Source organism: Bacteroides graminisolvens, from assembly GCF_963666085.1.
In the GTDB taxonomy this organism is placed as follows: Bacteria; Bacteroidota; Bacteroidia; order Bacteroidales; family Bacteroidaceae; genus Bacteroides; species Bacteroides graminisolvens.
Genome location: NZ_OY762556.1, coordinates 865,072 through 922,742 on the forward strand (window position 1 = coordinate 865,072; position 57,671 = coordinate 922,742).

General features: G+C 40.5%; 52 protein-coding genes and 1 pseudogene (2 of these 53 only partly in view). 14 read left to right on the forward strand and 39 right to left on the reverse strand.

Annotated elements, in window-relative coordinates:
- Together ACKPCE_RS03485 and ACKPCE_RS03490 are read left to right on the forward strand one after the other, a co-directional pair.
- On the forward strand, nt 1–48 hold the end of the coding sequence (locus ACKPCE_RS03485) for a glycoside hydrolase family 127 protein (RefSeq protein ID WP_319504209.1). 2,358 nt of this gene lie to the left of the window's left edge; only the last 48 of its 2,406 coding nucleotides appear in the window; its start codon lies beyond the left edge, outside the window; it ends in the stop codon at nt 46–48.
- 14 nt (nt 49–62) lie between these two features.
- Complete coding sequence (locus ACKPCE_RS03490) at nt 63–2,318, forward strand: S9 family peptidase (protein ID WP_319504210.1); 2,256 nt, start codon at nt 63–65, stop codon at nt 2,316–2,318.
- 58 nt (nt 2,319–2,376) lie between these two features.
- Here the strand turns inward: ACKPCE_RS03490 and ACKPCE_RS03495 are convergent, their stop codons facing one another.
- The 13 genes from ACKPCE_RS03495 to ACKPCE_RS03555 form a co-directional block, all read right to left on the reverse strand.
- Nucleotides 2,377–3,645 (reverse strand): type II toxin-antitoxin system HipA family toxin, encoded by a 1,269-nt coding sequence (locus ACKPCE_RS03495; RefSeq protein ID WP_319504211.1) that lies wholly within the window; start codon nt 3,643–3,645, stop codon nt 2,377–2,379.
- A 3-nt stretch (nt 3,646–3,648) separates the two neighbouring features.
- The gene (locus ACKPCE_RS03500; protein ID WP_308764627.1) at nt 3,649–3,969 is read right to left on the reverse strand and encodes a helix-turn-helix domain-containing protein; all 321 of its coding nucleotides are present in this window, start codon (nt 3,967–3,969) and stop codon (nt 3,649–3,651) included.
- A 69-nt stretch (nt 3,970–4,038) separates the two neighbouring features.
- Nucleotides 4,039–5,148 carry a hypothetical protein gene (locus ACKPCE_RS03505; RefSeq protein ID WP_319504212.1) on the reverse strand — a complete coding sequence of 370 codons (1,110 nt, stop codon included), beginning with the start codon at nt 5,146–5,148 and terminating at the stop codon, nt 4,039–4,041.
- 725 nt (nt 5,149–5,873) lie between these two features.
- Nucleotides 5,874–6,194: a heavy metal-binding domain-containing protein gene (locus ACKPCE_RS03510; protein WP_024995402.1), complete on the reverse strand. Its 321-nt coding sequence runs from the start codon at nt 6,192–6,194 to the stop codon at nt 5,874–5,876.
- Between the two features lie 63 nt (nt 6,195–6,257).
- Nucleotides 6,258–7,469: an aminotransferase class V-fold PLP-dependent enzyme gene (locus ACKPCE_RS03515; RefSeq protein ID WP_319504213.1), complete on the reverse strand. Its 1,212-nt coding sequence runs from the start codon at nt 7,467–7,469 to the stop codon at nt 6,258–6,260.
- 13 nt (nt 7,470–7,482) lie between these two features.
- Nucleotides 7,483–8,826 carry a Fe-S cluster assembly protein SufD gene (sufD, locus tag ACKPCE_RS03520; RefSeq protein WP_319504214.1) on the reverse strand — a complete coding sequence of 448 codons (1,344 nt, stop codon included), beginning with the start codon at nt 8,824–8,826 and terminating at the stop codon, nt 7,483–7,485.
- A gap of 2 nt (nt 8,827–8,828) precedes the next feature.
- Nucleotides 8,829–9,581: a Fe-S cluster assembly ATPase SufC gene (gene sufC, locus ACKPCE_RS03525; protein ID WP_276966327.1), complete on the reverse strand. Its 753-nt coding sequence runs from the start codon at nt 9,579–9,581 to the stop codon at nt 8,829–8,831.
- Nucleotides 9,582–9,616: 35 nt separating this feature from the next.
- Complete coding sequence (sufB, locus tag ACKPCE_RS03530; protein ID WP_276991216.1) at nt 9,617–11,071, reverse strand: Fe-S cluster assembly protein SufB; 1,455 nt, start codon at nt 11,069–11,071, stop codon at nt 9,617–9,619.
- Nucleotides 11,072–11,075: 4 nt separating this feature from the next.
- A complete protein-coding gene (locus ACKPCE_RS03535; protein ID WP_276991218.1) occupies nt 11,076–11,579 on the reverse strand; it encodes a CvpA family protein in 504 nt (167 codons plus the stop codon).
- 102 nt (nt 11,580–11,681) lie between these two features.
- A complete protein-coding gene (gene infB, locus ACKPCE_RS03540) occupies nt 11,682–14,750 on the reverse strand; it encodes a translation initiation factor IF-2 (RefSeq protein WP_319504215.1) in 3,069 nt (1,022 codons plus the stop codon).
- 57 nt (nt 14,751–14,807) lie between these two features.
- Nucleotides 14,808–16,067 carry a transcription termination factor NusA gene (gene nusA, locus ACKPCE_RS03545; RefSeq protein ID WP_024995407.1) on the reverse strand — a complete coding sequence of 420 codons (1,260 nt, stop codon included), beginning with the start codon at nt 16,065–16,067 and terminating at the stop codon, nt 14,808–14,810.
- 2 nt (nt 16,068–16,069) lie between these two features.
- On the reverse strand, nt 16,070–16,537 hold the full coding sequence (rimP, locus tag ACKPCE_RS03550; RefSeq protein ID WP_024995408.1) for a ribosome assembly cofactor RimP: 468 nt from the start codon (nt 16,535–16,537) through the stop codon (nt 16,070–16,072).
- A 140-nt stretch (nt 16,538–16,677) separates the two neighbouring features.
- A complete protein-coding gene (locus ACKPCE_RS03555; protein WP_407654946.1) occupies nt 16,678–17,871 on the reverse strand; it encodes an esterase in 1,194 nt (397 codons plus the stop codon).
- A 115-nt stretch (nt 17,872–17,986) separates the two neighbouring features.
- Here ACKPCE_RS03555 and ACKPCE_RS03560 point away from each other — a divergent pair, with 115 nt between their 5' ends.
- Nucleotides 17,987–18,382 (forward strand): hypothetical protein, encoded by a 396-nt coding sequence (locus ACKPCE_RS03560; protein ID WP_024995410.1) that lies wholly within the window; start codon nt 17,987–17,989, stop codon nt 18,380–18,382.
- Between the two features lie 13 nt (nt 18,383–18,395).
- Here ACKPCE_RS03560 and ACKPCE_RS03565 read toward each other — a convergent pair whose 3' ends face one another.
- Complete coding sequence (locus ACKPCE_RS03565) at nt 18,396–19,094, reverse strand: YgjP family zinc-dependent metalloprotease (protein WP_024995411.1); 699 nt, start codon at nt 19,092–19,094, stop codon at nt 18,396–18,398.
- 283 nt (nt 19,095–19,377) lie between these two features.
- Between ACKPCE_RS03565 and ACKPCE_RS03570 the strand changes: the two genes are divergently transcribed.
- On the forward strand, nt 19,378–20,115 hold the full coding sequence (locus ACKPCE_RS03570; protein WP_024995412.1) for a head GIN domain-containing protein: 738 nt from the start codon (nt 19,378–19,380) through the stop codon (nt 20,113–20,115).
- 13 nt (nt 20,116–20,128) lie between these two features.
- Nucleotides 20,129–20,914, forward strand: a complete 786-nt coding sequence (locus ACKPCE_RS03575; RefSeq protein WP_319504216.1) for a head GIN domain-containing protein — start codon at nt 20,129–20,131, stop codon at nt 20,912–20,914.
- 232 nt (nt 20,915–21,146) lie between these two features.
- Here the strand turns inward: ACKPCE_RS03575 and ACKPCE_RS03580 are convergent, their stop codons facing one another.
- The 8 genes from ACKPCE_RS03580 to ACKPCE_RS03615 form a co-directional block, all read right to left on the reverse strand.
- On the reverse strand, nt 21,147–21,629 hold the full coding sequence (locus ACKPCE_RS03580; RefSeq protein ID WP_024995414.1) for a DUF4252 domain-containing protein: 483 nt from the start codon (nt 21,627–21,629) through the stop codon (nt 21,147–21,149).
- Complete coding sequence (locus ACKPCE_RS03585; protein ID WP_277638603.1) at nt 21,626–22,135, reverse strand: PG0215 family putative anti-sigma factor; 510 nt, start codon at nt 22,133–22,135, stop codon at nt 21,626–21,628. Before ACKPCE_RS03585 ends, ACKPCE_RS03580 begins: the two co-directional genes overlap by 4 nt.
- Complete coding sequence (locus ACKPCE_RS03590) at nt 22,125–22,634, reverse strand: GFO_1088 family ECF-type sigma factor (RefSeq protein ID WP_276966345.1); 510 nt, start codon at nt 22,632–22,634, stop codon at nt 22,125–22,127. The genes ACKPCE_RS03585 and ACKPCE_RS03590 overlap by 11 nt, the downstream gene beginning before the upstream one ends.
- A gap of 61 nt (nt 22,635–22,695) precedes the next feature.
- A complete protein-coding gene (argB, locus tag ACKPCE_RS03595) occupies nt 22,696–23,469 on the reverse strand; it encodes an acetylglutamate kinase (protein ID WP_319504217.1) in 774 nt (257 codons plus the stop codon).
- Nucleotides 23,470–23,577: 108 nt separating this feature from the next.
- Nucleotides 23,578–25,470, reverse strand: coding sequence for a biosynthetic arginine decarboxylase (gene speA, locus ACKPCE_RS03600; protein WP_319504218.1), 1,893 nt, complete (start codon nt 25,468–25,470; stop codon nt 23,578–23,580).
- A 187-nt stretch (nt 25,471–25,657) separates the two neighbouring features.
- Entirely contained in the window at nt 25,658–26,188 is a 531-nt protein-coding gene (locus tag ACKPCE_RS03605) for a shikimate kinase (protein WP_319505914.1), read from the reverse strand.
- Nucleotides 26,189–26,321: 133 nt separating this feature from the next.
- Nucleotides 26,322–26,924 carry a nitroreductase family protein gene (locus ACKPCE_RS03610; RefSeq protein WP_319504219.1) on the reverse strand — a complete coding sequence of 201 codons (603 nt, stop codon included), beginning with the start codon at nt 26,922–26,924 and terminating at the stop codon, nt 26,322–26,324.
- A gap of 117 nt (nt 26,925–27,041) precedes the next feature.
- The gene (locus ACKPCE_RS03615) at nt 27,042–28,124 is read right to left on the reverse strand and encodes a helix-turn-helix domain-containing protein (protein ID WP_319504220.1); all 1,083 of its coding nucleotides are present in this window, start codon (nt 28,122–28,124) and stop codon (nt 27,042–27,044) included.
- 182 nt (nt 28,125–28,306) lie between these two features.
- Between ACKPCE_RS03615 and ACKPCE_RS03620 the strand changes: the two genes are divergently transcribed.
- Together ACKPCE_RS03620 and ACKPCE_RS03625 are read left to right on the forward strand one after the other, a co-directional pair.
- Nucleotides 28,307–29,665 (forward strand): metallophosphoesterase, encoded by a 1,359-nt coding sequence (locus ACKPCE_RS03620; RefSeq protein ID WP_319504221.1) that lies wholly within the window; start codon nt 28,307–28,309, stop codon nt 29,663–29,665.
- Between the two features lie 136 nt (nt 29,666–29,801).
- Complete coding sequence (locus ACKPCE_RS03625; protein ID WP_319504222.1) at nt 29,802–30,425, forward strand: ribonuclease H1 domain-containing protein; 624 nt, start codon at nt 29,802–29,804, stop codon at nt 30,423–30,425.
- A gap of 8 nt (nt 30,426–30,433) precedes the next feature.
- Here ACKPCE_RS03625 and ACKPCE_RS03630 read toward each other — a convergent pair whose 3' ends face one another.
- The 14 genes from ACKPCE_RS03630 to ACKPCE_RS03695 form a co-directional block, all read right to left on the reverse strand.
- Nucleotides 30,434–32,266 carry an ABC transporter ATP-binding protein gene (locus ACKPCE_RS03630; protein WP_319504223.1) on the reverse strand — a complete coding sequence of 611 codons (1,833 nt, stop codon included), beginning with the start codon at nt 32,264–32,266 and terminating at the stop codon, nt 30,434–30,436.
- Nucleotides 32,267–32,279: 13 nt separating this feature from the next.
- Nucleotides 32,280–33,473 carry a glycosyltransferase gene (locus ACKPCE_RS03635; protein WP_319504224.1) on the reverse strand — a complete coding sequence of 398 codons (1,194 nt, stop codon included), beginning with the start codon at nt 33,471–33,473 and terminating at the stop codon, nt 32,280–32,282.
- A complete protein-coding gene (locus tag ACKPCE_RS03640) occupies nt 33,473–34,453 on the reverse strand; it encodes a glycosyltransferase family 8 protein (protein WP_319504225.1) in 981 nt (326 codons plus the stop codon). The genes ACKPCE_RS03635 and ACKPCE_RS03640 overlap by 1 nt, the downstream gene beginning before the upstream one ends.
- Nucleotides 34,454–34,460: 7 nt before the next feature.
- Entirely contained in the window at nt 34,461–35,270 is an 810-nt protein-coding gene (locus ACKPCE_RS03645; RefSeq protein ID WP_277638596.1) for a glycosyltransferase family 2 protein, read from the reverse strand.
- Between the two features lie 105 nt (nt 35,271–35,375).
- Nucleotides 35,376–35,885 (reverse strand): FAD synthase family protein, encoded by a 510-nt coding sequence (locus tag ACKPCE_RS03650; RefSeq protein WP_319504226.1) that lies wholly within the window; start codon nt 35,883–35,885, stop codon nt 35,376–35,378.
- 2 nt (nt 35,886–35,887) lie between these two features.
- Nucleotides 35,888–36,931 carry a pyridoxal-phosphate-dependent aminotransferase family protein gene (locus ACKPCE_RS03655; protein WP_319504227.1) on the reverse strand — a complete coding sequence of 348 codons (1,044 nt, stop codon included), beginning with the start codon at nt 36,929–36,931 and terminating at the stop codon, nt 35,888–35,890.
- Nucleotides 36,932–36,982: 51 nt separating this feature from the next.
- Nucleotides 36,983–38,032, reverse strand: coding sequence for a CDP-glycerol glycerophosphotransferase family protein (locus tag ACKPCE_RS03660; RefSeq protein ID WP_319505915.1), 1,050 nt, complete (start codon nt 38,030–38,032; stop codon nt 36,983–36,985).
- A gap of 359 nt (nt 38,033–38,391) precedes the next feature.
- The gene (locus tag ACKPCE_RS03665) at nt 38,392–39,441 is read right to left on the reverse strand and encodes a CDP-glycerol glycerophosphotransferase family protein (RefSeq protein ID WP_319504228.1); all 1,050 of its coding nucleotides are present in this window, start codon (nt 39,439–39,441) and stop codon (nt 38,392–38,394) included.
- 3 nt (nt 39,442–39,444) lie between these two features.
- Complete coding sequence (locus tag ACKPCE_RS03670) at nt 39,445–40,188, reverse strand: lipopolysaccharide kinase InaA family protein (RefSeq protein ID WP_319504229.1); 744 nt, start codon at nt 40,186–40,188, stop codon at nt 39,445–39,447.
- Between the two features lie 27 nt (nt 40,189–40,215).
- Complete coding sequence (locus ACKPCE_RS03675; RefSeq protein ID WP_319504230.1) at nt 40,216–41,244, reverse strand: glycosyltransferase; 1,029 nt, start codon at nt 41,242–41,244, stop codon at nt 40,216–40,218.
- Between the two features lie 16 nt (nt 41,245–41,260).
- Nucleotides 41,261–42,376 (reverse strand): UDP-galactopyranose mutase, encoded by a 1,116-nt coding sequence (gene glf, locus ACKPCE_RS03680; protein WP_319504231.1) that lies wholly within the window; start codon nt 42,374–42,376, stop codon nt 41,261–41,263.
- Entirely contained in the window at nt 42,376–43,410 is a 1,035-nt protein-coding gene (locus ACKPCE_RS03685; protein WP_319504232.1) for a hypothetical protein, read from the reverse strand. The genes glf and ACKPCE_RS03685 overlap by 1 nt, the downstream gene beginning before the upstream one ends.
- A 114-nt stretch (nt 43,411–43,524) precedes the next feature.
- Entirely contained in the window at nt 43,525–44,556 is a 1,032-nt protein-coding gene (locus ACKPCE_RS03690; protein ID WP_319504233.1) for a glycosyltransferase family 9 protein, read from the reverse strand.
- Nucleotides 44,557–44,559: 3 nt separating this feature from the next.
- Nucleotides 44,560–45,165: a DUF4254 domain-containing protein gene (locus ACKPCE_RS03695; protein ID WP_024995434.1), complete on the reverse strand. Its 606-nt coding sequence runs from the start codon at nt 45,163–45,165 to the stop codon at nt 44,560–44,562.
- Between the two features lie 567 nt (nt 45,166–45,732).
- On the opposite strand from ACKPCE_RS03695, the gene pdxB reads away from it, so the two are divergent.
- A complete protein-coding gene (gene pdxB, locus ACKPCE_RS03700; RefSeq protein ID WP_319504234.1) occupies nt 45,733–46,794 on the forward strand; it encodes a 4-phosphoerythronate dehydrogenase PdxB in 1,062 nt (353 codons plus the stop codon).
- Here pdxB and purN read toward each other — a convergent pair.
- Nucleotides 46,755–47,377: pseudogene (gene purN / locus ACKPCE_RS03705) on the reverse strand (phosphoribosylglycinamide formyltransferase). The gene pdxB and the pseudogene purN overlap by 40 nt on opposite strands.
- 98 nt (nt 47,378–47,475) lie before the next feature.
- On the opposite strand from purN, the gene ACKPCE_RS03710 reads away from it, so the two are divergent.
- The 3 genes from ACKPCE_RS03710 to rnc are packed head-to-tail and all read left to right on the forward strand — an operon-like array spanning nt 47,476 to nt 49,896.
- Complete coding sequence (locus ACKPCE_RS03710; RefSeq protein ID WP_024995436.1) at nt 47,476–47,712, forward strand: acyl carrier protein; 237 nt, start codon at nt 47,476–47,478, stop codon at nt 47,710–47,712.
- 15 nt (nt 47,713–47,727) lie between these two features.
- The gene (fabF, locus tag ACKPCE_RS03715; protein WP_319504235.1) at nt 47,728–48,990 is read left to right on the forward strand and encodes a beta-ketoacyl-ACP synthase II; all 1,263 of its coding nucleotides are present in this window, start codon (nt 47,728–47,730) and stop codon (nt 48,988–48,990) included.
- A 3-nt stretch (nt 48,991–48,993) separates the two neighbouring features.
- Complete coding sequence (gene rnc, locus ACKPCE_RS03720; RefSeq protein WP_277638584.1) at nt 48,994–49,896, forward strand: ribonuclease III; 903 nt, start codon at nt 48,994–48,996, stop codon at nt 49,894–49,896.
- Here the strand turns inward: rnc and ACKPCE_RS03725 are convergent.
- Nucleotides 49,855–50,865, reverse strand: coding sequence for an ATP-dependent 6-phosphofructokinase (locus ACKPCE_RS03725; RefSeq protein WP_277638583.1), 1,011 nt, complete (start codon nt 50,863–50,865; stop codon nt 49,855–49,857). The genes rnc and ACKPCE_RS03725 overlap by 42 nt on opposite strands.
- A 93-nt stretch (nt 50,866–50,958) precedes the next feature.
- On the opposite strand from ACKPCE_RS03725, the gene ACKPCE_RS03730 reads away from it, so the two are divergent.
- Nucleotides 50,959–52,470, forward strand: a complete 1,512-nt coding sequence (locus ACKPCE_RS03730) for a GH3 auxin-responsive promoter family protein (protein ID WP_276991282.1) — start codon at nt 50,959–50,961, stop codon at nt 52,468–52,470.
- Between the two features lie 48 nt (nt 52,471–52,518).
- Nucleotides 52,519–55,365, forward strand: coding sequence for a DEAD/DEAH box helicase (locus ACKPCE_RS03735; RefSeq protein WP_319504236.1), 2,847 nt, complete (start codon nt 52,519–52,521; stop codon nt 55,363–55,365).
- Here the strand turns inward: ACKPCE_RS03735 and ACKPCE_RS03740 are convergent, their stop codons facing one another.
- A complete protein-coding gene (locus ACKPCE_RS03740) occupies nt 55,366–56,004 on the reverse strand; it encodes an HU family DNA-binding protein (protein ID WP_319504237.1) in 639 nt (212 codons plus the stop codon).
- 301 nt (nt 56,005–56,305) lie between these two features.
- Here ACKPCE_RS03740 and cysS point away from each other — a divergent pair, with 301 nt between their 5' ends.
- A protein-coding gene (cysS, locus tag ACKPCE_RS03745; protein WP_319504238.1) for a cysteine--tRNA ligase crosses the window boundary here: on the forward strand, nt 56,306–57,671 show its 5' portion. It continues 110 nt past the right edge of the window; only the first 1,366 of its 1,476 coding nucleotides appear in the window; the start codon lies at nt 56,306–56,308; its stop codon lies off the right edge, out of view.

Genomic DNA, 57,671 nt, shown 5'->3' on the forward strand with positions numbered 1-57,671 from the left:
CTTCCCGCCGGTAATGCCTCCGGACTTTTTGAATGGGAAGTTGAATAACAAAAAACGCACAAATGAAACCTTTTATAAAACAATTCATAAGCTACACCGGTGCATGGCTATTATTGGTCGTGCAGCCGGTGGGCACTCTCTCCGCACAAGGCACGGCAGATGATTACCGCAGAGCATACGCACTACGTAAAGAGTTCAGCAACAAAGTTTATTACGGAGATGTTCGTCCGCAGTGGATTGGCAACACTCACAAATGCTGGTATACCAACCATACGCCCGAAGGGAAACAGTACGTATTGGTTGATGCCCAAGCTAAAAGTAAGAAAGCTCTGTTCAATCAATCGAAATTGGCTGCCTTGCTATCGAAGCATAGTGCTACAAAAGTAGAAGCCAACAACTTGCCCATTCAGCAATTAACGGTCAACGCTTCCTTAGATACATTGAAATTCATCTTCAACAACCATCGATGGAGTTACGCTGAAAAGAAAAGTAGTTTGAAAGATCAAGGCGTTCCCGAAAAACCAAGTAACCGATATTGGGCAGAAGCTGCCGACGAACAAACCGGAGAACCGGTGGTATCGCCCGACGGTAAGCAAACAGCCTTTATCAAAAACAGCAATGTATATGTAAAGGACAATAAAACAGGAATCGAAAAGCCCATGAGTTTCGACGGTTCCCCGGGAGAATTCTATTCTGCTTACCTGCAATGGTCGCCCGATTCGAAAAAAATAGCCGCAATGAAAGTCCGTCCCGCCGAAAAACGATTCATTTACTTCGTTGAATCTTCACCGGCCGACCAACTTCAACCCAAGTTGCATAAGCGAGAATATACCAAACCGGGAGACGCACTACCTTTCAGACGCCCTTACATCTTCCATACGGAAACAGGGAAAGCTTGCATTCCGGATACAAAACTATTCGACAAACAGTTTGATGTACACGGTTTGGACTGGGATGCTCAAAGCCGAACCATTCTGTTTGAGTACAATGAACGGGGGCATCAAACCTATCGGGTGTTGGAATTATCGGCAGAAACCGGACAAGTGCAAACAATTATTGAAGAGAAAAGTCCCACTTTCGTGAACTACACCCGTTATTTCCGTAAGGACTTGCAAAACGGCAACGAGATAATCTGGATGAGTGAGCGCGATAATTGGAATCATCTTTATCTGTACGACCGCAACGGAAAAGTAATCAATCAAATAACAAAAGGACAATGGTATGTAAGAGAAGTATTGCATGTGGATGAAGAACAACGCGTCATATACTTCTCAGCCAACGGCATGGTGCCCAACGAAGATCCGTATCTGTTGCGTTACTATCGCATTCATTTTGACGGTAGCGGACTGACTTGCCTTACTCCCGAAGAAGGTATGCATCAGGCAACCTTTTCGGCCGACAGGAAATATTTCATCGATGTTTACTCGCTGGCACACAAAGCGCCTGTAGCCATCCTGAAAGAAGCCGAACAAGGGAAAATGGTTATGCCGTTGGAAACAGCCAACATCTCCGAGCTGACAAAAGCCGGATGGAGAGCTCCGGAAGTATTTTGCGCCAAAGGTCGTGACGGACAAACCGATATGTGGGGAATCATTGTGAGGCCTACGAACTTTGACCCGACCAAGAAATATCCCGTTATTGAATACATCTACGCCGGTCCCGGAAGCCATTATACTCCCAAATCTTTCCTGGCTTACAACTGGAACATGACTAGCTTGGCTGAACTGGGCTTCATTGTGGTACAACTCGATGCCATGGGTACTTCGTTTCGCTCAAAAGCGTTTGAAGATGTGTGCTACAAAAACCTCAAAGATGCCGGTTTCCCCGATCGCATCGCATGGATAAAAGCAGCATCTGCCAAGTATCCGTATATGGATGCCGAGCGTGTGGGCATATTTGGTGCCTCGGCAGGCGGACAAGAATCGACTACCGCCGTGCTCCTCCACCCCGAGTTTTACAAAGCTGCCTACTCCTCCTGCGGATGTCACGACAATCGGATGGATAAAATATGGTGGAACGAACAATGGATGGGCTACCCCATTGGCAAGGAGTACGAAGAATGCTCTAACGTGTACAACGCTCATTTGCTTCAACGCCCGTTAATGCTCGTGGTAGGTGAGATGGACGATAATGTTGACCCGGCCTCAACCCTGCAAGTGGCCAATGCTTTGATTAAAGCAAATAAAGACTTTGAGCTTGTTGTGTTGCCGGGAGTAAATCACACCATGGGCGGTGACTATGGAGAGCACAAAAGGTTTGATTTCTTTGTTCGTCACCTGCTAAAGGTAAACCCTCCGGCTTGGGACGAAATTAAATAACCATTCATTTTTTGATATAATAGGTAGCACCCAATTAAGAGTTTATACTTGTTGGGTGCTACTGCGTTTTATTAGCTATTCTACTTGCAAAGACGTTCTCAAACATATTCATCTCTCGTTTTGCGATACCCAATTGAGTCGCTAACGCTTTCCGGTCATTCATCGCTGCTATTACTTCAGATATTATTTTTGTTGCGACATCATACTGTATCATATAATCTTCACAAGCATTCAGCAGAATATGTAGGTCGGCTTTATTGGAAGAAGACGAAATGAGCAAGCTTTGATACTCATTTAATGTTGGATTCATGTCATAAGCAGGAGAAAGTGTCCAACCTTTAGCTGTGAGGAGGAAACCATGGTTACGGAAATGATCATCAGAGTTACCGATGCAGATGTTAAAAGCTACCCGACGAAAAAGCTCTTGAAGATTGGCACTCACGTTGGTGCAGTTTCGTAAAATGAAATCTACGATATCTAAATAACCATGTCCCGTACTAGCATTATCACCATCAACAAAACCTAATAATGTCATAGCCGAAGCAAAGTGTATTCGCTTCCCTGCATCAGTTCTGTCAAAACGTTTGGATAGCAACGTATGATGTTTATCATTGGAGGCTATGAGCTGTGTAGACGCCGCATTAACACCTGCTTTCTTTGCAAGCAAATGACTGAAATGCTCCCACAACCCCATATCATAGTCATCCTTACGTGAAGGAAACTTAGCGATATAAAGAGTTTTATCTGCATCAATTACACTTGCTTTGGGACGTGCACCACCCAAAGAAGAGCCCGGTTGAAGCAATTGTGTCAACCATTTCTTTTCCGGTAGTAGATTTTCTTCTTCACTTTTTTCTATCTCATGACTAGCGTGCATGAGTTCACGGATACTTGTTAAGGGTGGAATGCGAAGAGTATTTGTTGTGTTTATATAATCACTTTCAACAGTTTCTTTGAATCGGAAGCCTCCCATGCGTGAGAAGTCATCGATACCCATAAGGTAATCAAAAGAAGACAGGCGTTTAGCCGGACGCCCTTCCTCATTTGCCAAAACTTGCTCCCTTCGGTTCAAAAGGGTACGTCCCCAGCGGTCGGGCAAAGCATCAGAAAAACATCCGAAAATATCTTTCCCCGGCTGTGTATGTTGCATTCCCGGATAGTTATTCAAGTCATCGCTTAGGCACAGATTACCATAATCCTTTAGCCATTCACTATTGAATGTAAAGCTATAGTTATCAGAACCACGCAATGATTCATAGCATAGCTCCCCAATGAGTTGACTTTCTTTTAGCCATTCAAAATCAGCATAAACCAATAACTTCTTCATTATTTACTCCTTTTTGGATGCTCTCTCGCGATTCTTCAAACTCAAATCTTGCAAGGCTTTTCCCAATTGATCCTCCTTAGCAAGCCAAAGAATATCATCATCTAATTGCAATGCGTAAAGCACACGAAGATAAATTCCAATAGCAACGGTAGACGCACCTTTCTCAATACGCCCTACTGTTAGCGGTGAGCATGTAGCCCGTTCGGCAATTTGCGCCACACTGAGGTTACGTCGTAAACGAGCCAGCTTAATTTGCTCACCTACAATCTGCATCTTTTGTTCCAATTTTCGAGGGAGCTTGCTCCCCATTGTACTCTTCACCATACGCTTAACATATCATATAATATACAAATATAGCTATTAATATTTATTTTATGATATATTGATTCTACTTTAAATACTTTTTGCCACTTTAAATATTGTCTCAAATCCCTCGGACCATTTCTTTTGAGATAGTACATCCTGAAAATTTAAATCGTGATTGTGCTTCTTAAAGATATATACATTCAGGTTCGTCTTATTGCATACATCAAATCTTGATTTTAAATCGGATACACTCTCTACAGGAACATTCGCATCTTCTTCTCCGTGAAATACATAGATAGGGATCTGAATCCTTAAAAGTCGGGTTTTATTGGGCTCCAGTTCAAAGTGAGACTTAAACCAATGGGGAGTAATGTTAAAGTAGCTCGTTTTTATCCATTGATAATTATTGTTCTGAACACATTTCATGAGGTAATCGTGAAAAGGTTCTCTCATCTTTTGAATATCTTTTATATCAATAAAACCATCTGCTACAACGTCTAAAGAATTAAAAGGCATGTTTTGGAATAGATGGCCTCTTTGTTGAGCCAACTGTTCACCCGACGCTTCGTATTCTTCTTTGCTTATTCGTTTATCGCTATCTTTATCGAAAATGGAATTCACCATGATCATCACTCCATGACCCTGATTCTGCCATTTTATAATGTCAAACATATTATCATGGGCATAGCCATGCAATAATAGAGCGTCGGCTCTCACCTTTTTTCTTTCCGCTACAAGAGGTGCAATAATGGTCCCTTCACTTATTCCGTAGAGTATTATTTTGCAATTCTTAAACCTTCGGTCTTTCACCAGAGAGCTAATCATGACTTCTATGTCTTCTGCCTCTTGTAAGGGGGAATATTTTGCATATTTCACGGAATCAACGTCAACAAACAAAGGAGGTGTTTCACTATTTGTGCACCCTCGGCGATTATAAGTAAAGAAAGCCAGCCCTTGTTCACAAAATCCATTAGCCAACTCGTCATAGTAGTTGAAGGTAGTTCTTTTGGTCAGATAGGTACTTGGTCCGGTTCCGGGAACACAGAAAACAATCGTTTTCACGTCATTGTCGGGCAGACAAAGGCGAGCGGTAATCGCCTCTCCGTCTTTTAATTTAATATTCTTTATTTCAGGTGTAAATGGAAAAGCATTGATGCTCATAAAGCTTGCGGCAAGAAGAAAAAGTCGTTGTTTCATGGTTTGTTGTTTTTATAGTTTATAGTCAGATATATTTTATCAAAATAAATCAAGGCTAAACATTTTCCTAAAACATCAATGCGTTTCATTGCAATATATTACGACTGTTTAATACGCTTTTATTCATCGTGTTAAAGTAAAAACAAAGAAACGAAAAAAAAGCGGAACTCCAAGCAAGGAGCTCAACCAAATTTGATATTTACAAAATAGGTGCTATCAGTTAGAAGTAATAGAAAATAATTTGACTAATTCAGCCCTTTCACCCCATTAATCAGCCAAATCTTGTCAAGAGCAACTTTATGTATTATTAACTAAAGAGAAGTGTCGCATGAGTCACCAGGAAGAACCAGGCAAAACATAACCAACTTTTTGAAAAACATAACGGCCGATTTGAAAAAGATAACGAGCAATTTGAAAAGAGAAACCGTCTTTTGGGTCATGAGAAACCGTCTCTTGGCCGTGAGACGGTTTCTTGCGGACCTTTTGCTACCGTGCAAATGGTAATAAGCAACCGTCTGAGTGGAAAAATGAACGGCACATAACGAAAAAAGGCAGGAGTTTGAGCTCCTGCCTTTGCGCCTATATTAATTTGAATGTACTATAGGATTATGACAACAAAGATAATATATTATCTTGTCAAAGTCAAGTATCCGACTAATTATTTCGGTGTTTTCATGAAAATAAAACCGAAAAATAGTCTACAACTCGGTTGTTTTTGACGAATACTACTCAATATAAACCGCAGTGCCGCTTGCTGTTACCATCAGCATGCTGCCGCTGCCACCAACTGTTTCATAATCAAGGTCAACACCAATAACTGCATTGGCTCCCATACGTGCTGCCTGATCCTGCATTTCACGCAGAGCCGTTTCTTTGGCCTCACGAAGAACTTCCTCATAAGAGCCCGAGCGACCGCCTACAATGTCACGAATACTGGCAAATAAGTCACGAAATACATTGGCACCGATAATGGTTTCGCCCGAAACAATGCCGTAATAGTTGGTTATTCGTTTTCCTTCGATAGTGGGTGTGGTAGTAATTAACATCTTCTTTTCGTTTTATAGTTTATAACTTATTAGACGCTTGTGATACTCCAAAAGTTGCAATGATTAGAACATTTTCCTCACTCTGTCGACACCTGCCACCAGTGCATCAATCTCTTCTTTGGTGTTATACATGGCGAATGATGCGCGAACGGTTCCCTCAATGCCCAGCCGCCTCATCAACGGTTCGGCACAATGGTGCCCCGTACGCACGGCAATGCCCAAACGATCGAGCAGGGTGCCCATGTCAAACGGATGAATGTTGCCCACCAAGAAAGAAATAACACTGCTTTTGTGGGCAGCTTCGCCCAGAAAGCGCATGCCTTCAATCTCACCAAGTCGTTGCATGGCATAAATGGTCAGCTCGTGTTCGTGCGCCGCGATTTGCTCCAAACCGATAGCCGAAACGTAATCGAGCGCCTTCGCCAATCCGGTGGTGCCAATGTAATCGGGCGTTCCGGCTTCGAACTTAAAAGGCAGTTCATTGAATGTGGTTTTTTCAAAACTCACACTTTGAATCATCTCACCTCCTCCCTGATAGGGGGGCAGTTTATCGAGCCACTCTTCTTTTCCATAAAGAACGCCTACGCCGGTAGGTCCGTACACTTTATGACCGGAGAATGCGAAGAAATCAACGTCAAGGTCTTGCACATCAACTTGCATGTGGGGAATAGATTGCGCGCCGTCAACCAGCACAGGAACTCCATGTGCATGTGCCGTTGCAATCATCTCCTTCACGGGATTGATGGTGCCCAACACATTAGAGATATGGGCGATGCTGACTATACGGGTGCGATCTGAAAAAAGCTTTTCATATTCGTCGAGCAACAGTTCGCCCCGATCGTTCATCGGAACAACTTTAATACTGATGCCTTTACGCGCAGCCAATAGTTGCCAGGGAACAATGTTGCTGTGGTGTTCCATGGTCGAAATAATGACCTCATCGCCTTCTTTCATAAATTCTTCTCCGAAAGAGAAGGCCAGCAAGTTAATTGCTTCGGTAGTGCCGCGGGTAAAGATGACTTCGGCAGAAGTACGGGCGTTAATAAACCGGCGTACGGTTTCGCGCGAGCCTTCATGTAGTTCGGTAGCCTGTTGCGACAAGAAGTGCACGCCTCGGTGAACATTAGCGTTCACCGAGTAGTATTCGTCCACAATAGCATCTACTACACAGCGGGGCTTCTGCGTTGTGGCACCGTTATCAAAGTAGATGAGCGGTTTGCCGTACACCTCTCTGGATAGTATCGGGAAATCTGCTCTTATTTTTGTTATATCCATCGTAATTAAGAGATTATTTGCAGATGGCACATCCTTGGCATTTATTCAATTCCCCACGGAATCTCTTTTCTACCAATAGGTGCAATCTGTCTTTGAGTGCATCTAAACGCACGGTATCAATTACTTCGTTGACGAAGGCAAACATCAGCAACAAACGGGCTTCCTTTTCGGCTATACCGCGGGCACGCATGTAGAACAAAGCGTTCTCGTCGAGCTGTCCCACCGTTGCTCCGTGACTGCATCGCACGTCATCGGCATAAATCTCCAGCTGAGGCTGCGTGTACATGCGCGCATTGCGGGTAACACAAAGATTACGGTTGGTTTGATACGAATTGGTGCGTTGGGCATCGGGACGAACCAGTATGGTTCCTGCAAATGCGCCTACGGCACTGTCATCGAGTACATATTTAAAGAGTTCATTGCTGGTACAGTCGGGCACTGCGTGGTCAATAAATGTGTTGTTGTCAACGTGCTGACTCTTGTCGGCTATGGCCATGCCGCACACATTGGTGTCGGCTCCTCTTCCCGAAAGGGTAACGCGGGTTGTGTTGCGCGTTGTTCCGTTATGCAATGTCATGTTATTCAGAAGAAGACGGCTGTCGGCCTCCTGATTAACAAACATATTGCTTACACGCACCGTGTTGTTATGAGTTTCTTCAAGCTCATACAAATCAAGCTGTGCATTCTTGCCTACGTATATCTCTGCAACCTGTGTTACCAGGAAGTGAACGGGATCCATTGCATGATCACAAACCAGCAGACGCGCTTGTGCATTGTCTTCAAGAATGATCAGCAAACGGCGGTTCATCATGAAGTTAACATCGCTACGTAATATGTTCACCAATTGAATGGTCTTATCAACAACTACATTCTTGGGCACGTAAAGCACTACACCGTCTTGCACAAAAGTAGTATTGAAAGCAATAGTGCCATCGGTGGCGTTATCGGCCAGCTTCGCATAATATTTTTCAATAACCTCAGGGTGCTCGGCCGCAAAGTCATTCAAGCTGCTGAACACGACTCCTTCGGGAAGATTTGATTTGGGTAGTTCTTTTTTATAGAATGAATCGTTCACCACAAAGAAGAGTGAAGTACTCATATTGGGTACATCGCACTTAAACACTTCGTACGGGTTTACGGGTATATCCAAACGATTCAGATTCAACCCGTAATCCATTGCAAAGCTCTTGCTTAGGTCTGTATACTTATACTGCTCTAGCTTTTTAGTAGGAAACCCTAAGCTCTTAAAATGGCTAAAGGCCTCATCCCGAAAAGCGTTAAGCGCCTCTGCACTGTGCTTGCAAATCATAGATTTGCACTGAGTGTAAAGGTCTATATATTGTTGTTCTACGCTCATAACTATTCTCCTAATTCCTTCTTAATCCAGTCGTAACCTTTCTCCTCTAGTTCCAAAGCAAGCTCGGGGCCGGCAGTCTTAACAATGCGTCCGTTATAAAGCACGTGCACTACATCCGGTTTGATGTAATCAAGCAAGCGTTGGTAGTGGGTAATAACGATGCAGCTGTTTTCAGGGCTTTTCAGTTTGTTCACGCCTTCGGCTACAATGCGAAGAGCATCAATGTCTAAGCCTGAATCGGTTTCATCGAGAATGCTCAACTTAGGTTCAAGCATGGCCATCTGAAATATCTCGTTACGTTTCTTTTCGCCCCCGCTGAAACCTTCGTTTACACTTCGGTTTGCCAACTTGCTGTCGAGTTCAACGACGGCACGTTTTTCACGCATCACCTTCAGGAACTCACTTGCCGATAACGGAGGAAGTTCTTTGTATTTTCTCTGCTCGTTAACCGCTGCACGCATGAAGTTAACCATGCTCACACCGGGAATCTCAACCGGATATTGGAAAGATAGGAAAATACCTTCGTGACTGCGGTCTTCGGGACTCAATTCCAACAGGTCTTTTCCGCTAAATTCTACGCTTCCTTTAGTAACCTCAAACATGGGGTTACCAACCAATACACTGCTTAACGTGCTTTTTCCGGAACCGTTTGGTCCCATGATAGCATGAATCTCACCGGGTTTCACCGAAAGGTTGATACCCTTTAATATCTCTTTGCCATTGATAGAGGCATGCAAATCTTTTATTTCTAACATTTTATCTGATACTATTAACTATTAACAAGACTATATTAACCTACACTTCCCTCTAACGAGATGGAAAGTAATTTCTGCGCTTCAACGGCAAATTCCATTGGTAGCTTGTTGAGCACCTCTTTGGCATAACCGTTCACGATAAGTCCTACGGCATCTTCCGTATTGATTCCTCGCTGATTGCAATAGAATATCTGATCTTCGCTAATTTTGCTGGTAGTTGCTTCGTGTTCAACCACAGCAGTTTCGTTGCGGATATCCATGTAAGGGAATGTGTGTGCCCCGCATTTATCGCCCAGCAACAAAGAGTCGCACTGGCTATAGTTACGGGCGTTCTCAGCTTTCTCGGCTACACGAACCAATCCACGGTATGAGTTCTCGCTTCTGCCTGCCGATATTCCTTTGCTCACAATGGTGCTGCGGGTATTACGCCCCAGATGAATCATCTTCGTTCCGGTATCGGCCTGCTGGTAGTTGTTTGTTACTGCCACGCTATAAAACTCTGCGGTAGAGTTGTCGCCTGTTAGTATGCACGATGGATATTTCCATGTAATAGCGCTACCCGTTTCTACCTGTGTCCACGAAAGTTTACTGCCTGCTCCTTTGCAATTGCCGCGTTTGGTAACGAAGTTATAAACACCGCCTTTGCCTTCGGCATCGCCCGGATACCAGTTTTGTACCGTACTGTATTTCACTTCCGCACGATCATGCACGATAATTTCCACTATAGCTGCGTGCAATTGGTTCTCATCACGCATGGGAGCCGTACAACCTTCCAGATAGGAAACATACGAATCATCGTCGGCAACGATAAGTGTTCGTTCAAATTGGCCGGTATTGGCAGCATTGATACGGAAATAGGTAGAAAGTTCCATGGGACAGCGCACTCCTTTGGGGATGTACACAAAGGATCCGTCAGAGAAAACGGCTGAATTCAACGCTGCAAAGTAATTATCGCGATAGCCCACCACAGATCCCAAGTACTTCTTTATCAGGTCGGGGTGTTCACGAACAGCTTCACTAAAGGAACAGAAAATAATTCCTTTTTCCATCAACGTATCTTTGAAGGTAGTCTTAACAGACACGGAGTCCATTACCGCATCTACGGCAATGCCGCTCAGCGCCATCTGTTCCTCCAAAGGTATACCTAGCTTATTAAATGTTTTAATTAATTCAGGATCAACTTCTTCCATACTCTTCGGACCTTCTTTCTTCTTGGTCGGGTCAGCATAATAAGAAATGGACTGATAGTCTATTTCCGGAATTCTAAGATGAGGCCAGGTAGGCATTTCCATTGTTAACCAATGACGATAGGCTTTTAGCCTAAACTCTAGTAACCATTCAGGCTCACCCTTTTTGAAGGAGATTAAACGAATTGTATCCTCGTTCAACCCTTTCTCAATAACGTCAGTATGGACTTCTGTTGTAAATCCATACTTATATTTCTCTTGGGTGAGTTCCTTTACATATTTGTTAGGTTCTTCCTGTTGCATAATTCTATTTGAAAATATATTGTTGCGAAACTTGTTTGGCTACAGGGAAAAACACCCCTGCAACATTCCTTATGGGATAATATAACACTGATTCAGCCTTCTTTGTTTGACTGATGAGGTGATTACTCGTGTCTATGAACTCAAGTATGCTGATAAGCAACATAAGCAGAATGAGATTTTTAAGCAGTCCGAGCGCTGCTCCCAGCGACTTATTTACCCAACCAAGCAGAATCACATCCATCGTCTTGGTCAGAAACATACCTACCATACCAAATAACACAGGCACCACAATCCAGATAGCCATAAAAGATATTATCTGGGCGAGCGTCATTGACTCGGTCAATGTTGGGCATAATCTTTCTGCAAGTGATGCATAAAGCATCTTGGCAGCAATAAGCCCTACTATAAATCCGGCTATGGCAGCTAATTGGTTGATAAAGCCTTTCATAAATCCCTGATAAGCACCTATCCCCAACACAATGAGTATAAACCAATCTATCAATTTCATATCATATAACAAAAAATGTGCCAACATGCCTATTGAAGTGAGCCGATTCAACGAATCGGCTAATAAGCATATTGGCACATTAGCACATTTGTGCTTTTGTATTTATAAAGTCTGCTTCACTTCTACTTCTTCGTATGTTTCGATTACATCGCCTACTTTTAAGTCGTTGAAGTTTACGAGACTAATACCACACTCGTAGTTAAATGCTACTTCCTTCACATCGTCTTTGAAACGTTTCAAAGCATTGATTGAACCCGAGAAGATAACAATACCGTCACGTACAAGGCGAGCCTTGTCTGAACGTTTCACTTTACCTTCCTTAACCATAGCTCCGGCAACTGTACCCACCTTGGTTATGTGGAACACTTCGCGAACTTCGATAGAAGCAGTAACAACTTCTTTCACTTCCGGCGTAAGCATTCCTTCCATTGCTGCTTTCACTTCTTCTATTGCATCGTAGATGATTGAGTACATGCGGATATCAACACCTTCTTGCTCAGCATATTTGCGAGCCGACGCCGAAGGACGTACCTGGAAGCCGATGATAATAGCATCTGACGCTGCTGCAAGTGTAACATCCGACTCGGAAATTTGTCCAACTGCTTTGTGGATTACGTTCACCTGAATCTGCTCTGTTGAAAGTTTGATCAACGAGTCACTCAACGCCTCAATAGAACCGTCAACGTCACCCTTAACAATTACATTCAACTCTTTAAAGTTACCCAATGCAATACGACGGCCCAACTCATCAAGCGTAAGAATCTTCTGCGTACGCAACCCTTGTTCACGTTGCAACTGTTCGCGCTTATTGGCAATATCGCGCGCTTCCTGCTCTGTTTCAATAACATGGAATGTATCACCGGCAGTTGGCGCACCGTTCAAGCCCAATATCAATACAGGCTCTGATGGTCCGGCTTCTTTAATTCGCTGATTACGTTCGTTGAACATAGCCTTAACACGTCCAAAATGAGTACCGGCCAAAACAATATCACCCATCTTAAGTGTACCGTTCGATACCAATACAGTTGCCACGTAACCACGTCCTTTGTCAAGGGTAGATTCAATAATAGAACCTGTAGCGCGACGAACCGGATTAGCTTTTAGTTCAAGCATCTCAGCCTCGAGCAATACCTTTTCCATAAGTTCCTTGATACCCAGTCCCTGTTTAGCAGAAACGTCTTGCGACTGGTATTTACCTCCCCACTCTTCTACAAGATAGTTCATATTGGCTAGTTCTTCCTTTATTCTATCTGGATTAGCAGTTGGCTTATCAACTTTATTGATAGCAAATACAATAGGAACACCAGCAGCCATTGCGTGGTTGATTGCTTCCTTCGTTTGAGGCATCACGTTATCGTCTGCCGCTACAATGATGATAGCAATATCAGTTACCTTAGCACCACGAGCACGCATGGCGGTAAACGCTTCGTGACCCGGAGTATCGAGGAACGTTATCTTACGTCCATCTTCCAGCGTTACGTTGTAAGCACCAATATGCTGAGTAATACCACCCGCTTCACCTGCAATAACATTTGCTTTGCGAATATAGTCAAGCAACGAAGTTTTACCGTGGTCAACGTGTCCCATCACAGTTACGATTGGGGCGCGAGGTCTTAAATCTTCAGGAGCATCTTCTTCTTCCACAATAGCTTGGGCTAGCTCTGCACTAACATACTCCGTCTTGTAACCGAATTCCTCAGCAACCAGATTAATGGTTTCAGCATCTAAGCGTTGATTGATTGATACCATCATACCGATACTCATACAAGTACCAATAACCTGATTTACAGAAACATCCATCATGCTTGCCAATTCATTGGCCGTAACAAACTCGGTCAATTTCAAGACTCTGCTTTCTGCCATTTCCTGGTCTTCCAGTTCTTGTTGTCTGCTGAAAGCACTGTCTCTTTTTTCCTTGCGGTATTTAGAGGTTTTATTCTTTCCTTTGCTGGTAAGACGAGCCAACGTTTCTTTTACCTGTTTTGCTACATCTTCCTCGCTTACTTCTTGTTTTATAACAGGTTTTTTGAAGCGGTCTTTACCACGGTTTTTATTGTTTACACCGCCACCACCTTGTTGTGGTTGAGCACCTTGTCCCTGACGTGGAGCATTACTACTGCCACCTTTACCTTTTTCACTATTAGGAATAGGACGAGCAAAATTCGATGCAACATTGTTGATATCAACTTTTTCTTTGTTGATACGATTGCGCTTCTTTTTGTTGGCAGCCGATTCCGCAGTCTCTTTAGGCACTGGTTTATTGACCTTAATATCGTCTTTTCTGATTTCCTTGATGATGGCTTCCTTCATCAATTTCTTCTGATCCTGACGAACCTTATCTTTTTCTTCGCGTTCACGACGTCTTTCGTCTTTTGACTTTTTCTTCGGACGTGTATTCTGGTTCAACGCAGCCAAGTCAATCTGACCAATAACATTGATTTTTGAGACAAACTCAGTTGGTCTGATTTTAAACACATCTTCTTCATTTGAGGCAGCCTGTTCCGTCTGAGAAACTACTTCTTTCTGGTCTTCCACCTTCTTAGTAGGCAATACTTCTTCCACTTTATTTACTTCTTGAGGGGTTTCTTTTGCAATCTCAGGTTCAGCAACAGGCACTTCAGCAACAGGATCGGGTATAATAACAACGGGCTCTTGTTTCAGAACCGGTTCTTCCATCACAACCGTCTCTACTATTTGTACTTTTTCTACAACTGCCTCTTTCGGTTCTACTTTCTGTTCGGCAACAGGTTCTGCAGTTTTTACCTCAACCTTCTTCTCAACTACCACTTCGGGCGTTTTATCTGCTTTTTTATTTAAATTATCCAAATCAATCTTGCCGACGGGTTTAAACTTTGGACGTGCCTCTTCGGGAACAACCGTTTTAATCATGTTGTCCGTCTTAGGCTTCTCGGGTTCAGCTTTATCATAACCCTCTATCGCAACAGAACCTTTGTTGCGGTCTTTAGTCTGTCGCTCTTGAATAAAGCGTTCAGACTCTAGTCTGAGGTTTTTATCTGTGCTGAATTCTTTCACGAGTATAGCATATTGTTCCTCTGTAATTTTAGCATTAGGACTTGCTTCAATGGCATGCCCTTTTTTCTGCAAGAACTCAACAACTGTCGTGATTCCCACATTCAAATCTCTTGTTACTTTGTTTAACCTTATCGTCATAGTTCAAAATAAAATGAATAATAAAGCGTGAAGTGATATAAAAACTACAAACCGTCTTTATCCCTCTTCAAACTCCGATTTCAAAATACGCAACACCTCGTCCACTGTCTCTTCTTCCAAATCCGTTTTTTCAATCAACATCTCACGAGGAGCACTTAGTACTGCTTTTGCCGTATCAATTCCAATGCTCTTAATTGCATTGATTACCCATCCGTCTATTTCATCACTGAATTCATCCAGATAGATATCTTCGTCCTGTGCGGTTTCATCTAATTCACGGAATACATCAATAGTGTACTCGGTTAACATACTGGCCAGTTTGATATTCAAACCGCCTTTTCCAATAGCCAGCGACACTTCTTCCGGTTTCAGGAAGACCTCAGCCCTGCGTTCTTCTTCATTCAGTTTGATTGAAGAGATCTTTGCCGGACTTAAAGAGCGCTGAATAAACAATGAAACATTAGAAGTATAATTGATAACATCAATGTTCTCATTTCTCAATTCACGTACAATACCATGGATACGACTACCTTTCACACCCACACAAGCGCCAACCGGGTCAATTCTGTCATCATAAGACTCAACCGCTATCTTAGCACGCTCGCCCGGAATACGGGCTATCTTCTTTATGGTAATCAATCCATCATTAATTTCAGGTACTTCCATTTCAAACAAACGTTGAAGGAATATTGGAGACGTACGTGAAAGAATAATTTTAGGATTGTTGTTTTTATTATCAACACGCGCAACAACAGCACGTGCCGTTTCCCCCTTACGATAGAAATCGCTGGGTATTTGCTCTGTTTTAGGAAGTAGTAATTCATTGCCTTCGTCATCAAGCAACAGAATTTCTTTCTTCCATATTTGATAAACCTCTGCATTTACAATAGTACCCACTTGGTCAATGTACTTGTTGTAAAGACTATCTTTTTCAAGTTCCAGAATCTTTGAGGCTAATGTCTGGCGAAGATTTAGGATAGCGCGACGACCAAATTTCGCAAAAATGACCTCATCCGTAACCTCTTCTCCCACTTCATAAGAAGCATCTATTTTTCTCGCTTCGGAAATAGATATCTGCATATTGGGGTTTGTTAAATCTTCATCAGCTACTACCTCACGGTTACGCCATATTTCAAAGTCTCCTTTATCAGGATTTACAATTACGTCATAATTCTCGTCGGTGCCAAACATTTTCGAAATAACACTACGGAAAGACTCTTCCAGTACGCTTACCATAGTTGTTCTATCGATATTTTTCAGCTCTTTAAATTCCGAAAATGTATCAATCAAACTGATTGTTTCCTCTTTCTTGGCCATAATTATTTAAAACTAATTAAGTATTTAGTGTATTTTATCTGATCATAGGCGAAAGCTTCATCCTCTTCTTCCACTTTCGGACGTTTGCTTCCCTCAACCTTTTTCTTCTTTTGTACGCTAACAACAAACTTATCTTCGTCAGCATCCTTAAGAACCCCAATAAGTTTTCGCCCTTCTTTGGTAAGAACCTCAACATCACACCCGATGTGAATACGGTACTGTTGCAAAACCTTAAAAGGTTGACCGATACCTGCTGAACCAACTTCTAGTTCATAGTCTTCTTCCTCTCGATTAAGCTTAGATTCAATGAACCTGCTTAAATCAACACAATCTTCTATCCAGACACCTTCTGCGTGGTCAATTTCTACCACAATCTTGTCATCCGGACTAACCGTCACCTCTACCAAAAAGTAGTCTTTTCCTTCAAGCCACTCTTCAACAATCTGACATACAGTTCTTTTTTCTATCATGGAATAATTATATGAGAACAAAAAAAGGAGCCTAATCGCCCCTCCACCTTTCATCCGTTTCGAGCGCAAAGATACAAATAATCCGTTCGATTACAAAATATTAGCAAAAAAAAGTAAGATACAACAAACAAGCCACTCATTTAATGAAATAGCATCGGAACAAATTCGGTCAGATAGATTCGCCAATTTCTCCAGATATGCCCTTCATCTGTTTCATAGTATGTATATTTAAACCCTTTTTCATTAAGCATTTTTCGGTATTCTTCGTTTGCTTTATAAAGAAAATCTGTTTTACCAATTGCAATCCAATAAAGCTTTGGATTCTTATTGAATTGTATCTTCAATTTATTCTCCGTGTTGTCATAAACCGAAGACTTAACCTGCTTATCAGGCATTATTGCTGCCGAGAAAAGCCCTACATAATCAAACATATCAGGATATTGTTTTGAAATATGCAATGAATGAAAACCACCCATCGATAAACCTGCAATGGCTCTACCTGACTTACGTTTTACAGTCCGGTAAGTAGCATCGATAAAATTAACGACATCAGGGAAACTTTCTTCCATTGATCCATCCATCGTTTTAGGTAATTGCATGGTAGGCACAATATAACCCAAAGAAGACTCACCAGGAGCTGCTTCTTGAGACACGTTACCATTCGTCATAACAACGATCATGGGCTTAGCTTTACCCGCTGCAATGAGATTGTCAAGTATCTGACTAGCTCTACCTAATGCCAGCCAAGCTTCTTCATCACCTCCCATACCGTGAAGCAAATAGAATACCGGATATCTCTTATTGCTTTCTTCATAACCTGCCGGGGTATAAACAGCCAACCGTCTATTCATTTTCAGGAAAGGACTCCAATACCAACGGCGTGACACGGTTCCATGGTTTACAGAATTAACTTTATACAAATCAGCTCTTGCGCCTCCTACAATAAACACATTGAAAACTGTAGCAACATCACGAATCAAATATACATTAGCTGGATCTGTAGTTTTCAATCCATCAACAATAAATGAATAATTGTAAAGTTCTGGCAATAAGGGAAGTGGAGTGGTATATTCCCAAACACCTTCTTTTCCTTCTTTCAAATCTGCTATCCCCGGAACATCATACTTTCCATATGCTGATTCGGAATGCTGCATAGGTAGAAAATCTCCGGTAATCTGTACTCTGACAGCTTTAGGAGCTCTCATGCGAAAGGTTACAGTATTATCAGAGTGAATTTCAGGAGAAACAATCGGTTTATCTCCCCACAAAGTCTGCTGAGCATGAGCATCAACAAAAACAAAAAACAACAAGGTTAACAAAAGTCTTTTTATCATCTGCTTTCATATTTAATCATTATCCACAAAAATAGTTATTTCGCACAAATTACTAAATCAATTAACAGAGAATTATTATCTTTACCTCAAAATAGAAATAATAAAGTATCGTTTCATGACCAAACATCTTAATACCAACAAACAATTTATGGTAGGCAATGGCATTTTAGCATTTGCCGTTATCATCGTAGTTGTAATCTTTGTGTACATGAGCATGAAGTTACAACAAGACAAAAAAAACGAGCGTACATTCATGGAGACGTACACATTCGTATTGGTTAAGGGGTTTGCCGGCGACTCTCTTTCTCTGTTTGTAAACGATAGTCTAATCATTAACAAGCAAGTTAAAGAAGAACCTATCACAATTGGAACGGCACGTTTTGCAGACCAAAGTGCACTAATGATTGTTAACAACGCAACAGAAAGTGTTTCGACATTCGACCTGAGTGAAAAAGGAGGTACTTACCGTTTTGAAAAAGATGTTGATGGCATTAAATTGCTACCTCAATAACAATGTATTTGAGCTAAATATCCGTTTTGTACTTTCGTAGTTCTTCACGTAATTCGTGCGCCTGCCCGCTAGTTACACTGTTAAGTATCGACCAAAACTTTTCGCCATGGTTCATTTCACGAGTATGACAAAGCTCATGTAATAACACATAATCTATCAGATGTTGAGGCAAAAGGACTAAAAAATAAGAAAGATTTATCCCTCGTTTGGCCGAACAACTACCCCACCTTCCTTTGCTGGAGTTGATTTTAACACTTTCATAGGTAAAACCATATTTTTGGGCTAACATATAAAGTCTTGGTGGCAGAATGATTTTTGCATTGCGACGAAGAGCTTCCTCAATTACTTTTCGAAGCCAAGTTTGTAATTTATCATCTTGAAAATCAGCGTTAGAAGGACATATTATTTTCATCTGACCTAATTCTGAATGTGCCAGAAACCGATCACGATTTCCGTGTATTAACGACAGCTTAAAAAAGGGCGTATCTAGATTATAACTCAAATCAATACGAGTACGCACTAACTTATTTTTTGCCACTATTAGCTTAGGACGCAACTGTTCAATGGCAGCTGCTACTTCTTTTGTTGAAGTATGGGGAGGTACGGATATAACAATTTCATTATTCTTCGTACGAAAAATAAGACGCCTGGCCCGCGCATTTACATGAACAACTAGACGTCCCAACTCTTTATCTTCAATAACTTTATCCAATGATAATTCTTTTATGTACGGGTATCCGTTAATCGTTAATATAAATTTCGGTTTTTAAAACCAAGTTCCCTATATGGGAAGACCGTCGATCAAATATCAGCATCTTTATGCTTTTAACAAAAAACATAGCATACAAAATAAATTCTTTTTTTGTTTAATCGCAAACCAAATCAGCAATTAAATAAAAGTTTGCACTTACATCTTAAAAAAAATAATTCATGTCTTGCAACTTTTAGGAAGTCTGTTGCGTCTAATAATAAAACATCTAAAAAACTTAGAAAAGATGAAAGCCTCAATCAAATTAATTTTATCAGCCGTCACTATCACCTTGTTGATTAGCAGTTGTACCATTTGGGAAGATGGCATCAGGCCCAGCAAGCATTACATTACCCGTAGCTATAATATTGGCGATTTCAATAAAATAGATGCTTCAACCGTAGCAAGCATCCATTATGTACAGTCGGCCGATAGTAGTACATCTCTGGAGATATATGGCTCAGATAACATCGTTCCGCTTATAAAAGTGTACGTTGAAAACGGCACGCTTTATCTTACTACGAAAAAAAACAAGAAGATCAATAACTCCGGGAAACTTAAGATCCAAATAAAAACGCCTGACCTACATGCTATCTACTTTAAAGGAGTAGGTGATATATACGTTGACAGCGGATTAAGAACCCAGTCACTTGAAGTAGAAAGTAAGGGGGTCGGTAACATTAAAATAAAAAACTTAGTTTGCGAATCAGTGAACATCAATTCATTGGGCGTTGGAGATGTCGAAATAGAAGGAACAGCCCAAACAGTAACATTGCGTTCAAAAGGTGTAGGTAACATTGAAGCTGATGAGCTCAAAGCTCAAAACGTAGAAGCCTCATCAATGGGCATTGGTAGCATTTCATGCTTCGCTGCTAATAAATTAAATGCTTCCGTTAAGGGCATAGGTGGAATTAATTACAAAGGGAACCCTGAGCACAAGAACTTAAGTAAAGGAGGAATTGGATCAATTAATGCAATAAACTAAATAAATAATTATCATGAAAAAAGGAATAATACAAGGCACAATATGTGCAGTCATTCTGTTAGCAGCGACTGCTTGTCTACAAGCAAAGAAGATTATTGGGAACAAGAATTACATAACCAGAGAGATAAAAACAGAGCAATTCGAACATATCAAACTATCAGGTAGTCCGGACGTTATCTACAAACAAATATCGGGTTCACCCAAAGTGCAAATTTATGCCCCCGATAACGTTGTTGACTTAATTGAAATCAAAGTGATCAATAATACTTTAATGATTAAATTCCGCGACAATATAAGTCTCGTAAATTGTGACAAACTCGAGATTAGGGTAAGTAGTCCCAGTCTGGAAAGCGCATCAATTCAAGGGTCGGGTGACATTGTTTTGGCAAATGGTATTAAAAATACGAACAAAGATTTCAAACTATCCATATCAGGATCGGGAGACATTGAAGGAAAGCAGATATATTGCGCCAACCTTGATTTATCAATTAATGGTTCAGGAGACATTGAGTTAGACCATATTGTAGCCAATCATGTAGAAAGTAAGATAACCGGATCAGGAGATATCACACTTGAAGGTAAAGCAAAAACTGCAAATTATGGCATCTCAGGTTCAGGAGACATTGAAGCTAATAAATTAATGGTAAATACAGTGCACGCAAAGATTAGCGGCTCCGGTGACATAACATGCTTTGCAACACAGAGTTTGAGCGGTGGAGTTAGCGGTAGCGGTACGGTAAGTTATCGGGGTAATCCTAAGAACATTGAATTCTCAAGAAAAGGACTTAGAAAACTATAACAATAACTACTCTCTTAAATAAACCTGGAAACATACAGGTTGTCAATAGTGTAAAGGAGGGGTTCGTGAGAATACCTCCTAAAATAAAAAGAAGATTACAGCCTCTCGCTGTAACCTTCTTTTTATTTAGTTAGTTATTTACAAAAATTAGAGAGGGGTGAAACTTCACAGTTTCGAATTGTTTTAATAAAGCACACTAACTATATTTAAAGCAAATGAAAATGTTACATCCTTAAGAATGCTTTTGTTTCATAGAACCTGCCAACTTAGAGATAAATTCAGAACTCATTGTCCCCGTAAAATTTATCACTGTAAAGTGAGTATTTTCATGAATAAGCATTACCAATTCTATTATTGCATCGTTTTTCTTTCTGATCATAATCTGACAATTTTCAGATTTGTCACTAAAAGAAAGAAACGGCTCAAATCTATTTGAATTCTTATGCATTACCTTCAATGCATCATCATAGTAATATTTACCTTTCACCTTGGAAGAAAGCATTTGCATACTTTTGAGATTAGCAATAATCTGCAATACATCTTCGTCTTTCTGCTCATCATTCTTCAAAATCTCCTCCATCATTTTGGGGCTAATTGTCACACAAGAGAGATTAGTATCTGATTTGTGTGCTGCCAAAAATCTACTGGCAAAATCTTGAGCCGAAACAAACATCGCTAATAGCGATAAGGTATTTATTAATATAAATCGTTTCATTCTTTAATCATCTCAACTTTAGCATCTACACTATCAGCCAAATGTTGTTCTTGAGATTTATTAATCCCTTCGGATAGCATCATCAATGCAGAGGAAACTTCTTTATAAGCAACTTCCGGATCGTCATATGTATCCTGATATGTTTCATAATTATAATCTAACTGGTCATTTCCAAAGAAAGTATGCTGGGCTACATTTCCCAAAGACACCATCACCGCAATCACAGCCGCAGCTTTAAGAACAGGCATAAAACGACCTATCAGAGTAAGCTTCCGAGCCCTAACCACAGGTTTTTCAACTTCAGCAAGAACCCTTGCATCAAAATCTGTACTCAAACCAACTTCCTGCTGCAATTGTTGATATACAAAAAGATCTCTATACTTGAGCAAATGTGCCGGTATATCCTTATGCATCATAAAGAACGAGCGCAGTTGTTCTTCCTCTATCAAAGAGGTTTCGCAACGCCAATATTGCTCCAAAAGCTGTTCTATATACTTATAATCCATATCCTTCAATCTCCGTATATCTTTGTTTTACTTTTTGTCTTGCTCTAAAGAGGTTTACTTTAACTTGTTCCTCTGTTAAATGCAAAACATCTGCAATTTCTTTGTATGATTCTCCTTCAATATCTCTAAGTTGCATAATAAGACGTTGTTTCTCAGGAAGTTCATTTATAAGACGATGAATTATTGCCATTCGCTCTTGTATAACCAATTGATCATACGGTCCTAATTCATCATTCGCTTCTTCCATTTCCGAAGTCAGCTCCACATGCTGGGCCTCTTTCTTCTGACTGCGATCAATTGCCAAATTCCGGGTAACGACCAAACAGTAAGCTTCAATTGATTCAAACTGAGACCACTCTTCACGCTTATTCCAAACCCGAATCATCGTATCCTGCACAACATCTTCCGCTTCGGCTCTATCCAGAGTTATCCGGAGCGCCAACCGAAAGAGTTTATCTTTCAATGGCAATATGTCGTTACGGAAGCTTATTTCTTGCATCTCTATAATAATGACGGGTTCATAATTGAAAAGTTACACTCCTCTCTACTATTTTTTCAAATTATTTTTTAATTCGAGTTCCATCAGATTCATTAATGGCTGATGCTAAGGTAATTACAACTTGAGAAACACCTGCATCAATCGCACCAAAAGCATTCTCCAGCTTAGGAATCATTCCCCCTTGAATAACTCCTTCTGACACATATTGCTTAAACTCATCTCTATTAATAGAGGAAATTACACTATCATCATCATTTTCATCACGTAAAACGCCCTTCTTCTCAAAGCAATAGATAAGAGTCACATCGAAAACAGATGAAAGAGCTTTAGCAACTTCTCCTGCAATGGTATCAGCATTTGTATTCAACATATTCCCATTACCATCGTGCGTAAGAGGCGCCATCACAGGTACAACTTCACTCCGAAGTAACTCTGTTAAAGATACCGCATCCACCTTCTCAACATCGCCCACATATCCATAATCAATGTCTTTGACAGGACGCTTCACCGATCTGATCAAATCCATATCTGCTCCAGTCAGCCCCAATGCATTAACACCTCTGGCTTGCAAACCTGCTACAATAGTCTTGTTTACCAAACCTCCATACACCATTGTCACCACTTTTAAAGTTTCAATATCGGTAATTCGCCGGCCATTCACCATTTGACTTTCAATGCCCAATTGAGAGGCGATTTTTGTCGCTGATCGTCCGCCTCCATGGACCAATACTTTGCACCCTTCTAATTTTGTAAAATCATTCAATAAGGCATTAAGCGAGCTTTCCTCTTCAACCACTTTGCCTCCCACTTTGATCACCGTGAGTTTTTTTTTCATTTTTTCAGGTCATTAAAAGCAAAAACATGCGTTCTGCATCTTCATAAGAGTTTTATAAAGTTACAAAACGCATGTGATGCGTCTTTAGATTATTAATTTGACTTTTATTTATTCAAGATAAGTGTATCCATACAGCCCGGAGCGATAATTCGACAAGAACTCTTTTCCTTCTTCTACTGTAATTTTACCTTCTTTCACCGATTTAGTAACCCATGTTTCCAGTGTGCGCACTAATTTTTTAGGGCTATACTGTACATAATCCAATACCTCAGCTACTGTTTCACCATCAATAATCTGCTCAATATTATATCCTTTATCACTTACCGAAACGTGCACCGCATTGGTGTCGCCAAACAAGTTATGCATATCGCCCAGAATTTCTTGATAAGCTCCAACTAAAAAGACACCCATATAATAAGGATCCTTAGATTTTAAGCTATGAACCGGCAAGTAATGCGACACATTTTTAGTTGAGATAAAATTGGCAATCTTGCCATCCGAATCACAAGTTATATCTTGAAGAGTAGCTGCCCTGTCAGGCCGTTCATCCAGTCTATGAATAGGCATAATAGGAAATATCTGATCTATTGCCCATGAATCCGGTAACGACTGAAAAAGCGAGAAGTTACAGAAGTATTTATCAGCCAACAATTTAGACAGCCCCCTAAATTCATCAGGAGCATGTTTCAGCCCCGAAGCTATTTGGTGAATTTCACGTGTAATTGACCAATATAATCTCTCAATTTGTGCACGAGTCTTAAGATCAACAATGCCGTGACTGAATAAGTCAAGTGCTTCTTCTCTGATCTGTTGCGCATCGTGCCATGCCTCAAGCATTTTATTTTGGTTCAATGCATTCCATATACTGTATAATTCTTGAACCAATTCATGATCTTTGTCAGTGATCTCTTCATCTTCATCCCAATCAGGAAGTGAAGTCGTTTCAAGTACCTCAAAGATAAGAACTGAATGATGAGCGGTTAACGCCCTTCCACTTTCTGTTATAATATTTGGGTGAGGGATACCATTCTTATCACTTGCATCAACCAAAGTAGAGATTGAATCGTTTACATATTCCTGAATAGAATAATTCACACTACTTTCACTACTTGACGACCTTGTTCCGTCATAGTCAACGCCTAGTCCACCACCAATATCAACAAACTCCACATTAAATCCCATAGCATGAAGCTGCACATAAAACTGAGAAGCCTCTCTCAATGCAGTTTTAATACGACGGATTTTAGTAACCTGACTACCTATATGAAAATGAATCAACTTCAAGCAGTCTTTCATCTCTTTTTTTTCCATAAAATCGAGTGCCTCCAATAATTCACTGGAAGTTAATCCAAATTTACTTGCATCTCCACCCGATTCTTCCCATTTTCCACTTCCGGAAGAAGCCAACTTTATGCGTATACCAATATTAGGTAAAACATTCAACTGCTTCGCCATTTTTGCTATCAGACGAAGTTCGTTAAGTTTTTCAACGACTAAAAAAATTCGTTTTCCCATTTTCTGAGCAAGCAGTGCAAGCTCAATGTAACTCTCATCTTTGTAACCGTTACATATAATAAGGGAATCAGAATCTGTATTTACAGCTATTACCGCATGTAACTCTGGTTTAGATCCAGCCTCTAGTCCCAAATTAAATTTCTTACCGTGACTGATAATCTCCTCAACTACAGGACGCATTTGATTCACTTTAATCGGATAAATTATAAAGTTTTGCGCTTTATAACCATACTCTTCAGAAGCCTGTTGGAAGCAACGAGCCGTTTTCTCAATACGATTGTCCAAAATATCAGGAAAACGTATCAACATGGGCAAAGCAACATCTCTCAACTGCAACTCGTCAATCAATTCTTTCAAATCAACACCCACCCCGTCTTTACGAGGTGTCACAACAACATGTCCTTTCGAATTAATACCAAAGTACGAAGTACCCCAACCAGTAATGTTATAGAGTTCCTCAGAATCTTCAATACGCCATTTTCTCATTTTCTATTTATCAGTCGTTATTTATGAATAATGGGGCAAAAATACGGATAAATATATAGTATTCAATCAAACACCTTTCGTTTTTTGCATTTTTACGCTAATTAAGAAAGGAAAATGCACTATTATAGCAGTATTAAGCAGACATCTACTAATAAAAATGCAATTCAAATACAATCTATAAAAATATTTATTCCAAACCAACGAGTCCACTCAAGTGGATCACAGAGTTTTCTATCTGATGATAATCTTCTAATTCATCTGCATTGAATATATATTGCGCCTGATTGTAAAAAGGAGCACGATTCTGAAGGGCTGATACAATAAAGAAAGACAATTCGTCATCACTCTTACCTTTTAGTATGGGGCGTTGTTGTTTAGCTACCCGTAAACGTTGAAAAAGAATTTCAGCTTTTACATTAAGAAAAACAGTAATTCCGGATTTATTCATGAAATCCATATTATCAAAAAAACAAGGTGCTCCTCCTCCAGTTGAAATAATAACATTTTCAAAGTCGGCAACTTCATGCAACATGTTACGCTCCAGCTCGCGAAAACCATCTTCACCTCTTTCGGCAAAAAGTTCTTGCACTGTTTTATGAAAGCGCTCTTCAATATACCAATCTAAATCAACAAAAGAAAGATTATATTTCTTTGCGAATGCTTTGCCTAAAGTTGTTTTACCGGCTCCCATATAGCCAATTAAAAAAATACGGATCATCATGTTGAACTACATTAAGTTTGTTGCAAAGGTAATCAATTTGAATACATCCCTATATAAAACGAACAGTAAAAGCTAACAAACTTGGCAAAAAGACTGCTCAATCAGAGGCATGATGATCCGTATTATCTTATTATTTAAAGACTTTTACGCGAGTCTCCAAGGTTTGAAATTCTTTTGGACCTGGTTCACCTGCGGGAGATCCAAACGGCATTTGAGCTACAAGTTTCCAAGAAGCCGGAAGATTCCAAGTAGCCGCAACTTCTTCATCAATAATAGGGTTATAGTGTTGCAACGAAGCGCCTAAACCGACATCTTCCAACATCGTCCACACTGCAAGTTGATGCATCGCAGAAGTATGCATGGACCACACCGGGAAGTTAGTAGCATAAGCGGGGAAAGCATCCTGCAGACCTTTTACAACAGAATCGTCCTCAAAAAACAAAACAGTACCATAACCACATGAAAAACAGCCATCAATTTTAGCTTCAGACTGAGCATATGCCTCGCTTGAAAGCATCTTCTTCAAAGTATCCTTCACTATACCCCACAACTTTCTATGGTTATCTCCCAGCAGTAGTACCAGTCGGGCCGACTGCGAATTAAATGCTGATGGAACATGTTTTACAGCTGTATGTACAATATGCTCTATCTCCAAATCAGAAATTGGAGTTTCGTTTTTAATGGCGTAATAACTTCTTCTGTTTATCAACGCCTCTTCGAAAGATCTACTCATAATATCTTTATTTAGGTTTTACAGTCTTTTTATTCTCTTTTAAAAACAACTCGAAACAGGGTTTGTTCAAACCCCAAATATACTTTAATAGCCTAAAGTAGCAAATCTCGTCCGATATTAATTGGAGAAATATTCCGACGGGGTTTTTCCGGTGTATTGTTTAAAATTCCTAAGAGCAGTAGCGCGTGAGCGAAAACCAACATCGTAAAAAATATCCTGATAATTTGTAGACTCTTTGCTATGAACCCGTTGAATAAACTCTTCAATACGTAATGAATTAATATAAGCGCTAAAGCTCACATATCCCAATTCATGCAAAGCGCAAGACAGTGTGGTGCGGTTAGTGCAAAGTGAAGCAGCCAACATATTCAGAGAAATATCAGGGTCCCTATAATCACAAGTCAATTTCATGTGAAGAGTTATCTTTTCACATAACGAATTCTTTCTTACTGATAAAGTCTCAGTAGGAACCGACGGGTTATCAGGACTTGGGATATCAATATTACCAGTAGATAAATTCCGTTGTTCTATCAATCTTTCGAACAGTTCCATATAGGCTATGTAGATGCTACAACCTGCACTCACATAATAATATACTGTTTTGATAATTAATGTATCAAAGTTCAGAACAATCATATAAGCCAATATATTGACAGTGAAGGTTATTGTATATTTAAGTATCCATGTCCTGTTTGTGTTATTGTAACGGCGCGTATAAGGAATGGTAAAGATAAATAACACCGGAGCAAAAAACAACATAGAAAGTAAAAGACGAAACCAGACTTGAAACTCGGTAACCTCTGGCAACATCTCAAACAATGAATGGTAAGGTTTAAAAATGATGCCGACCTGTAAACAAATACAATAAACAAGAGCTAATACCAACCATGGACTGTAGAGCTTCACAATACGTCGAAAATTAAGATATCCGGGAGATATAACCTCAATGGGATACATTATATAAGATATAACCATAAAAATGGCAAGTAATAACATGGGGACTGAGATCAGTAACTTAGGATCTTCACCATGACATAAAGCCAGAAATCTGGTCATGTAGTTCCCCACAGAAAAAAAGACGATGCACGCAAGAATAACACGTGAACGCTCCCCGCTCTTCCTGCGAGCGAAAATCAACAGGGAGGTGAGTAAACAAGCAACAGCTGCTGCAAGTGTAGTGGCTAAATATAGACTTTGCATAATTGAGACACAAATTTAACAGATATTTCGGCAATCGTATCTAATTCGAGACTTTAAATCGTAATATTTTGTATTTATGATACACAGGTATTGTAATTATGAAACATTAAGTAATGAAATGAAGACTACTTTTACACAACCTATTGATACACTAATAATGTACCACTAATATTTTTTATGAAATGAAGAAAATAAACTTTTTATTACTAGTAGCATTGACCTTTACTTTGGCATCTTGCAACTCTGACGACAAGGAGCTTTCTAACAATCCTTTTGACTCGATCAGTGAAAGCAGCAACAATGAGAGAGACAAAATTGTTGTCATCAGTGACCTACACCTCGGGAATGACTTGGCATATTCTGAAAACGTAAAACACCTAGAACGACTTGAACAATTTCTAAATGAAGTTCGATCGTCAAGCACCGTTAAAGAGTTAATTCTTGGAGGTGATATATTGGATGAATGGTACATCCCCACTAGAACAGACACTTATGGGAGTGGGTCTCAAGCTGATTTCGTTAGAAAATCAGTAGCCGCAAATCAAGGTGTATTTAACGTTCTAAATGGCATTATCAAAGATGGAAAAATAAAACTAACCTATATTCCGGGTAATCATGACATGGGAATATCTGCTGAAAATATTAATATTGCAATGCCGGGTGTAAATCAGGCTCGTGACCCAGAGGGTAAATCAGCGGTGGGCACCTATAACCCCGATGGATACGAACAAATTGCCATTGAACATGGACATAGATATGACTTCTTCAGTGCAATAACTCCAAATGCCAATGAATCAGAAGCACCTGGAGCCATCTTGCCTCCCGGCTATTTCTTCGCCCGCATAGCTGCTAACTCATTTACAGATCCAACCACGATTGAAGCAGCAACAAAGGTTCCTGACGTTACGTTAAATAATGAAAGTGACCCCGAGCAAAAAAGCAAAAGTATCTACTATACTCTATGGAAAAAAGTAATGACAAAAGTGATTTACGTAAAGGATAATTTCAACGAACCCATTATAAAGACAAACATAGGAAATTACACGAAAACGTATGCTATTAATGATATTTTGCCTAAAAATGTTACTGACGGCAGCATCCAAATGAATCTCTATAACGGATTGTTTACGCAAGCCAATTGGGATGCTCGCCAGAAGTACAACAATGTGAAAGCCATGACAGCTATCAACGAAGCAATAGTTGGTAGTCTGGAAACAGAGTTTATTGACAAGCAGGCAGACGTGCAATATTTCCAGAATTCTAAGTCAAAAGTCCGTCTTGTCGTTTTTGGACACACTCACTTACCCAAGATTCAATCATATACCAATAGTGATGGAGATCCTTGTTTATATGTTAACTCAGGCACTTGGGAGGACCAAAAAACTCGTGATAAAAACGCAGCAATAGATCAAGATGTGATCAATATGAATTTTGTTGTGATTGCCCCTGTCAAATCCAACAAGCAAAACCTACAAGTGGCATTATATAAATATAACCGCGGAGAGCATTTGTTGGTAGACAGCAAAAAAATAAATCTATAATATTTGACTTATACAAAACAAATTATCCCGGTGTGAACCTTCTCACAAAGAAGATTTGCATCGGGGTTAAACTGTTTATCTCATTTTTTTCGTTCCTTTGTATACAAATAAAGCTATAATCAACTACCGAATTCACATGGGCAAACAAAAATATTATGTAGTTTGGAGCGGTGGCACACCGGGTATCTACAAAACGTGGAATGAGTGCCAGCTTCATACGAAAGGATATGAGGGGGCAAAATACAAATCATTCGACTCCTTGGAGGAAGCCGAACGCGCCTTGGGCTCATCACCTTACGCCTATATAGGACAAAAGAAGAAGTTAGCAGCAACAAGATCAGCATCTTTGCCTGAAGCCGTTAACGATAATGCCCTTGCAGTTGACGCAGCCTGTAGTGGCAACCCTGGTCCTATGGAATACAGAGGCGTTCACATTGCAAGCCGACAAGAAGTCTTTCATTTTGGACCGCTAAAAGGAACCAATAACATTGGTGAGTTTTTAGCCATTGTGCACGGACTAGCATTAATTAAACAAAAAGGATACGATATGCCTCTGTACAGTGACAGCGCCAATGCCATTAGTTGGGTGAAACAAAAAAAGTGCAAAACAAAACTGCCACGCACATCAGAGACTGAGTATCTTTTTGAGCTCATAGAACGCGCCGAAAAATGGCTCAAAGAAAACAAGTATTCCACCCCTATCCTAAAATGGGAAACCAAAGAATGGGGAGAAATACCTGCTGATTTCGGAAGGAAATAAAAAAACGTTTACAGACTTTGCATATCGTTTAGCTTTTTATAATATCCGTCCAATGCCAAAAGCTCTTCGTGCTTACCACGTTCTACAATTTCACCTTCATAAACCACGCAGATTTCATCAGCATTCTTAATGGTTGAAAGACGGTGAGCAATTGCAATAGTCGTTCTGGTTTTCATCAACCTTTCCAGCGCTTCCTGAACCAAACGTTCAGACTCCGTATCGAGCGCAGAGGTGGCTTCATCGAGAATTAATATAGGCGGATTTTTCAAAATAGCTCGGGCAATACTGATGCGTTGACGCTGTCCTCCCGAAAGTTTGCTTCCTCTATCGCCTATATTAGTATTGTATCCGTCTTCTTTTTCCATAATAAAATCATGCGCATTAGCAATCTTCGCAGCTTCAATAACCTGTTCCATTGTTGCATGCTCCACACCAAAAGCAATATTATTAAAGAAAGTATCATTAAATAAAATAGCCTCTTGATTAACATTACCTATCAATCCTCGTAAATCACCAATCCGCACATCTTTAATATCAACACCATCAATTGTAACACATCCTTCTTGCACATCGTGATAACGTGGTAAGAGATCAACCAAAGTCGATTTCCCGGAGCCCGATTGTCCAACCAAAGCAACTGTTTTCCCTTTGGGTATAGTCAGGTTCACTTTTTTAAGCACCTCTCTATTATTGTCATAACTAAAAGAAACCTCCTTGAACTCAATCTGTTCTTTCAACTCATTCAGCGGTTTTGGGTGAATGGGCTCCAATATCTTATTCTCGGCTTTCAAGATTTTATCTACCCTCTCCATAGAAGCAAGTCCTTTGGGAATATTATAGCCCGCCTTTGCAAAATCTTTCAGAGGATTAATAACACTATATAAAATAACCATGTAAAAGATAAAAGCCGGAGCCTCAATAGGAGAATTTTGGCTCAAAATCAATGAGCCTCCAAACCAAAGAACCATAACAATCAATATTGTACCCAGCAATTCACTCATCGGATGAGCCAGAGCTTGCCTCATCGCCACTTTATTAATAGCATCACGGAACTCATTACTGCATTTGGTGAAGCGATCGGTCATCTTTTTTTCTGCCACAAATGCCTTAATAATACGAAGTCCCCCCAAGGTTTCTTCTAATTGCGACATCGTATCACTCCACTTTGCTTGTGCCTCAAGAGATTGTCTTTTTAACTTTTTGCCAACCGTTCCCATGATCCATCCCATCGCAGGTAATACAATCAGGGTAAAAAGAGTCAATTGCCAGCTCGTAACCACCAGTGTACCAAAATACATCAAAATTAATATCGGATTTTTGATAAGCATATCGAGGGAACTCGTTATAGAATTTTCCACCTCGCCTACGTCCCCGCTCATTCGAGCCATGATATCACCTTTGCGCTCTTCCGAGAAGAAACCTAACGGCAAACTCATTACTTTTGAATACACCAAAATACGGATATCACGCACTACACCAGTACGCAACGGAATCATTACAGCCGATGATGCAAAGTAACAAGACGTTTTCAACATCGTCATAAACGCCAGAAACAAACCTAGATAAAACAAGGTAAGCGAAGGGCCATTCTCAATGATCAGATTAGTAACGTAGTAATAAAAGTTATTTATTGCGATCTCTTTTAGTCCAACTGCCGCATCCCAAGGTATAAATTCATATACCTTATTATCCATCTTGAAAAGAATCTGCAAAATAGGAATCAACAAGGTAAAAGAGAAAATATTGAATATAGCCGAAAGCAAATTTAAAAAAACTGCCCAACCTATATATCTCTTATAAGGTGAAACGAAACGTTTCATTAACTGAAAAAACTCCTTCATATAGTTATAATTATTATTTTTGAGACACGAACAAACTGTCAAACAAGCATAGCCAGGAGAGTCCGACTGCTTCTGTTGAATATTTCTTTGATTTTTGAATCACATTCATCTGCATTTCTTTTATCCTTGAGGGATTGTTTAATAATGCAACAAGTGATCGGGCATATTTTCTAATAGAAAACGGAGGAATAATGTACCCGTTGACTCCCGATGGCGACAATATTTCTTTTACGCCCGCAGAACAACCAAATGCAAATGGAATAACCCCATGCGCCTGAGCCTCTGTCAGACATAACCCCCACCCTTCAAATGTGGATGTCAAACATAACACCGTGGCTTGACTGTAATACTCTCCAACTTTGTTTGAGTATCCTTCAAACGAAATCCGGGGTAACTCCATCTCAACCGCTTTCTGCTGTAAAGTAGCACGTTCGGGACCATCTCCCACCAATACCAGCTCCCAATCGGGTAAATCAGAACAAGCCAGTTCCCATATCTTCAGTAACCTGTCAATTCTCTTATCCGCATAAGTCATTCTGCCTACAAACAGAATTTGTTTCTTCTTATTTAGATTCACCTCTGCAACAAGCCTTTCCGAATTATGAATCACCCGTATTTTATTATTTTCAGATTGTACTCCCAGTTTAGAGATCAGCTTCTTTTTATACTCATCACACAAAACCGTATAAGCATCAACCGTATCATATATCTTACGATATTTCTCCAAGTACTTCTTCTCAAACTTGCCTAGCAGTTTGTATTTAGGATAACGTAATAAATGCCACTCCAGCTTTTTCGGAAAGTTTCGTGCAGATTTTCTTTTCATAATTGAAAGCTCATTCTCAACCTCCCAAAGGGGCACGCCATGGTGTGCAAAAACAATTTTGCAATGTGTACGGCTACGAATGTAACTTAACGTAACTAACTCATAATGAGGCAAAATAAAAATATCAATCTCATTCTTATCTAAAGAATGAATGATAAAATCAGCATTCTCGACAGAATCAACATTCGTTGGATCGGGTAGCAATAAAGGCTTAAAACTATTTACAGACTCAGTTGGTAATTTTTCCGATTCTAAATTACAAGTGAAGATATATGATTCGTAGTTAAAAGAAGAGATATAATTTATTATATCCATCGTTATCCTTTCGGCTCCTCCGTCAGGGAAAGAAACATGCAAAAAAGCAACTTTTCTTTTCTTCATTATCGGGTTTTATTATTGAGTAAAATCAGCGATTTTTGAGGATCAGTGATGATTTGGTTGATATCCGATGCTGTAAGAACCTTCTTACGTTTTAATTTGCATGCCCTTAAAAACAGATACCAGTAATATCTGATGTAATAATGAGCAGAAACCGCAACAGGTACAACATGACAATTATACTCCCTTGCCAGTTGAACATATTTTTTTCTGAACGGACTATCACAATTATGCACCCAAGGCTTCCTCCTTCCGGTAAAATGCACTATGGCCGGTTTCTCAAAAGCGGCACACAGATCATTCAGCCTTCTCTTTTGAATATCGAGTTTGGTAAAAAGGAAAAAATCCATCAGATTCCAACGAATCGGAAGAAGTTTCTTTTTATCGTAAAGCAAAGCATTAAGTACATCTTGATCATGCAACTCTATTTTATCGAAGTTCTCAGAAATATACTCCTGACACGCTTTTGATAATTGAAGCTTTCTCCAATATTTGAGATTAATAAGCATTACTCCCGAATTAAAATACGAATAAGACTCCGGATAACCAAGGGTACGAGGCGATTCTACATCAAACGGGGGCCTCTCTTCCACAGCCGCTACAGCAAACTCTTCTAAGTTGATATTCCATAAATCGGCAATTGAGTCCATGATCAATAAATCACAATCCAGATAAAGCACTTTATCGACAGTTTGAGGCAACAAATCAGAAATAAAAATGCGCAAATAAGCCGCCAGACTCAAATGATCTTGCTCTTTAATAGGATAATTTTCAATAAAAGAATATGGAACTTCACAAAAGACTACGTCAACACGAAAAGTTGATTCAAGTTCCTTAATTTTTTTGTTTGCCGACTCTTTGACCTGGGTTTCAATAACATATACAGTAAACTCTTCATCCGGATTATTTTTAAATAATCCCAGAAGCATCAGTTTACAAAAATCCACATAGGTATCATCTATGTTACAAACGATGTTAATCATATATAGTTTAAATACTTTTTGCCAAATTCATTCCTTTATTTATTCCGTTGGCACACCATGCCGTGCGTTGAATAATTACCTTTCTCAAAACCATGTTGTGGTACATCAATCGTTCTCTGGAAGCTTTTGTATGATACAAGTGATACTGTACTCCTCCCATCTTCAAGAATTTCTTCTTCACTCCGGAATGAATTAAACGATAAGCCATCTCAGTATCTTCCTGCCCCCACATGGTCAAATCTTCGTTATACCCGTTCACCTTCAGCAAATCGTCTCGCCAAAAAGCCATATTGCACCCTCTTAAACGAGATATTTTATTTTGCCCATACCGTTTAGCCAAGTAACCTCGAAGCATTTTGGACCTTAATCCATTGAGTGCAAAACGCAAATCTTCTTTAAAACATGACGGCTGCATTATATCCCCTTTTAAAATATGATCAGTAGTCTCTTCCCGCAGCCACACCCTGCTTCCGCAGACAAAGTATCCCCTTTCTGCCAATTCCAAATGATCTGCAATAAAATACTTATGAAGAATGACATCTCCGTCAATTTGAATAATATAGTCACCCTTAGCCATTTCAATAGCTCTATTACGAATAGCAGCCACACGAAACCCTTTGTCTTGATGCCAAACGTGTATGATGGGTATTTTGGTTTGAAGTTTCATTTCTCGAATCATTTCCTTAGTACCATCTTGTGAACCATCATCGGCAATAAGAATTTCATCAGGTAATATGCTTTGATTAAAAACACTTTGCAGACAGGCTTTTAGGGCCTCTTTCCAGTTATAAGTAGATATTAATAAGCTCGTATGCATAGTATGAAAATTGTTATTAGATATATAAAGTTAAATACAATATTTTTGAGATACTGCATTCATCCTTATGCTATTTTATGTATAATCAGTTTGTGAACGGCGCATTTAGTATACTGAAATTTTCTCATCTTCCTTCCAATTATAGTCTAACGCTGCCTCACGCTGTAAAGCCGCCTGAACAATCTGATTGGTGCATTCGATGATACATTTCTTAATAACCGTTGTGCTAACTCCCGGTGTATAAGGAAAATAAACCACCTTTTTGTCGGGCTGTGATTTCATCCATTCCAAGCCTTCAAGATATTTATGTTCCCAATCGTCACCTATGGTTACAATGTCTATTTGTTCTCTTTTTAATTGAGCTATTTCAGTGAGCTTCACTTGTTTAACCACTTTAGTGACACACCTTAGTGAGGATATTATCCGAAAGCGTTGTTCAAAAGGAATGACAGGTTTCATCCCTTTATATTGTTCTATGAGTTCGTCTGTACTGACCCCTACGATTAACTCATCGCCCAGGGCAGCTGATTTTTCAAGAATATTTAAATGCCCCACATGAAACAAGTCGAAGCTTCCCGATGTAAATACTCTTATTTTTTTATTTTCATTATCCATTATCAGAAGTTCATTTGTTCAATTACTTTAATTCGTCTAGCCAAATCATTGAGTTCTTCGACAGATTGCAAACCAATATGCGAAACCCTAAAATAATGAGGAGTTCCTCCTGGCATAATATAAATATCTTGCTTCAGAAGTTCTTCAAACAGATGATCACCATTGTGATGAACGAAAAAACCTGTAATGCAGTTCGAAGGAACTTCAACCGGCATTTCCCAGCCGTTTTGGGCACAAAGCGACCTGAAATGTTGAGCTTTTTGTTTACGGCTCTCAATTAGCTGCTCCACTCCTATTTGTACATACATGTTTAAACGAGCATGCAACTGCATAAACAAGCTTGTAGCAGGACTATACGGTGTTTGTCCCCTCTTTAAGTTAGTCAGATTTTCATTAAAATCAAGATAGAATCCTTTATGAACAAATTCTTGATGCAGCATCCGTTCGGAAAGAATCACAAACGACAAGCCGGGTACTATATTCAACCCTTTCTGGCTGCTAGTAATACATACATCAAGACCCAGTTCATCCATATTAAGCGGATCCGTCAAGAAAGAACTGATAACATCAACTATTAAAAAGACTTCGTACTTTTTACAAATAGCTGATATGTTGGATAAATTATATAAAATACCCGTTGACGTTTCATGATGCTGACACAACAACACCTCGGGTTGCGAAACCCTTATTGCCTCCTCCAAAGCATTATAATCAATATCCTTAGCAAAGTCAACATGAAAAACATCGGCAGGACACTGATAGTAATCACACAAGTTTTTCCAGCGCATGCCAAACGACCCGCCGGCAATAACAAAAGCCTTTTGCATGGTTGAAACAAAATTAGCAACAACAGCCTCCATGGCGGCTGTTCCCGAGGCTGTATACGGAATAACCCGACCATTTGGGCAACCTATTAACGATAATAACATCTGCTCTGAGTCTTTTACCAGCTCAGAAAAAAGCCTAGTTCGCATATAAGGAAACGGTTGTCCGCTGATTCGGAGTATATCTTCTTCAATATCTCCGGGAAATACATAAGATTTCATAGTACGTATAAAATTTAGTCTATGTTTTAGTTATATTATTTTATTCGAGAGTCATTTCTTTATTCTTCCAAACGTTTTAATGCTGGTATATTTACGCCATATATTCAACTTTCGTTCTCGGGGCACTCCATGTTGTTCAATATAGCGAGCAGCTGCATCAAGCATGCGACGACAAACTTGTCCGTCTGTATATGGATCATAATTTTGCATGACCCATTTCCTTTTGTCAGCTATTTCTTTATTATCAATATTTTGATAGGCATCGATTAGCAAAGACGGATCTTCAATATTATTCCAATAGATATCTTTTGCAATGGTACGTAAAGTTATAACCGGCTTATCAAGCAAAAGAAACTCATAAACAGTAGATGACGTATCACTGATCATCACATCGGCCATCAGTTGTGCCTTTGTTACATCAAAATCATTAAGCCATACAATATGCTCTTCCTGAGTTGCCAGTTGCTTATACTCATCCACCCATTCCTGCTTGGTTAACGGATGCAATTTGATTAACAAAACCACATTCTCTTGATGTACCAAATTGACCAATTCAGCCTTTATATGAGGCAAAGAAGTTAAAGATTTAGAAAAAGTAGGTGCATATAACACCAGTTTGCCTCTTTTATGATCAGCCAAAAGCTTCTTTTTCTCCACATCAAAATCATTACGATGCTTTTGAATCCAGTCTTGTTTAGGCCAGCCGGTTTCAACCACAGAGAAATCTTTGTACTTTTGAGACAACTCAGTAAACTTTCTTGTAAAATAAGGACCTTGAGTAAGGTATAAATCAAAGTACCTCCTGATTACCCAATGATCTTTTTTCTCGGCTGCATATCCGTGAAATATTTGAATTTTCACTCCAGGCAAGTAATAAGGAACGATGTTTCCGGGAACAAAAATCACATCCGGTGAGAAATCATAAACATCCTGAATAGAAGTTGTGTAATTAACCTCATCTTTCAAAGGAAATTGAGCAATTCTCGGAGCATGCACATACCACAAAAGAGAGGCGTTATCACTAATAGATAGCGCTTCTTTATGTATTGGCAGCAAAATATCAATAGCATATAAGTTTTCGCAGAAAAAAACAACTCGCATTTTATTTTTCAAAATATTATATAGTTTAATTTCGTACATTGTTTAAACAATGATCACAAAAGTCTAAATTAGAATAAATTTATGGAACTGTTGAATATAGAAATGACATGAACAGATATTCTAAGCTATCACTTTCTTTAGTATGTCTATATTGAGCAACCGTCATAAAGATAAACAATAAAGTCTTTTCTCTTTAAAATTGCGATCGCAAAGATATACAAAAAAGGAAATATAGCATAGTATATTCATATTATATTCATTCAAAACGTTCATTTTATAATAAATGCAGTGATAAACTAAATACTGCATACTTAGCTGAACATAATTTAGAAAATAATAGGAAAAACTATCGGGTAAAATTATGAAAAACGAAAATACCGGGCTTTGATCCGTATCTTAAACTTACGCCACAAATTAAGCGGTTTGGGCTTTAGCTTGCCTTTATAATTAGTAATGAAATCATCAACGGCTTCGAGCACACGTTCAGAATTTTTTCCGTCACGATGCGGCTCATGATGCATGGTGTAATTATGAATGTGTTCCATCAGGTGTTCAGGGCGCGACAATGCTTCTTCAAGCGCTCCCTCTACCTCTTCTTCATTTAATACATTCAGCAGATAATCCCCGGGATTTGTGTTCCTAAAAGTAACAACCGGTTTATCCAGTAACATAAACTCCACTATGATAGAGGAACTGTCGCACAACATAACGTCGGCCTTTCTAAATGTATTTAGTCCATCATTACCTCTCTGAAAACTTACATTTTCAAACTGAGATCCGAGGGCCTTGTACTTATCTAAAAGCTCCGGATCATTCAATTTAGGATGGAAGGTTATGATCCAATTCCACGGTTTTTTTTCTGCTATTTTCTTTATTACATCATACAAATCCCAAGCAGAACATATCCCTTTAGTGAAAGTGGGAGAATAAAGAATGGTGAAATTATTATTTGTATTTTGAGTAGTGCCATTATTATAAAAAGAGTCAACCTTACACCATCCTGTTTCATAAACTTTAAAGAAACCATGTTTGGCCTCTAATTGTTTAAAATAAGGCGTAGTACTTGGACCTTGAGAACAATACACATCAAACCATCCTCTAATGGTAAAGTGATCATCAATTTTCTCAACTCTTTTCTTCATTGCATATCCATGAAACACTGCCACTTTTACTCCCGGGAAGAAGTGATACACCCAGTTTCCAGGAACAAAAACAGCTATCGGATTATAATCCATTACTTGCTGAATAGTATGCAACTGTTTCTCGTCGTTACGAAGCCAGTTCTCACAGCCATCTTCTATAAACCATGCCGCTTCGTCACCTCGTTGCCATATTGCATCTTGCAGCGGACGTAAAATAGAATATGAATAAGTGAGTGAAACAAAAAACAAATAGCGCTTACCAGACATATCTTAAAATTCTAATTTGTATTTAATTCGGTGCTTATTGGCAAATCTTTTCCAGAATTTCTTTCTGTATGCAAGAATTAAACGTGTACATTCTGCTTCATCGGCTCCCCTTGCCAATGCATATTCTTTTGCCAAATACTCAAAGAAAGGAATTTGCCCCCACAAACGGGCAAAATTAGCACATCCTTTACGTATATCAACGACTCCAAAACTCATTCTGTTTATATCAACCAGTGAAAATTGGTATTCACCATCTATTTTATCAAAAAGTATATTACCGGGAGAGTAATCGCGATGTAAAATGCCCGCTTCATGCAAACGAGCTGTATACTGGGCAAATGCCTTTACCACATCTTTACACTCTTCAATATCGGCATCACCAAACTCATAAAATTTGCGTTTATACGGACATTGAATACTTACAAAATAAGAATGTTTAATCAAACCGAAACTTTCTTCTTCTACATAAGCTACCGGGTGGGGAGTCTGAAAGCCTTTTGCTAACAACATTTGTGGATAAGTAAAAGCTCTAAACCCTTTGGATGGTCGAAAATAAGAATAGATAATCCGATTAAATAAAGACGGCACCCCGTATCGTTTTACGTTAATGAGCAAGTCACCGGTACTAAAAACTTTGATTTGGTTCCGACCTGAATAAATAAGTTTACCTTCCTGATTGAAAGAACAGGGTAGTTTTTCGATGAAAGAACGTAAATATTCAAACTTCGGATTGATAGTGACTTTCATATAACTAATATTTTGATGTATAATTCATTAAGAAATTTGTTGAACAGCCTGATTGAGTGCTGCTTTTAAAAACTCTCCACTCATCAGTTTATCATTAACCATACGTACCTTCTCCTTCATTTGTGCATACTCATCCTCTGAAATATTCGATAAAATATCGTCCAAATGACGCAATGAAGACACACAGATTCCTATTTGATGTTGAGAAACAAATGAAGCTAAAGCCGCTTTTTCCCAAATAATAACAGGTAAACCACATCGGATGTAAAGAGAAGTTTTATGGGGGTTATTATATCGAAGGTATTCTCCGAAATTACCTGAACATTCATCTACGGAGTCTCCATCCCACACCAGTCCAAAATCACCCTGAGCGGAAGCAATGAGCGAATCCGAAGGAATAAATCCTTTATATTCAAAAAACGCTTTATGCTGAATCTTATCAGCTTCAAAACCATTTCCATAAAGGACAAAAGAATATGATTTGATATATTTCTCTACTTCATATAAAAAATTATTTTTGCGAGAGGCCAAACCACCTGCATATAACACCTTATATGGAGCACCCGAGGAGCGTTTTTGCCACGTTGCCTGTGTTTGCGACAAGTAATCAAATAACTGCAACGAACCCATCTGAGCCTTGCATCCTTTTTCGACTAACCAGTTTAACATAGACGAATTGTGGGCTATGACATAATCGGAATGATTGAGCCGTTTTATTTCTTGCTCAACTGTTAGTTTTTGCCTTCGAAAACTGCCTAAATCGTGTATTATAGTTATAACCTTGCAGCCCTTCACATGAGCTATGCAACAAACCAACGTATAATATTTCTTTAACGGATATTGCAAAACAAGATAATCTCCTCTATGCAATGAGAAAAAAGATTTTAATACCCCTACCAAAGTCACGACGAAGGATAAAATGCTATTTGTATACGTGCTTTGAGGAAGACCAACATTGCGATAGCCTAAATCGGACATGATTTTTTCAATATCCGTTTTCGCTTTGTTTCCGGCACTATGGGTACCTTTGTAATTTTTCGACAAATAACATATCATAGCTATCCTTCTTTTTTTAAATTAGTTTACACTCCTCTTTTGCCATCAAAAGTGCCGCATTTACTGTATCATCCATATCAAAATAAGCATATTGAGCCAGACGTCCGCCAAATAAAACATGCTTTTCTTGATTAGCCATATCCCGATATGCCTTGTATAATGTAGAGTTCAAGTCATCATTCACCGGATAATAAGGTTCGTTCTTACCGGTAAAGTCAGCGGGGTATTCACGAGTAATAACCGTATGAGACTGCGTACCAAATTCAAAATGTTTATGTTCAATGATTCGTGTAAAAGGGATTTCCTTTTCATTGTAATTCACCACAGCATTGCCCTGAAAATCGGGTATGGATAAACACTCGTGTTCGAAAACCAGGCTTCTATATTCCAACTTCCCCAGTTGATAATCAAAATATTCATCAATGCAACCGGTAAACAATACTTTATCAGCCAAAGCACTTAAGGCCGTTCTGTCCGAAAAAAAATCGGTATTAAGTCTAATATCAGAGCCATCAATCAATGCTGCAATCAGACTATTATATCCGCCATGAGGAATTCCTTGAAACGGATCATTAAAATAATTATTATCGTAAGTAAAGCGGAAAGGAATTCTTTTAATGATAAAAGCGGGTAATTCAGTGGCCAACCGACCCCATTGTTTCTCCGTATAACCTTTGATAAATGTATAGTAAATATCAGTTCCGCACAGTTTGAGTGCTTGTTCTTCTAAATTTGCCGGGTTCTCAATATGAGCAAATTCAGCACATTGCTCTTCTACTTTCTTTTTAGCTTCCTGGGGGGTATTAACACCCCAAAGTTTGTTGAAAGTATTCATGTTGAAAGGTAAATTATACAAGGAACCTTTGTAAAATGCCAAAGGAGAATTGGTGAATCTGTTAAATTCAACAAAGCGATTCACGTAACTCCAAACGTCTCTATTGTCTGTGTGAAAAATGTGCGCTCCATACTTATGAACATGTATGCCATCAACATCTTCACAATAGATATTTCCACCTATATGGTTACGTTTATCTATTATGAGGCAACGTTTACCGGCATCCATCATCTGGCGAGCGAAGACTGCTCCATACAGACCGGCACCCACAATTAAATAATCATATTCTTTTTTCATTAATCTTGAGGCGTAATATATTTTTTTTCAGTATAAACAACTACCAAAAACTTTAACTTGCGGATAAGAGTTTTAAAATTAGACTTCATTTTTTGTTTTAAAGTTGGCTTTATTTTCCGATAAATGGGTTTCGATAGCTTCAGAACTGACTCATTTGCCTTTATTTCACGCATTAACAACTGAATATCCTTATTAATCAAACTTATCTTAGGCATGTTGTTCCACTCTTCTTGCAAAAATACACCATATTCCTCAAGAATGAATTTCTTATCGAGATATTCTCTTTGAGGACGAAATGCAAAATGTGAGATAAGGGCATCACAATTCAAACAATTTGAAGCATTTAATTGTGTTGGTTTTATGACAGAAAGGTATTCTTCGTCGTCATCAAGTACAATTCCATCAAATTGCTTCATAGTACTACCAAACCAAAGAATGGAATTAATAGAAAATCGATTGGTTGCTATAGGTATTTTCCCACAATAAAGTTCTTTGTAACGACCTGTTTTTAAATAATTATCAAGAAACCATTTATGTAAATGAACTGCAAAAACACCACTTCGCCATAAAATAGAGTGATTTGCTCTGGCATTCATATATTTCGATAGCTTTATTTTCCCAAAAATTTGCATTATATAAGTGCATATTGCATTATTGATAACCATTGGAGACACCAAAAAATAATCTGGATTATCAATCCTAAAAGCTAACATCTTTTCAAAAAAATCGGGTTCAAGCCAAACCACATCATCATCCAACTTTATATATATTGTATCTTCCTCAATACAAGTCTTGTAAAAAGCATTGATTGATTTAATACCATTGACAATGCCGTCGGGTTGCCACACTAAATTGACTTTAGGATATTTCTGAGCTATCTGTTTAAAAAACTCTATATCACACGGATCATTTGTATTTACCCATATATCATATCTATCAACTAAGTCAGAAGCAATTATTGGAGGAAACAAATACTGCATATATCTTCTACGTCCTGCAGCCGTATTACACACTACTCGATAATTTTTATACATAAACTGAATGAGTTATTATTTATTTTTCATTTATTGCTATATTACTAGACCAATAGATATATGACATGTAGAGTTCTTGTAATATGTGAGTTAAAAATAAGGTTTGTTTAATTTTTATTCAATAATTCCTTTTATCTTCTCAATCACCTTCTCGGGTTTAATATCATTCAAACAAGCATAATCACCTCGATAACAAGGCTTTTGTCCAAATACGGAACAAGGACGACAGGGCATATCGAGCTGAATGGCATTTGTGGGCAACTGCTTCCAACCCATAAAACCTGCATACGGATGTGTTGCGCCCCAGACGGATACAACAGGTATATTAACCAATGAAGCGAGGTGCATATTGGCCGAATCCATTGACAGCATCACATCCAGATGACTCATCAGAGCCAGTTCGGTAGACATGTTTAGCTTGCCCGTCAAAGATACTACCGCAGGATATTTATTCACCCATTCGGCAAAACAGTTCTCCTCTTCTTTACCGCCTCCAAATAAGAAAACCCTTACTTCAGGGTTCGCAGCAAAGTGTGCAACAACCTTTTCTTGCAGCTCTAAAGGGTATATTTTGCCTTTATGTTTTGCGAACGGAGCTATTCCAATCCATTTCTGAGTTCCTTTTTGTCCAACGATGTGTTGAACAGTCTCTAGATTTCCTTTGCTATCTCCGTACAACGAAGTGAAATTCAGCAAAACCGGATAGCCTGCTTTCTCAAAAACTTCTGCATAACGTGTGAAAGAGCTTTTTTGATTAACCAATATCTTATTGCGCTTACGCACAAGCTTCCTCTTGGCCCACCGACCTTTATTAATAGAGCAAACTTTAGTTCCCGCCAAACGAAACAAAAAAGCAAGAGCTTTACTTCTTAAAACATGATGCAGGTCAGCAACCACATCAAATTTCATCAGTTGCAACTCTTTAAAAAGTGTGTACAACCCCCCAATACCTTTGTGCTTACCTTTTAAATCGGCATTATAAAACGACACATTCTCCGGTAATTCTGTAAAAAGAGGGGCTAACGAAGGTCTGCTTAAAAAAACAATCTGATGTTGAGGGTATTGACTGGCCCATGCATGAATCACGGGCACAGACATGGCAACATCTCCTATAGCAGAGAAACGGATAACAAGAATCTTTGCCATTGATTATTTTTTACCATAAAGAACCGGATTCAGAGCCGGATCATTATACATCTTCATCTGTTTATATACCTTCATGTATTTCTTTCCGTTCTCTATATCTTCAATCAGCTGATCAATAGCCGATGAAAGATCTTTTCTTTGCTCAAGCAGAATGTTCAGTTTGGTTTTACACTGATTTAAGTGTTCTTCCGTAACATCTGCGCGATCAACCTCCTGCTGCATGTGATATATTTTCAGCGCAAGGATAGAAAGGCGATCAACAGCCCAAGCGGGACTTTCCGTGTTGATAGTGGCATCTGCCAGTGGTTCAACTGATTTGTATTTATCTAGGAAATAACTATCAATAAGCTCTACGAGGTCAGTACGATCCTGATTTGATTTATCAATTCTACGTTTTAAAGATAAAGCCTCAACCGGATCAATTTGCGGGTCGCGGATGATATCTTCAAAGTGCCATTGCACGGCATCAATCCAATTCTTTAGATAAAGATAATATTCAATGGTTTTCAGTTCGTACGGGTTATTCATTGGTGCATCCACACTATCAGTCACATGATAATCTGTCGTTGCCTTCCAGAATATCTCATTGCAAAGCTTACTAAATGTCATAATATCAACTTATTTATATAAATACATCGGGCAAAACTATAGAATATTTCCCATACAACCAACCCTTTACTGTTTTTTATAACACAATGAGGATAATCTGCTTGGCAAATTCTATATTTTAAAGCCAAACATTGCCTTAATCTGTTTCCACGTGGAGAAATTCAGGGTAGACCCGGGTGTAGAACATTTGTACACCCAGGTCTACAGACCGTGTACATGGGGGTATACAAACTGTGTACATCCGGGTGGAGACGAAAATTGCTCACCTGCAAAATAAATCGCATAAGCATGCTTATTATCAAGCTTATATATAGAAGGTAAATAGCGATGTACTTGTAAGGAATCGGTGCAAAAAAGTTGGTGATACTTGGTGATACTTGGTGAGGCTTTTTTTTAGTAAAGTATCACACATAAAAATCTGATAATCAGATCGTTGCAAGGTTGGTGATACTTGGTGATACTTTTTTTCATGCATTTCATGAGCGATTTAATCGAAAAACAACTAAAAAGGCCTATTTTTGTACCTATCGTTTGCAACGCAACATATTTATATATAGTCATCTTGTTATGAAAGTAATTGTCGATAATAAAATACCCTATATCAGTCCTGCCATTGAACAACTTGCCAACGAAGTGGTGTATGTGGAAGGCAACTTGTTTACCCCCGAATTAGTTCGCAACGCCGACGCTTTAATTATACGTACCCGAACCCATTGCAACAGAGAGTTGCTGGAAGGAAGCAACGTGAAATTTATAGCTACAGCAACCATTGGCTTTGACCATATAGACACGGCGTACTGCAAAGAGAAGGGAATTACCTGGACCAATGCACCGGGATGCAACTCCGGTTCGGTTGCCCAATACATAGAGTCGGCCCTTTTGTTATTGGAAAAGGAGAAAGGATTAGAACTCTCAAAGATGACTCTGGGAATTGTGGGAGTGGGTAATGTAGGCAGTAAAGTAGAGACCGTTGCCAGAAAGCTGGGTCTGAAAGTGCTGCTCAACGATCTGCCCCGACAAGAAAAAGAAGAAGAAACAGCCTTCTCTTGTTTGCAACAATTAGCCGAGGAATGTGATGTGATTACATTCCATACTCCTTTATATAATGAAGGTGCATACAAAACATATCACCTGGCAGGTGCCGACTTCTTTCAATCATTAAAAAAGAGTCCTATTATAATAAATACATCAAGAGGAGAAGTGGTTGACACCAACGCACTGCTTCATGCCATAAACCAAGGGATAGTAAGTGATGCAATTATTGATGTTTGGGAGAATGAACCTCACATCAACCTCGAATTAATGAACCGGGCTTTTATTGCAACCCCTCACATAGCAGGATACTCTGCCGACGGCAAGGCAAACGCCACGCGTATGTCTCTGGACGCTCTATGCAAGTTCTTCAACCTGAAAGGTACTTATCACATCAACCCGCCTGCACCCGAGAACAATATTATGGTTGCCAACACCTATTCAGAAGCTATATTGAAAATATACAATCCGCAAAGAGACAGCATGACGCTGAAAGCTAATCCCGAAGATTTCGAGAAGCAAAGAGGACATTATCCTTTCAGAAGAGAGCCGGATGCTTACCGTATAGAAACAACCTCTTCTATAATAAGAGGATAATGAGCGTACTCTAATGCATGAACCTTAGCCGCCACATCAGAAGGGGTATCTTCTTTAGATATGGCACAAGTAGCCTGAAATATAACCGCACCTTCATCATAGTGCTCATTCACGTAATGCACGGTGATGCCGCTCGTCTCTTCACCTGCCGCCACTACGGCTTCATGAACCCGATCACCGTACATCCCCTTTCCGCCATACTTGGGCAACAAAGAAGGATGAATATTTATAATTTTGTTTGGATAAGCATGCAATAAAACATCGGGCACACGGATTAAGAAGCCTGCCAACACCACAAAGTCTATTTCAAACTCCTTTAATAAAGCAAGAATTGCTTCGCCGCCGGCCCATTGATCCTTCAGAAACACCTTGAAAGGTACTCCTAAGCTCTCTGCACGCCTTAAAACATAGGCATCCTCCTTATTAGAGAGCACCAATTTGATGCAAACCGACGTGCTTTTACTAAAATAACGGATTATATTCTCGGCATTAGTACCCGAACCGGAGGCTAAAATAGCTATATTTCTCTTCATAATCAAGCTGTTTCTGCACACAATAGTGAAAATTGTGCAAAAGATTGCATTTATTTAATCAAATATTTGCTTAGAACAATAAATATTTATTCCTTTGCACCGCAAATTTAAAGAAATAAAACTAATTATTAATTAAAAACTTAAAGTTATGTCTGAAATTGCATCAAGAGTGAAAGCGATTATCGTTGATAAATTAGGCGTTGAAGAATCAGAAGTTACAATCGAAGCTAGCTTCACTAACGACTTAGGAGCTGATTCTCTTGACACTGTTGAACTTATCATGGAATTCGAAAAAGAATTTGGTATCTCTATTCCAGATGATCAAGCAGAAAAGATCGGAACTGTAGGTGACGCTGTGTCTTACATCGAAGAACACGCTAAGTAATCTGTTTTTCATAATATGGAATTAAAAAGAGTCGTAGTAACAGGTCTTGGCGCCATTACTCCCATTGGCAATAACGTTCCGGAATTCTGGGAGAATCTTGTGAACGGGGTTAGTGGAGCAGGGCCTATTACTCATTTCGATGCATCGCTATTCAAGACTCAGTTTGCCTGCGAAGTGAAAAACTTCGATGCAACTCAGTACATGGACCGCAAAGAAGCAAGGAAGATGGACCTGTACACACAGTATGCCATTGCAGTTGCTAAGGAAGCTATTACTGACTCTGGTCTTGATGTTGAAAAGGAAGACTTAAACAAAATCGGTGTTATTTTTGGCGCCGGTATTGGAGGAATCAACACATTCGAAGAAGAAATAGGCAATTATTACACGAACAAAGACAAAGGACCAAGATTCAATCCTTTCTTTATTCCCAAAATGATTTCCGACATTGCCGCAGGGCAGATTTCTATCTTGTACGGATTCCACGGTCCTAACTACGCAACATGTTCTGCATGTGCAACATCAACCAATGCAATAGCCGATGCTTTCAATCTGATCCGTTTGGGCAAAGCTAACATCATAGTAGGTGGTGGTGCCGAAGCTGCAATAACTCCCGGTGGAGTAGGTGGTTTCAATGCAATGCACGCACTTTCTACCCGTAACGATTCTCCCGAAACTGCTTCACGTCCTTTTAGCGCTTCACGCGATGGATTTGTGATGGGAGAAGGTGGCGGTTGCCTTATTCTGGAAGAACTTGAACATGCTAAAGCGCGTGGTGCAAAAATATATGCAGAGCTGGTGGGTACCGGTATGTCTGCTGATGCTTATCACCTGACTGCTTCTCATCCCGAAGGTTTGGGAGCAAAGTTGGTAATGAAGAATGCATTGGAAGACGCAGAGATGCAGCCCGAAGAAGTTGATTACATCAACGTTCACGGAACATCTACTCCGGTTGGTGATATTTCAGAATCTAAAGCCATCAAAGAAGTATTCGGCGAACAGGCTTTCAAACTGAATATCAGTTCTACCAAATCTATGACCGGTCACTTATTGGGTGCTGCCGGCGCAGTAGAAGCTATTGCAAGTATCCTTGCCATTAAGAATGGCATTGTGCCTCCAACCATCAACTTTACTGAAGGCGATAACGACGCTGAGATTGATTACAATCTGAACTTCACATTTGGCCAAGCGCAAAAGCGTGAAGTAAACGTTGCTTTATCTAACACCTTTGGTTTCGGTGGTCATAACGCATGTGTTATTTTCAAGAAATACGCTGAATAAATCGTGTTACGCAATGAAATAGATAAGATAAGGCTCCTGTTCAATAAGAACAGAGAGTCTTATTTTTGTTTCTACCGAATACTCGGATTCTTTCCGCGTGACATACAAATTTACGAACAAGCACTTCTCCATAAATCAACTAGTCTACGATCTGACAAAGGAAAGCCCATAAACAATGAGCGGCTGGAGTTTTTAGGAGATGCTATTCTTGATGCCGTTGTGGCCGATATTGTATATCTTCATTTCGAAGGGAAGCGAGAAGGCTTTCTCACCAATACCCGTTCAAAGATTGTGCAGCGGGAAACGCTCAACAAACTAGCCGTTGAGATAGGACTCGACAAGCTAATCAAATCATCAACCCGCACTTCTTCGCACAACAGTTACATGTACGGCAATGCGTTCGAGGCATTTGTTGGTGCTATCTACATTGATCAGGGGTATGATAAGTGCAAGATGTTTCTGGAAGAGAAAATCATCAAACGGTACATCGACCTCGATAAACTGTCGCGCAAGGAGGTTAACTTCAAGTCAAAGCTGATTGAATGGAGCCAAAAGAGCAAGATGGAAGTATCGTTTGAGCTTATTGAACAGTTCCTCGACCAAGACTCCAATCCGGTCTTTCAAACGGAAATCATGATTGAAGGATTATCTGCCGGCACCGGCACCGGCTATTCCAAGAAAGAGTCGCAACAGAATGCCGCTCAAATGGCTTTGAAGAAGATAAAGACCAATCCGGAGTTTATCAGTTCCATAGAAAACATAAAGATAGACCGCACCACTCTTACCGGTACTCCCGAAGCAAGCGCAGCAGACAACACCCTTGCTCAGCCTATCGAGTCGGATACGAAAAGTGAACCGGCGCAATTATCCGAAGCAGACACCCATTCTTCGTCCCTGAACGACTAAGTCGTGCTCTTCAGTTACCAGCTTTAGCTTACCGGCTACCTCTTCTAAAGGTATAGAAGAGATCTCACTTCCTACTAACGTAATCATGCGTCCGTATTCGCCATTGGCAATAAGTTCGGTGGCGTGCCCCCCCATTCGGGTCGACAAATTACGGTCGAACGGTGTTGGCGATCCTCCCCGTTGAATGTAACCCAGCACGGTTTCACGAGTTTCCAACCCTGTTTCACGCTCTATTTCCTGAGCTATGAACTCGGCCGCACGCCTGTTGCCGTCGGTTTGAATGCCTTCGGCTACTACAACGATGGAATAAGGCTTACCTCTTTTGATGCGGTTCATAATGGTTTCGCGAATATTCTCCAGTTTATAAGGAATTTCGGGAAGCAAGATAACGTCACCTCCTCCGGCCATGCCCGAATAAAGAGCAATCCACCCGGCTTTGTGCCCCATTACTTCAATGACCATAACACGCTTGTGCGAACTGGCCGTTGAGTGCAGACGGTCAATGGCATCTGTAGCAATGGTCACAGCCGTATCAAAGCCAAAAGAGAAATCCGTACCCCAAATATCGTTATCAATCGTTTTGGGAACAGACACAATATTTACGCCCATGGCAGCAAACTTAGCAGCGGTTTTCTGCGTACCATTACCACCGATGCACACCACACAATCAATACCCAGCTCACGGATATGCTGCTGAATAAGGGCAGGCTTGTTTACATCGGCAGGAACGCCCTTCTTTTTGAAAGGCTTTTCACGCGAAGTACCCAAAACAGTACCGCCCTGATTTAGTAAGCCCGACAACGATTTATCAGTAAAAACCTCCACATCTTTATCGAGTAAGCCCTGAAAACCACTGTGTATACCCAACACTTCCATACCATAATGATGAATGGCAGTCTTGCACACACCACGAATGGTGGCATTGATACCCGGACAATCTCCACCTGAAGTCAATATACCTATTCTCATATAGTTTTAACGATATTTTCGGGGTAAAGATAGAAAAAAAAGATAAATAAGCTTACTTTTGTACATTCAAACGTTATTTTACAAAAATAAGTAATGAATAGCACTAAGATAATAAGAAAACTTTTTGATTCACGACTAAAAGAAATAGATCTTTATGCCACACAAGCGGGTGAGATACAAAGCAGGGTGCTTACCCGGCTAATTAAAGAGGCTCAAAACACCGAGTGGGGCAAGAAGTACGATTACAAAAGTATTACCAGCTACGATGAATTCAGAAGACGTCTGCCTGTTCAGACCTATGAAGAGGTGAAGCCTTACGTAGAACGTTTGCGTGCCGGAGAGAAGAACCTCATCTGGCCTTCTGAGATACGCTGGTTTGCCAAGTCGTCGGGCACCACCAATGACAAAAGCAAGTTTCTTCCTGTCAGCAAAGAAGCTCTTAAAGATATTCATTACAAGGGAGGCGCCGATGCCGTGGCCCTTTACTTACGGATGAACCCCGAAAGCCGTTTCTTCTCAGGCAAAGGAGTCATCTTAGGTGGCAGTCACAGTCCCAACCATAATTCCCGACACAGTTTAGTAGGTGACTTATCGGCTATCCTGATACAGAATGTCAGTCCGCTGGTAAACCTCATCCGTGTTCCTAAAAAGGAAATAGCGCTGATGAGTGAATGGGAAAGTAAGATAGAAGCCATTGCCAACAGCACAATTCAAGCCAATGTGACCAGTCTTTCGGGAGTTCCCTCCTGGTTTCTGGTACTCATCAAACGCATACTCGAAAAAACCGGGAAGCAACACTTAGAAGAAGTGTGGCCCAACCTGGAAGTCTTTTTCCATGGAGGCGTAAGCTTCACCCCTTACCGCGACCAATACCACCAAGTGATTCAATCGCCCAACATGCACTATGTGGAAACTTATAACGCATCAGAAGGCTACTTCGGTACACAGAATGATCCGGCAGACCCTTCCATGTTGTTGATGATTGACTACGGCATATTCTACGAATTCATTCCGCTGGAAGAAGTCGGCAAAGAAAACCCCAAAGTGCTTTGTCTGGAAGAGGTGGAACTCCATAAAAACTACGCGCTGGTTATCACTACCTCGTGCGGATTGTGGCGATACATGATTGGCGATACGGTGAAATTCACCAACAACAAACCTTATAAGTTTGTCATCACGGGCCGCACCAAGCATTTCATCAATGCCTTTGGCGAAGAACTAATCATTGATAATGCCGAAAAAGGACTTGCCAAGGCATGCTCCGTAACAGGTGCTCAGGTGAGTGAGTATACCGCAGCTCCCGTATTCATGGATGCCAATGCCAAGTGCAGACATCAATGGGTTATTGAATTTGCCCAAACGCCCGATTCCATTGAGCATTTTGCTTCCGTGCTTGACAGTACACTGAAAGAGCTGAACTCTGATTACGAAGCGAAACGCTGGAAAGACATCGCTTTGCAACCGCTGGAGGTAATACCTGCACGCAAAGGGTTGTTTCACGACTGGCTGAAGGAAAAAGGCAAACTGGGCGGGCAGCACAAAGTGCCCCGTTTAAGCAACAACAGGCAGTACATTGACGAGATGCTCTCCCTCAACAACGCATAAACACAACGACTTGCTCCTCACAAGAGCCAAACACCTTAAAAAGACTACATGAAACAAACTATTCCATCTGCAGAAATAGTTATTGTTCTGGCGCAACATCCGGTATTGGGACATCTATTGCTCCCCTATACCGTGGCGCGGAGGGACAATGAAATGGTACAACTTGCCGAACAGGCTTTCCATGCGCCCGAAGGATTGATTGACCGTCTTTCGGCCCCGGAGCGTAAAGCCATAGATATTGCCGCGCACTACACCGAGAAGTATCTCACGGCAGTCTACTCCAAAGAAAAGAGCAGCAGTGTGTTTCTGCATAAACTTACCGAGAAGAAGTACAAGGAGCAAGTGCGACCGTACATTGAGAAGAAACTACTCGAAATGATCAAGCTCATTGTAAAGTACAAACTGCCCCTATATGAGAAACAAGCCGGCAGCAACCTGCTTTACGAACACCATCGTTATGAGGTAAATGAGCAATCGAGCAGCCTCTCGTTTCACTTTACCCTGACCAAAAAGCTATTTAGCTATGCCATTAAATGTTCCCGAAATGGCGATGAGGTAAGTTTGCCCGACAAGAAGCCGGTTATCGTGCTCAGCTCCTCGCCTGCCGTGCTCATGCTAGGCAGAGAGCTTCACGTATTTAACCACATTGAGGCTTCGCGAATACTTCCTTTTACCCATAAAGCGCAAGTTAGCGTGGATGCTTCTCTGAGCGAAAAATACATGGAGAACATCGTGTTGCCAGCCATGCGTTATCATCACGTTACGGCTTCGGGGTTCGACATTGTAAAAGAGCCGGTTTCGTGTGAACCCCATCTCACCGTAAACCTGACTCCCGGCCTAGACTGGGGCATCCGGTTGCATTTTACATACGGTGATCAGGAGTTTACGCACGATGCTTGTGCCACAGCCAAGATAGCCCGGTTGGACAATGCCACGGAGAACATTCGTATTGTCTATTTTGAGCGAAACATTGCCAGGGAAAACGAAGCATACGAATTCCTGAAAGTATCGGGATTGAAACAGGTAAGCGACAAACTATTTGTTCCCAAGAACACCCATACGAATGATTCTTCTCTCCTCGTAAGCTGGATGTACCAAAACAAAGAGTTGCTCCACAAACGGTTCGTTATCACGAACCAAACCGTCGAAGCCGAGTATTGTTTGGAAGACATACGCATTGAACAATTTTATAAGGAAGATGACCGCGACTGGTTTGAACTGAACATCCAGGTGATGATTGACGGCATGGTACTGCCGTTTACTCACTTCAGGAAACATATATTAGAAGGGAATCGTGAGTTTGTGCTGCCCAGCGGGAAAATCATGCTGCTGCCCGAAGACTGGTTCAGTAAGTACAGCGGTTTGCTACAAGCAGCCACGGTAAAGGAAGACAAAACGATTCGCGTCAGACGGTCGCTCGTGGGGTTGGTGCAATCGGCTTTTTCGGAAGACGGAAAGAAGACGGGGCCGTACCAACCCAAGCGTTTATTAGATGCTCCCGAAGGTTTCCGTGCCCAGTTAAGGCATTACCAGCAAGCGGGATTGTCATGGATGGTACATCTTTACGAGCACCGTTTTAACGGCTGCCTAGCCGATGACATGGGATTGGGTAAAACCATTCAGACTTTAGCGCTTCTGCAATACGTGTACAACGCCAAAGCCAAACATGCCTCACTCATTGTGGTTCCTACGTCTCTTTTGCACAACTGGGCCAAAGAAGGGCAACGCTTTACCAACCTGTCCATCGGACAATATGAAGGTAACGGCGTGGGCAAAAAAGGCATTACGCCCAAAGAATTCAATCAATATCACATAGTGCTTACCAGCTACGGCATTATGCGTAACAACATCAGTGAGCTGAGCAAATACGTGTTCGAATATGTTATTCTGGACGAAAGTCAGAGCATCAAAAACAGCGACTCGTTCACCTTCAAGGCAGCCGTAACATTGAAGGGTAATCACCGGTTGGTACTTACCGGCACACCGATAGAGAATTCACTGAAAGACCTTTGGGCGCAGTTTTGTTTCCTACAACCCGATTTACTGGGCAGTGAGAGGCACTTCACCAAAAACTTTATTCTTCCCATCAGGCAAGGTAACGAAGTGAAGGAAAGTGAGCTGAAACGGTTGCTGGAACCTTTTATTCTACGCCGCAGCAAATCCGATGTTGCTCCGGAACTACCATCATTAACCGAAGAGGTTCTTTATTGTGGCATGACGGAACAACAGGAGGAACTTTATAAAGACGAAAGAAACCGGTTGCGTAGCATCTTGCTCCATGAACTTGAGGTTGAGAGTGAAAAAAGAAATTTCACCATCATCAACGGCATCATGAGGTTGCGCCAATTGGCTTGTCACCCCAAACTGACGCTGAAAGACTTTCACGAGGAGTCGGGCAAGATGGAGGAAATTGTAGGCACCTTCGAAACATTGCGAAGTGAAGGCCACAAGGTTCTTATCTTTTCATCTTTTGTACAGCACCTCGAACTGGTGGCCAAAGCATTTACCAAACGGAAATGGAAGTATGCCATGCTCACGGGCAGCACCACCAACCGCGAAGAAGAAATTACCCGTTTCGCGGACGATGAAAACATACAGGCGTTCCTGATTTCGCTCAAGGCGGGGGGCGTGGGACTAAACCTCACACAAGCCGACTATATCTTTATCATCGACCCGTGGTGGAATCCGGCGGCGGAGATGCAAGCCATCGGGCGGGCACACCGCATCGGGCAACAAAAGCAGGTAATGGCCTATCGTTTTATCACCCAAGACAGTATTGAAGAGAAAATGATGCAGTTACAGGCAGAAAAAAGAAAGCTGGCCGAGTCGTTCATAACCGACAACAACCCGCTCGATTCGCTGACCGACAGCGAATGGGAAATGCTGCTTACTTGATCATTGGTCAATGGCATTTTCGGCATCCACCCCGTAGTATCCGGACAGGGGCACATAAATGGGCTGCATGCGCAATCCGATGTTCTTGATTTTACCCTCAGCAATTAATCGGCGAAGATGGTTCATTGCCGTACTTCTAAGCAAACCGCAGCCTTTCTGAAAATCGGCACGGGTCATGAAGCGATGCGTGTTGAAGTACTCCGTGAGATACCTATCTATTTCTTCCGGTGACAATCGCGAAGAGTGCTCGTTGCGCTTCACATGCTGCACCTTCACCTCACCAACCGAGCTATTCAGCTTCTTATCAGCTCTGAATTTAATGCTTTTCAAACGCACCTTGGCATTCTTCTGCTTCGTATCTTCCTTGATTATTTCCGTGCAAGTTAGTGTGGGATGAAAATATCCTATCCCGTCCAGGTGCACCTGCCGGCCATCTGCCAGTTCCTCGCCCATCACGCGAGACAACGCATCGAGAACTGCCACTACATCGGTCTCCGACAGCGTGCAGCGCTCCTGTATTTTTTTCCGCAGCTGAGCCGTATCTGTTTTCCCGTTAAAACTAATGCGCGCATGCAGCGTCTTCTCTTCCGGCTGATGCGGTGCCACCGGTGTTTCGTACCATTCAAAATGAATTGCCATTCCTATTACATTATAAAGTTTATACAAAGGTGTATGCTCTCCGAAGCCTGATAAACACCCACAAAGGCATTTATCAAATGAGCGGCTAACCTTGGTTATCTGATTTACCAACCTAGGTTAGCCGATATGCCCACCATGGTTGTTCAGTCGTCCAACCATGGTTAGCCGCTTTTCTTCTCACTACAAAAATACAACTCTACGGGCAGAAAAGCAATGAAATAGTTATCTTTTAGTGGGCAAAGTCCATCTAAATAAACAATTTATTATAACTTTGTAGTTCTTAAAAATAAATCAAAGCGTTATGGAACACCAACTGACGATTTACAACACCTTAAGCAGGAAAAAAGAACAGTTTATACCGCTGCATGCACCTCACGTAGGCATGTACGTATGCGGACCAACCGTTTACGGCGATGCACATTTGGGGCACGCACGTCCGGCCATTACTTTCGATATATTATTCCGTTATCTTACTCACCTGGGGTATAAAGTACGCTATGTGCGCAACATTACCGATGTGGGACACTTGGAGCACGATGCTGACGAAGGGGAAGACAAGGTAGCAAAGAAGGCTCGGTTGGAGCAATTGGAGCCTATGGAAGTGGTGCAATATTACGTGAACCGTTACCACAAATCGATGGAAGCACTCAATGTTTTGCCACCAAGCATCGAACCACATGCTTCGGGACACATCATTGAACAGATTGAATTGGTAAAAGAAATTTTGAACAACGGCTATGCTTACGAGAGTGAAGGTTCTGTGTACTTCGACGTAGTTAAATACAATAAAGATCATCACTACGGTAAGTTGTCGGGACGTAATCTGGACGATGTGCTGAACACCACCCGCGAACTCGACGGACAGAGTGAGAAGCGCAACCCGGCCGACTTTGCTTTGTGGAAGTGTGCACAACCGGAGCACATCATGCGATGGCCATCGCCTTGGAGCAATGGTTTCCCCGGATGGCATTGCGAATGTACCGCCATGGGACGTAAGTATCTGGGCGAGCATTTTGATATTCACGGAGGCGGCATGGATCTTGTTTTCCCTCACCACGAATGCGAAATAGCACAATCGGTGGCATCTCAGGGTGACGACATGGTTCACTACTGGATGCACAACAACATGATTACCGTGAACGGAACGAAAATGGGTAAATCATTGGGTAATTTCATTACGCTCGATGAATTCTTCAATGGTTCTCATGCCATGCTGACTCAGGCATACAGCCCCATGACCATTCGTTTCTTTATCCTTCAGGCGCACTACCGCAGCACGGTTGACTTCAGCAATGAGGCGCTGCAAGCTTCTGAAAAGGGACTGCAAAGACTTTTGGAAGCGGTTGACGGACTTGATCGCATCAAAACATCGGCAGCATCGGATGTAGAGGTGCAAAGCATACGCACCAAATGCCACGAGGCAATGAATGATGACCTGAATTCTCCCATTGTTATCTCGCACCTCTTCGAGGCTGCCAGAATTGTGAACAATGTATTGGCGGGAAACAATAAGCTTTCTGAGGCCGACTTAAAGGAGTTGAAAGACACATTCCACTTGTTCTTGTTTGACATACTGGGATTGAAAGAAGAAACAGGCTCGTCTGACGGTCGCGAAGCGGCTTACGGCAAGGTAGTCGATATGTTGCTGGAGCAAAGAATGCAAGCCA

Excerpts from the sequence above, each read along its gene's own strand:
- speA (WP_319504218.1), bottom strand. The coding sequence starts at position 25,470 with ATGAGAAAATGGCGTATTGAAGATTCTGAGGAACTCTATAACATTACT.
- ACKPCE_RS03575 (WP_319504216.1), top strand. The coding sequence starts at position 20,129 with ATGAAAAAAGGAATAATACAAGGCACAATATGTGCAGTCATTCTGTTA.
- ACKPCE_RS03670 (WP_319504229.1), bottom strand. The coding sequence starts at position 40,188 with ATGAAAGTCACTATCAATCCGAAGTTTGAATATTTACGTTCTTTCATC.
- ACKPCE_RS03630 (WP_319504223.1), bottom strand. The coding sequence starts at position 32,266 with ATGAAGGAGTTTTTTCAGTTAATGAAACGTTTCGTTTCACCTTATAAG.
- ACKPCE_RS03725 (WP_277638583.1), bottom strand. The coding sequence starts at position 50,865 with ATGAGAATAGGTATATTGACTTCAGGTGGAGATTGTCCGGGTATCAAT.
- ACKPCE_RS03695 (WP_024995434.1), bottom strand. The coding sequence starts at position 45,165 with ATGACATTTAGTAAGCTTTGCAATGAGATATTCTGGAAGGCAACGACA.
- ACKPCE_RS03505 (WP_319504212.1), bottom strand. The coding sequence starts at position 5,148 with ATGAAACAACGACTTTTTCTTCTTGCCGCAAGCTTTATGAGCATCAAT.
- argB (WP_319504217.1), bottom strand. The coding sequence starts at position 23,469 with ATGAAAAAAAAACTCACGGTGATCAAAGTGGGAGGCAAAGTGGTTGAA.
- nusA (WP_024995407.1), bottom strand. The coding sequence starts at position 16,067 with ATGGCCAAGAAAGAGGAAACAATCAGTTTGATTGATACATTTTCGGAA.
- ACKPCE_RS03625 (WP_319504222.1), top strand. The coding sequence starts at position 29,802 with ATGGGCAAACAAAAATATTATGTAGTTTGGAGCGGTGGCACACCGGGT.
- ACKPCE_RS03615 (WP_319504220.1), bottom strand. The coding sequence starts at position 28,124 with ATGCAAAGTCTATATTTAGCCACTACACTTGCAGCAGCTGTTGCTTGT.
- sufB (WP_276991216.1), bottom strand. The coding sequence starts at position 11,071 with ATGCAACAGGAAGAACCTAACAAATATGTAAAGGAACTCACCCAAGAG.
- ACKPCE_RS03585 (WP_277638603.1), bottom strand. The coding sequence starts at position 22,135 with ATGGATTATAAGTATATAGAACAGCTTTTGGAGCAATATTGGCGTTGC.
- pdxB (WP_319504234.1), top strand. The coding sequence starts at position 45,733 with ATGAAAGTAATTGTCGATAATAAAATACCCTATATCAGTCCTGCCATT.
- ACKPCE_RS03740 (WP_319504237.1), bottom strand. The coding sequence starts at position 56,004 with ATGGCAATTCATTTTGAATGGTACGAAACACCGGTGGCACCGCATCAG.
- ACKPCE_RS03500 (WP_308764627.1), bottom strand. The coding sequence starts at position 3,969 with ATGGTGAAGAGTACAATGGGGAGCAAGCTCCCTCGAAAATTGGAACAA.
- ACKPCE_RS03495 (WP_319504211.1), bottom strand. The coding sequence starts at position 3,645 with ATGAAGAAGTTATTGGTTTATGCTGATTTTGAATGGCTAAAAGAAAGT.
- ACKPCE_RS03590 (WP_276966345.1), bottom strand. The coding sequence starts at position 22,634 with ATGCAAGAAATAAGCTTCCGTAACGACATATTGCCATTGAAAGATAAA.
- ACKPCE_RS03685 (WP_319504232.1), bottom strand. The coding sequence starts at position 43,410 with ATGTATAAAAATTATCGAGTAGTGTGTAATACGGCTGCAGGACGTAGA.
- ACKPCE_RS03650 (WP_319504226.1), bottom strand. The coding sequence starts at position 35,885 with ATGGATAATGAAAATAAAAAAATAAGAGTATTTACATCGGGAAGCTTC.
- ACKPCE_RS03635 (WP_319504224.1), bottom strand. The coding sequence starts at position 33,473 with ATGAAGAAAAGAAAAGTTGCTTTTTTGCATGTTTCTTTCCCTGACGGA.
- ACKPCE_RS03660 (WP_319505915.1), bottom strand. The coding sequence starts at position 38,032 with ATGCGAGTTGTTTTTTTCTGCGAAAACTTATATGCTATTGATATTTTG.
- ACKPCE_RS03645 (WP_277638596.1), bottom strand. The coding sequence starts at position 35,270 with ATGCATACGAGCTTATTAATATCTACTTATAACTGGAAAGAGGCCCTA.
- ACKPCE_RS03655 (WP_319504227.1), bottom strand. The coding sequence starts at position 36,931 with ATGAAATCTTATGTATTTCCCGGAGATATTGAAGAAGATATACTCCGA.
- ACKPCE_RS03570 (WP_024995412.1), top strand. The coding sequence starts at position 19,378 with ATGAAAGCCTCAATCAAATTAATTTTATCAGCCGTCACTATCACCTTG.
- ACKPCE_RS03560 (WP_024995410.1), top strand. The coding sequence starts at position 17,987 with ATGACCAAACATCTTAATACCAACAAACAATTTATGGTAGGCAATGGC.
- ACKPCE_RS03675 (WP_319504230.1), bottom strand. The coding sequence starts at position 41,244 with ATGATATGTTATTTGTCGAAAAATTACAAAGGTACCCATAGTGCCGGA.
- ACKPCE_RS03515 (WP_319504213.1), bottom strand. The coding sequence starts at position 7,469 with ATGGATATAACAAAAATAAGAGCAGATTTCCCGATACTATCCAGAGAG.
- ACKPCE_RS03710 (WP_024995436.1), top strand. The coding sequence starts at position 47,476 with ATGTCTGAAATTGCATCAAGAGTGAAAGCGATTATCGTTGATAAATTA.
- ACKPCE_RS03730 (WP_276991282.1), top strand. The coding sequence starts at position 50,959 with ATGAATAGCACTAAGATAATAAGAAAACTTTTTGATTCACGACTAAAA.
- fabF (WP_319504235.1), top strand. The coding sequence starts at position 47,728 with ATGGAATTAAAAAGAGTCGTAGTAACAGGTCTTGGCGCCATTACTCCC.
- ACKPCE_RS03605 (WP_319505914.1), bottom strand. The coding sequence starts at position 26,188 with ATGATCCGTATTTTTTTAATTGGCTATATGGGAGCCGGTAAAACAACT.
- ACKPCE_RS03735 (WP_319504236.1), top strand. The coding sequence starts at position 52,519 with ATGAAACAAACTATTCCATCTGCAGAAATAGTTATTGTTCTGGCGCAA.
- rimP (WP_024995408.1), bottom strand. The coding sequence starts at position 16,537 with ATGATAGAAAAAAGAACTGTATGTCAGATTGTTGAAGAGTGGCTTGAA.
- ACKPCE_RS03690 (WP_319504233.1), bottom strand. The coding sequence starts at position 44,556 with ATGGCAAAGATTCTTGTTATCCGTTTCTCTGCTATAGGAGATGTTGCC.
- infB (WP_319504215.1), bottom strand. The coding sequence starts at position 14,750 with ATGACGATAAGGTTAAACAAAGTAACAAGAGATTTGAATGTGGGAATC.
- ACKPCE_RS03555 (WP_407654946.1), bottom strand. The coding sequence starts at position 17,871 with ATGATAAAAAGACTTTTGTTAACCTTGTTGTTTTTTGTTTTTGTTGAT.
- glf (WP_319504231.1), bottom strand. The coding sequence starts at position 42,376 with ATGAAAAAAGAATATGATTATTTAATTGTGGGTGCCGGTCTGTATGGA.
- ACKPCE_RS03665 (WP_319504228.1), bottom strand. The coding sequence starts at position 39,441 with ATGTCTGGTAAGCGCTATTTGTTTTTTGTTTCACTCACTTATTCATAT.
- ACKPCE_RS03620 (WP_319504221.1), top strand. The coding sequence starts at position 28,307 with ATGAAGAAAATAAACTTTTTATTACTAGTAGCATTGACCTTTACTTTG.
- sufD (WP_319504214.1), bottom strand. The coding sequence starts at position 8,826 with ATGAGCGTAGAACAACAATATATAGACCTTTACACTCAGTGCAAATCT.
- ACKPCE_RS03510 (WP_024995402.1), bottom strand. The coding sequence starts at position 6,194 with ATGTTAATTACTACCACACCCACTATCGAAGGAAAACGAATAACCAAC.
- ACKPCE_RS03640 (WP_319504225.1), bottom strand. The coding sequence starts at position 34,453 with ATGATTAACATCGTTTGTAACATAGATGATACCTATGTGGATTTTTGT.
- sufC (WP_276966327.1), bottom strand. The coding sequence starts at position 9,581 with ATGTTAGAAATAAAAGATTTGCATGCCTCTATCAATGGCAAAGAGATA.
- ACKPCE_RS03490 (WP_319504210.1), top strand. The coding sequence starts at position 63 with ATGAAACCTTTTATAAAACAATTCATAAGCTACACCGGTGCATGGCTA.
- ACKPCE_RS03535 (WP_276991218.1), bottom strand. The coding sequence starts at position 11,579 with ATGAAATTGATAGATTGGTTTATACTCATTGTGTTGGGGATAGGTGCT.
- ACKPCE_RS03580 (WP_024995414.1), bottom strand. The coding sequence starts at position 21,629 with ATGAAACGATTTATATTAATAAATACCTTATCGCTATTAGCGATGTTT.
- ACKPCE_RS03610 (WP_319504219.1), bottom strand. The coding sequence starts at position 26,924 with ATGAGTAGATCTTTCGAAGAGGCGTTGATAAACAGAAGAAGTTATTAC.